62 protein-coding genes (2 of these 62 only partly in view) are annotated in these 56,449 nt (G+C 40.1%); 42 read left to right on the top strand and 20 right to left on the bottom strand.

All coding sequences use genetic code 11. The features are described 5' to 3' along the window. The 4 genes from hpaD to ACE1TH_RS18935 all read left to right on the top strand — a co-directional run. On the top strand, positions 1-541 hold the 3' portion of the coding sequence (hpaD, locus tag ACE1TH_RS18950; RefSeq protein WP_375079751.1) for a 3,4-dihydroxyphenylacetate 2,3-dioxygenase. The gene continues 416 nt to the left of window position 1, outside the view; the window shows 541 of its 957 coding nt (coding positions 417-957); its start codon lies beyond the left edge, outside the window; it ends in the stop codon at positions 539-541. Between the two features lie 19 nt (positions 542-560). After that, the gene (locus ACE1TH_RS18945) at positions 561-1,415 is read left to right on the top strand and encodes an alpha/beta fold hydrolase (protein ID WP_099305233.1); all 855 of its coding nucleotides are present in this window, start codon (positions 561-563) and stop codon (positions 1,413-1,415) included. After that, positions 1,408-2,217, top strand: coding sequence for a 2-keto-4-pentenoate hydratase (locus ACE1TH_RS18940; RefSeq protein ID WP_375079750.1), 810 nt, complete (start codon positions 1,408-1,410; stop codon positions 2,215-2,217). The genes ACE1TH_RS18945 and ACE1TH_RS18940 overlap by 8 nt, the downstream gene beginning before the upstream one ends. Before the next feature lie 78 nt (positions 2,218-2,295). Then, complete coding sequence (locus ACE1TH_RS18935) at positions 2,296-3,684, top strand: solute carrier family 23 protein (RefSeq protein ID WP_375079749.1); 1,389 nt, start codon at positions 2,296-2,298, stop codon at positions 3,682-3,684. Positions 3,685-3,777: 93 nt separating this feature from the next. On the opposite strand, the gene ACE1TH_RS18930 is transcribed toward ACE1TH_RS18935, so the two are convergent. Then, the gene (locus tag ACE1TH_RS18930; RefSeq protein WP_375079748.1) at positions 3,778-4,581 is read right to left on the bottom strand and encodes an IclR family transcriptional regulator; all 804 of its coding nucleotides are present in this window, start codon (positions 4,579-4,581) and stop codon (positions 3,778-3,780) included. A gap of 186 nt (positions 4,582-4,767) precedes the next feature. Here ACE1TH_RS18930 and ACE1TH_RS18925 point away from each other — a divergent pair, with 186 nt between their 5' ends. Genes ACE1TH_RS18925 through ACE1TH_RS18910 form a run of 4 tightly spaced genes read left to right on the top strand, consistent with a single transcriptional unit; the run spans position 4,768 to position 8,061 of the window. Continuing rightward, on the top strand, positions 4,768-6,228 hold the full coding sequence (locus ACE1TH_RS18925; RefSeq protein ID WP_375079747.1) for an aldehyde dehydrogenase: 1,461 nt from the start codon (positions 4,768-4,770) through the stop codon (positions 6,226-6,228). Between the two features lie 12 nt (positions 6,229-6,240). Further along, positions 6,241-7,041, top strand: coding sequence for a 2-keto-4-pentenoate hydratase (locus ACE1TH_RS18920; RefSeq protein WP_375079746.1), 801 nt, complete (start codon positions 6,241-6,243; stop codon positions 7,039-7,041). A gap of 11 nt (positions 7,042-7,052) precedes the next feature. Next, positions 7,053-7,841, top strand: a complete 789-nt coding sequence (locus ACE1TH_RS18915) for a 2-keto-4-pentenoate hydratase (protein ID WP_375079745.1) — start codon at positions 7,053-7,055, stop codon at positions 7,839-7,841. A gap of 13 nt (positions 7,842-7,854) precedes the next feature. Continuing rightward, positions 7,855-8,061 (top strand): 2-hydroxymuconate tautomerase, encoded by a 207-nt coding sequence (locus tag ACE1TH_RS18910; protein WP_375079744.1) that lies wholly within the window; start codon positions 7,855-7,857, stop codon positions 8,059-8,061. Between the two features lie 72 nt (positions 8,062-8,133). Here the strand turns inward: ACE1TH_RS18910 and ACE1TH_RS18905 are convergent, their stop codons facing one another. After that, complete coding sequence (locus ACE1TH_RS18905; RefSeq protein WP_375079743.1) at positions 8,134-9,015, bottom strand: LysR substrate-binding domain-containing protein; 882 nt, start codon at positions 9,013-9,015, stop codon at positions 8,134-8,136. 275 nt (positions 9,016-9,290) lie between these two features. On the opposite strand from ACE1TH_RS18905, the gene ACE1TH_RS18900 reads away from it, so the two are divergent. From ACE1TH_RS18900 to ACE1TH_RS18855, 10 genes are all read left to right on the top strand, one after another. Then, complete coding sequence (locus tag ACE1TH_RS18900; RefSeq protein ID WP_375079742.1) at positions 9,291-10,067, top strand: SDR family NAD(P)-dependent oxidoreductase; 777 nt, start codon at positions 9,291-9,293, stop codon at positions 10,065-10,067. 21 nt (positions 10,068-10,088) lie between these two features. Then, on the top strand, positions 10,089-11,369 hold the full coding sequence (locus ACE1TH_RS18895) for an aromatic ring-hydroxylating oxygenase subunit alpha (protein ID WP_375079741.1): 1,281 nt from the start codon (positions 10,089-10,091) through the stop codon (positions 11,367-11,369). Then, entirely contained in the window at positions 11,366-11,854 is a 489-nt protein-coding gene (locus tag ACE1TH_RS18890) for an aromatic-ring-hydroxylating dioxygenase subunit beta (protein WP_375079740.1), read from the top strand. The genes ACE1TH_RS18895 and ACE1TH_RS18890 overlap by 4 nt, the downstream gene beginning before the upstream one ends. A 31-nt stretch (positions 11,855-11,885) precedes the next feature. Continuing rightward, positions 11,886-12,893: an NAD(P)/FAD-dependent oxidoreductase gene (locus tag ACE1TH_RS18885; RefSeq protein WP_375079739.1), complete on the top strand. Its 1,008-nt coding sequence runs from the start codon at positions 11,886-11,888 to the stop codon at positions 12,891-12,893. 25 nt (positions 12,894-12,918) lie between these two features. Then, complete coding sequence (locus ACE1TH_RS18880) at positions 12,919-13,929, top strand: VOC family protein (RefSeq protein ID WP_375079738.1); 1,011 nt, start codon at positions 12,919-12,921, stop codon at positions 13,927-13,929. Positions 13,930-13,957: 28 nt separating this feature from the next. Continuing rightward, positions 13,958-14,974, top strand: a complete 1,017-nt coding sequence (locus tag ACE1TH_RS18875) for an amidohydrolase family protein (protein ID WP_375079737.1) — start codon at positions 13,958-13,960, stop codon at positions 14,972-14,974. A gap of 20 nt (positions 14,975-14,994) precedes the next feature. Further along, positions 14,995-15,228: a ferredoxin family protein gene (locus ACE1TH_RS18870; protein ID WP_375079736.1), complete on the top strand. Its 234-nt coding sequence runs from the start codon at positions 14,995-14,997 to the stop codon at positions 15,226-15,228. A 115-nt stretch (positions 15,229-15,343) separates the two neighbouring features. Further along, the gene (locus ACE1TH_RS18865; protein WP_375079735.1) at positions 15,344-15,907 is read left to right on the top strand and encodes a hypothetical protein; all 564 of its coding nucleotides are present in this window, start codon (positions 15,344-15,346) and stop codon (positions 15,905-15,907) included. Positions 15,908-15,943: 36 nt separating this feature from the next. Then, positions 15,944-16,507 carry a hypothetical protein gene (locus ACE1TH_RS18860; protein WP_255224893.1) on the top strand — a complete coding sequence of 188 codons (564 nt, stop codon included), beginning with the start codon at positions 15,944-15,946 and terminating at the stop codon, positions 16,505-16,507. A 15-nt stretch (positions 16,508-16,522) separates the two neighbouring features. Beyond that, positions 16,523-17,080: a hypothetical protein gene (locus ACE1TH_RS18855; protein ID WP_375079734.1), complete on the top strand. Its 558-nt coding sequence runs from the start codon at positions 16,523-16,525 to the stop codon at positions 17,078-17,080. Positions 17,081-17,101: 21 nt separating this feature from the next. Here the strand turns inward: ACE1TH_RS18855 and alr are convergent, their stop codons facing one another. The 3 genes from alr to ACE1TH_RS18840 form a co-directional block, all read right to left on the bottom strand. Further along, a complete protein-coding gene (gene alr, locus ACE1TH_RS18850) occupies positions 17,102-18,214 on the bottom strand; it encodes an alanine racemase (protein WP_375079733.1) in 1,113 nt (370 codons plus the stop codon). A gap of 73 nt (positions 18,215-18,287) precedes the next feature. Next, complete coding sequence (gene ald, locus ACE1TH_RS18845) at positions 18,288-19,421, bottom strand: alanine dehydrogenase (protein WP_099305219.1); 1,134 nt, start codon at positions 19,419-19,421, stop codon at positions 18,288-18,290. A 124-nt stretch (positions 19,422-19,545) separates the two neighbouring features. Then, positions 19,546-20,781: a PucR family transcriptional regulator gene (locus ACE1TH_RS18840; RefSeq protein WP_255224895.1), complete on the bottom strand. Its 1,236-nt coding sequence runs from the start codon at positions 20,779-20,781 to the stop codon at positions 19,546-19,548. A 162-nt stretch (positions 20,782-20,943) separates the two neighbouring features. Between ACE1TH_RS18840 and ACE1TH_RS18835 the strand changes: the two genes are divergently transcribed. Next, positions 20,944-22,341 (top strand): alanine/glycine:cation symporter family protein, encoded by a 1,398-nt coding sequence (locus ACE1TH_RS18835; protein WP_375079732.1) that lies wholly within the window; start codon positions 20,944-20,946, stop codon positions 22,339-22,341. A gap of 122 nt (positions 22,342-22,463) precedes the next feature. Further along, complete coding sequence (rlmD, locus tag ACE1TH_RS18830; RefSeq protein WP_375079731.1) at positions 22,464-23,837, top strand: 23S rRNA (uracil(1939)-C(5))-methyltransferase RlmD; 1,374 nt, start codon at positions 22,464-22,466, stop codon at positions 23,835-23,837. 670 nt (positions 23,838-24,507) lie between these two features. Here rlmD and ACE1TH_RS18825 read toward each other — a convergent pair. Further along, positions 24,508-25,008, bottom strand: coding sequence for a hypothetical protein (locus tag ACE1TH_RS18825; RefSeq protein WP_375079730.1), 501 nt, complete (start codon positions 25,006-25,008; stop codon positions 24,508-24,510). A gap of 226 nt (positions 25,009-25,234) precedes the next feature. Here ACE1TH_RS18825 and ACE1TH_RS18820 point away from each other — a divergent pair, with 226 nt between their 5' ends. The 4 genes from ACE1TH_RS18820 to ACE1TH_RS18805 are packed head-to-tail and all read left to right on the top strand — an operon-like array spanning position 25,235 to position 29,356. Beyond that, positions 25,235-26,029, top strand: coding sequence for a class I fructose-bisphosphate aldolase (locus ACE1TH_RS18820; protein WP_375079729.1), 795 nt, complete (start codon positions 25,235-25,237; stop codon positions 26,027-26,029). Positions 26,030-26,048: 19 nt separating this feature from the next. Next, positions 26,049-27,581, top strand: a complete 1,533-nt coding sequence (locus ACE1TH_RS18815) for an FGGY-family carbohydrate kinase (protein ID WP_255224899.1) — start codon at positions 26,049-26,051, stop codon at positions 27,579-27,581. Beyond that, the gene (locus ACE1TH_RS18810) at positions 27,572-28,330 is read left to right on the top strand and encodes an SDR family NAD(P)-dependent oxidoreductase (protein ID WP_099305205.1); all 759 of its coding nucleotides are present in this window, start codon (positions 27,572-27,574) and stop codon (positions 28,328-28,330) included. The genes ACE1TH_RS18815 and ACE1TH_RS18810 overlap by 10 nt, the downstream gene beginning before the upstream one ends. Positions 28,331-28,351: 21 nt before the next feature. Beyond that, positions 28,352-29,356 (top strand): 2-hydroxyacid dehydrogenase, encoded by a 1,005-nt coding sequence (locus tag ACE1TH_RS18805; RefSeq protein ID WP_375079728.1) that lies wholly within the window; start codon positions 28,352-28,354, stop codon positions 29,354-29,356. A 123-nt stretch (positions 29,357-29,479) separates the two neighbouring features. Here ACE1TH_RS18805 and ACE1TH_RS18800 read toward each other — a convergent pair whose 3' ends face one another. Both ACE1TH_RS18800 and ACE1TH_RS18795 read right to left on the bottom strand, forming a co-directional pair. Further along, positions 29,480-29,650 (bottom strand): hypothetical protein, encoded by a 171-nt coding sequence (locus ACE1TH_RS18800; protein ID WP_176554481.1) that lies wholly within the window; start codon positions 29,648-29,650, stop codon positions 29,480-29,482. 90 nt (positions 29,651-29,740) lie between these two features. Continuing rightward, positions 29,741-30,121 carry a hypothetical protein gene (locus ACE1TH_RS18795; RefSeq protein WP_375079727.1) on the bottom strand — a complete coding sequence of 127 codons (381 nt, stop codon included), beginning with the start codon at positions 30,119-30,121 and terminating at the stop codon, positions 29,741-29,743. Between the two features lie 156 nt (positions 30,122-30,277). On the opposite strand from ACE1TH_RS18795, the gene exaC reads away from it, so the two are divergent. Both exaC and ACE1TH_RS18785 read left to right on the top strand, forming a co-directional pair. After that, positions 30,278-31,795 carry an acetaldehyde dehydrogenase ExaC gene (exaC, locus tag ACE1TH_RS18790; protein WP_099305197.1) on the top strand — a complete coding sequence of 506 codons (1,518 nt, stop codon included), beginning with the start codon at positions 30,278-30,280 and terminating at the stop codon, positions 31,793-31,795. A gap of 27 nt (positions 31,796-31,822) precedes the next feature. After that, a complete protein-coding gene (locus ACE1TH_RS18785) occupies positions 31,823-32,173 on the top strand; it encodes a DUF779 domain-containing protein (protein WP_099305195.1) in 351 nt (116 codons plus the stop codon). A gap of 21 nt (positions 32,174-32,194) precedes the next feature. On the opposite strand, the gene ACE1TH_RS18780 is transcribed toward ACE1TH_RS18785, so the two are convergent. From ACE1TH_RS18780 to ACE1TH_RS18765, 4 genes are all read right to left on the bottom strand, one after another. After that, the gene (locus ACE1TH_RS18780) at positions 32,195-33,118 is read right to left on the bottom strand and encodes a class F sortase (RefSeq protein ID WP_375079726.1); all 924 of its coding nucleotides are present in this window, start codon (positions 33,116-33,118) and stop codon (positions 32,195-32,197) included. A 180-nt stretch (positions 33,119-33,298) separates the two neighbouring features. After that, a complete protein-coding gene (locus ACE1TH_RS18775; RefSeq protein ID WP_099305191.1) occupies positions 33,299-34,642 on the bottom strand; it encodes a copper amine oxidase in 1,344 nt (447 codons plus the stop codon). Positions 34,643-34,839: 197 nt separating this feature from the next. Then, complete coding sequence (locus tag ACE1TH_RS18770) at positions 34,840-35,604, bottom strand: anti-sigma factor (RefSeq protein ID WP_375079725.1); 765 nt, start codon at positions 35,602-35,604, stop codon at positions 34,840-34,842. Further along, entirely contained in the window at positions 35,597-36,202 is a 606-nt protein-coding gene (locus ACE1TH_RS18765; protein WP_375079724.1) for an RNA polymerase sigma factor, read from the bottom strand. Before ACE1TH_RS18765 ends, ACE1TH_RS18770 begins: the two co-directional genes overlap by 8 nt. A 223-nt stretch (positions 36,203-36,425) precedes the next feature. Between ACE1TH_RS18765 and ACE1TH_RS18760 the strand changes: the two genes are divergently transcribed. Next, positions 36,426-37,931, top strand: a complete 1,506-nt coding sequence (locus tag ACE1TH_RS18760) for a protein adenylyltransferase SelO (protein ID WP_375079723.1) — start codon at positions 36,426-36,428, stop codon at positions 37,929-37,931. A 66-nt stretch (positions 37,932-37,997) separates the two neighbouring features. On the opposite strand, the gene ACE1TH_RS18755 is transcribed toward ACE1TH_RS18760, so the two are convergent. Continuing rightward, entirely contained in the window at positions 37,998-38,282 is a 285-nt protein-coding gene (locus ACE1TH_RS18755) for a hypothetical protein (protein WP_375079722.1), read from the bottom strand. A 112-nt stretch (positions 38,283-38,394) separates the two neighbouring features. Here ACE1TH_RS18755 and ACE1TH_RS18750 point away from each other — a divergent pair, with 112 nt between their 5' ends. From ACE1TH_RS18750 to ACE1TH_RS18720, 7 genes are all read left to right on the top strand, one after another. Further along, on the top strand, positions 38,395-38,652 hold the full coding sequence (locus ACE1TH_RS18750) for a hypothetical protein (protein WP_099305181.1): 258 nt from the start codon (positions 38,395-38,397) through the stop codon (positions 38,650-38,652). A gap of 16 nt (positions 38,653-38,668) precedes the next feature. Beyond that, the gene (locus ACE1TH_RS18745; RefSeq protein WP_099305179.1) at positions 38,669-38,920 is read left to right on the top strand and encodes a hypothetical protein; all 252 of its coding nucleotides are present in this window, start codon (positions 38,669-38,671) and stop codon (positions 38,918-38,920) included. Between the two features lie 118 nt (positions 38,921-39,038). Then, on the top strand, positions 39,039-39,449 hold the full coding sequence (locus ACE1TH_RS18740) for a hypothetical protein (RefSeq protein WP_099305177.1): 411 nt from the start codon (positions 39,039-39,041) through the stop codon (positions 39,447-39,449). Between the two features lie 214 nt (positions 39,450-39,663). Further along, positions 39,664-40,995, top strand: coding sequence for a hypothetical protein (locus ACE1TH_RS18735; protein WP_375079721.1), 1,332 nt, complete (start codon positions 39,664-39,666; stop codon positions 40,993-40,995). Between the two features lie 75 nt (positions 40,996-41,070). After that, a complete protein-coding gene (locus ACE1TH_RS18730; RefSeq protein WP_099305173.1) occupies positions 41,071-41,709 on the top strand; it encodes a TVP38/TMEM64 family protein in 639 nt (212 codons plus the stop codon). A 104-nt stretch (positions 41,710-41,813) separates the two neighbouring features. Then, positions 41,814-42,269 (top strand): GNAT family N-acetyltransferase, encoded by a 456-nt coding sequence (locus ACE1TH_RS18725; RefSeq protein WP_375079720.1) that lies wholly within the window; start codon positions 41,814-41,816, stop codon positions 42,267-42,269. Positions 42,270-42,337: 68 nt separating this feature from the next. Next, positions 42,338-42,490, top strand: a complete 153-nt coding sequence (locus tag ACE1TH_RS18720) for a hypothetical protein (protein WP_176554479.1) — start codon at positions 42,338-42,340, stop codon at positions 42,488-42,490. A 44-nt stretch (positions 42,491-42,534) separates the two neighbouring features. Here the strand turns inward: ACE1TH_RS18720 and ACE1TH_RS18715 are convergent, their stop codons facing one another. From ACE1TH_RS18715 to ACE1TH_RS18705, 3 genes are read right to left on the bottom strand one after another with little or no spacing between them, the layout of a single operon-like run. After that, positions 42,535-44,007: a tripartite tricarboxylate transporter permease gene (locus tag ACE1TH_RS18715; RefSeq protein ID WP_099305169.1), complete on the bottom strand. Its 1,473-nt coding sequence runs from the start codon at positions 44,005-44,007 to the stop codon at positions 42,535-42,537. Positions 44,008-44,036: 29 nt separating this feature from the next. Then, positions 44,037-44,465, bottom strand: coding sequence for a tripartite tricarboxylate transporter TctB family protein (locus tag ACE1TH_RS18710; protein ID WP_176554478.1), 429 nt, complete (start codon positions 44,463-44,465; stop codon positions 44,037-44,039). A 25-nt stretch (positions 44,466-44,490) separates the two neighbouring features. Continuing rightward, positions 44,491-45,498 carry a Bug family tripartite tricarboxylate transporter substrate binding protein gene (locus ACE1TH_RS18705; protein WP_099305165.1) on the bottom strand — a complete coding sequence of 336 codons (1,008 nt, stop codon included), beginning with the start codon at positions 45,496-45,498 and terminating at the stop codon, positions 44,491-44,493. Between the two features lie 344 nt (positions 45,499-45,842). On the opposite strand from ACE1TH_RS18705, the gene ACE1TH_RS18700 reads away from it, so the two are divergent. The 3 genes from ACE1TH_RS18700 (at position 45,843) to aroD (ending at position 48,345) form a co-directional block, all read left to right on the top strand. Beyond that, positions 45,843-46,676, top strand: a complete 834-nt coding sequence (locus tag ACE1TH_RS18700) for a sugar phosphate isomerase/epimerase family protein (RefSeq protein ID WP_099305163.1) — start codon at positions 45,843-45,845, stop codon at positions 46,674-46,676. A gap of 123 nt (positions 46,677-46,799) precedes the next feature. Beyond that, the gene (locus ACE1TH_RS18695; RefSeq protein WP_099305161.1) at positions 46,800-47,537 is read left to right on the top strand and encodes an IclR family transcriptional regulator; all 738 of its coding nucleotides are present in this window, start codon (positions 46,800-46,802) and stop codon (positions 47,535-47,537) included. A gap of 43 nt (positions 47,538-47,580) precedes the next feature. Continuing rightward, the gene (aroD, locus tag ACE1TH_RS18690; RefSeq protein ID WP_099305159.1) at positions 47,581-48,345 is read left to right on the top strand and encodes a type I 3-dehydroquinate dehydratase; all 765 of its coding nucleotides are present in this window, start codon (positions 47,581-47,583) and stop codon (positions 48,343-48,345) included. A gap of 85 nt (positions 48,346-48,430) precedes the next feature. Here aroD and ACE1TH_RS18685 read toward each other — a convergent pair whose 3' ends face one another. Then, positions 48,431-48,781 carry a winged helix-turn-helix transcriptional regulator gene (locus ACE1TH_RS18685; RefSeq protein WP_375079719.1) on the bottom strand — a complete coding sequence of 117 codons (351 nt, stop codon included), beginning with the start codon at positions 48,779-48,781 and terminating at the stop codon, positions 48,431-48,433. A gap of 132 nt (positions 48,782-48,913) precedes the next feature. Between ACE1TH_RS18685 and ACE1TH_RS18680 the strand changes: the two genes are divergently transcribed. Together ACE1TH_RS18680 and ACE1TH_RS18675 are read left to right on the top strand one after the other, a co-directional pair. Continuing rightward, entirely contained in the window at positions 48,914-49,972 is a 1,059-nt protein-coding gene (locus tag ACE1TH_RS18680; protein ID WP_099305155.1) for an LLM class flavin-dependent oxidoreductase, read from the top strand. Continuing rightward, a complete protein-coding gene (locus ACE1TH_RS18675) occupies positions 49,969-50,535 on the top strand; it encodes an NADPH-dependent FMN reductase (protein ID WP_099305153.1) in 567 nt (188 codons plus the stop codon). Before ACE1TH_RS18680 ends, ACE1TH_RS18675 begins: the two co-directional genes overlap by 4 nt. 54 nt (positions 50,536-50,589) lie before the next feature. Here ACE1TH_RS18675 and pdxR read toward each other — a convergent pair whose 3' ends face one another. Beyond that, positions 50,590-51,996 carry a MocR-like pyridoxine biosynthesis transcription factor PdxR gene (pdxR, locus tag ACE1TH_RS18670; RefSeq protein WP_375079718.1) on the bottom strand — a complete coding sequence of 469 codons (1,407 nt, stop codon included), beginning with the start codon at positions 51,994-51,996 and terminating at the stop codon, positions 50,590-50,592. Positions 51,997-52,119: 123 nt separating this feature from the next. Between pdxR and pdxS the strand changes: the two genes are divergently transcribed. Next, positions 52,120-53,007, top strand: a complete 888-nt coding sequence (gene pdxS / locus ACE1TH_RS18665) for a pyridoxal 5'-phosphate synthase lyase subunit PdxS (RefSeq protein ID WP_099305149.1) — start codon at positions 52,120-52,122, stop codon at positions 53,005-53,007. A 1-nt stretch (position 53,008) separates the two neighbouring features. Next, complete coding sequence (gene pdxT, locus ACE1TH_RS18660; protein WP_375079797.1) at positions 53,009-53,596, top strand: pyridoxal 5'-phosphate synthase glutaminase subunit PdxT; 588 nt, start codon at positions 53,009-53,011, stop codon at positions 53,594-53,596. A 23-nt stretch (positions 53,597-53,619) separates the two neighbouring features. Here the strand turns inward: pdxT and ACE1TH_RS18655 are convergent, their stop codons facing one another. Both ACE1TH_RS18655 and ACE1TH_RS18650 read right to left on the bottom strand, forming a co-directional pair. Next, entirely contained in the window at positions 53,620-54,051 is a 432-nt protein-coding gene (locus ACE1TH_RS18655) for a helix-turn-helix domain-containing protein (RefSeq protein WP_375079717.1), read from the bottom strand. Between the two features lie 101 nt (positions 54,052-54,152). Beyond that, positions 54,153-55,448, bottom strand: a complete 1,296-nt coding sequence (locus ACE1TH_RS18650; RefSeq protein WP_375079716.1) for a helix-turn-helix domain-containing protein — start codon at positions 55,446-55,448, stop codon at positions 54,153-54,155. A gap of 154 nt (positions 55,449-55,602) precedes the next feature. On the opposite strand from ACE1TH_RS18650, the gene ACE1TH_RS18645 reads away from it, so the two are divergent. Then, positions 55,603-56,449, top strand: partial view of an MFS transporter gene (locus tag ACE1TH_RS18645; protein ID WP_375079715.1) — the 5' portion only. The gene runs 437 nt beyond the window's last position; the window shows 847 of its 1,284 coding nt (coding positions 1-847); the start codon lies at positions 55,603-55,605; the stop codon falls past the right edge of the window.

Below are 56,449 nucleotides of genomic sequence, written 5' to 3'. Positions count from 1 at the left end.
GCATTTACAAAACGGCATTCCACCAGTACGAATTGACCATATGAATATTCGTGTTCCCAGTGTAGATAATGCGCTGGACTATTGGCAGGAAATTGGCTTTAGTATTTCTGAATACGTGCAAGATGGCGATGAAAAATATGCAGCTTGGACAAGAGCGAAAACATCGACTCATGATGTCGCGCTTGTAAAGCATAAAGAAGCATCGTTGCATCACATCGCATATGTTGTCGATGGTGTGGCAGCCGTTGTTCGTACAGCAGATTTACTTGCCGATGCTGGCTACCGTGATGCAGTCGAGTATGGACCAGGAAGACACGGCGTAACAAATGCATTTTTCCTATATATTAAAGATCCCGATGGTCACCGGATTGAAATTTACTCTGGAGATTATAACCGCGATCAAGACTTACCACCTATTGGCTGGACAAAAGAGCAGTATATGGAAAAAGGTAGATTATGGTGGGGACCTTCTGTTCCAGAAAGCTTCGTAGAAACAACGCCAATCACAAAAGATTGGGTCAAGCCAAAAATAACAAACTAATTATTTTGGAGGAACAATTATGACACTTTGGACAGATATGCAAGACTTGCAATATAGCCTCTATTATCTTGATGCAGATGGCATTCGAACTCGCGTGCTTGAAGCAGGATCAGGGGAACCGCTAATCTTACTACATGGTACAGGCGGACATATCGAAGCGTACGGACGGAACATGAAAGGGTTGAGCGAGAAATTCCGCGTCATTTGTATTGATATGCTAGGCCATGGGTATACAGATAAGCCTGATAAGCCATATGGAATTGACTTATACAGCGATCATTTACTCGCGGTTATCAAAGCGCTTGATTTAAAAGAAGTGCTTTTATCAGGAGAATCACTTGGTGGCTGGGTAGCTGCTTGGTTTGCTGCACATCATCCGCAGTATGTAAAGAGAATGGTTTTGAACACACCTGGAAACGTGAACAGTGATCCAGAGATTATGGCAAAATTAAAAGCATCAACGATTAAAGCAGTTGTCGAAGCGAGCTATGAAAATGTAAAAACGCGATTAGAGTGGCTCATGTACGATAAAAGCCAAGTAACCGAAGAGCTTATTGAAGCAAGGTATAAAATTTACACGCAGCCCTCTTACCAACGTGCGGTGTACAATATTGTTCATTTACAAGAAGTAGAGCCGAGAAAGCAGTATATTTGGGATCCGTCATGGTGCAGCAAAATCAAAGCACCAACGTTACTTGCCTGGACCGATCATGATCCAACTTCAACGGTTGAACAAGCAAAACCGATTCAAGAGATGATTCCTGGAAGCGAGTTAACGGTTATTAAAGATGCAGGTCACTGGCCACAATGGGAGCAAGTAGAAGCCTTCAATCAAGTCACGATTGACTATTTAACTGAGAAAGCGCATGTCTAAAGTGGATGATGCCATGAATCAAACAACAATAGATGAAGCATACCGCCGTTTAGACTCTGCTTACACAAACAAGCAGTCGATCGCTCCTTTAACACGTACGTTTCCAAACCTTGATATTCACGAGGCGTATCAAGTCCAACTTAAAACGATTCAGAACTGGGAAAGTCATGGAGGAACGATTGTTGGGAAAAAAATCGGCCTAACATCATTAGCTATGCAACAACTTCTGGGAGTCGATCAGCCTGATTATGGTCATCTTCTCAAGTCGATGGAAGAAATAGAAGAGACACCGGTATCGTTGGATGCGTTATTCCAACCAAAGGCAGAAGGTGAAATTGCTTTTGTCTTAAAGAAAGATCTAAAAGGCCCAAATGTAACAACGGCTGATGTTATGGAAGCGACCGATTATATTGCACCAGCAATTGAGATTGTCGATAGTCGAATTAAAGATTGGGAAATCACATTGCCAGATACGATTGCCGATAATGCCTCTTGCGGACGGTACGTATTAGGGAAAAAGAAACTAGAACTGACGCAAGAAATCGATTTAGCAGAAATTGAGATGAACCTATATAAAAATGGAATGCTAATCAATGAAGGGTCTGGCAAAGATGTATTAGGAAATCCAGCAACATGTGTCGCCTGGCTCGCCAATGCACTTTCTGAACATGGCATAGGGCTACACGCTGGAGAAGTCATTCTTTCAGGAGCGCTTTCCGCTGCTGTTGAAGTAGGAAATGATGATACGATTCATTGTGCATTTTCGACATTAGGAACAGTCGAGGCCACTTTTAAAGCGTAATTCTTAGAATGGAAAGCGAGCAACACGCTTTTCATTCTCTTTTCGCATCTATTTGTAAGCGATTTCAGAAGAAAAGAGGTGAACAAGCCCGTGTCCATGTATAAACGAAAGCCTGGTCATGAACAACCTTACTGGGCTTTAGGTCAATATAAAATTCGTATCCCTTTTGTCCACTTTAAGCTTGAACTACCAGAAATCATTCAAGGGATTGTACTGTTTACAGTTGGGTTAAGTATGATTGAGATTATGACAAGTGTAATGGGGATTTCTTATGAAGCAGCCTTGACCATTACCATCTTAAATCAATTTTTAATGCTGCTCCCGTCTATAATGGGCGTCCCGTTTGTTGGTGGATTTATAACAGCTTTAATTCCCGTCCTAATTTTGTTTTTGGAAGGATATGAACCAGGAACAGAAGCGATCCAAGCTGTCATTGCGGTGCAAATCATGCTTGCCGTTATCTTTTTATTGTTTGGAAAAACAGGTCTTGGTGAAATCCTAGTCAAAACATTACCAGCCTCACTTAAAGCTGGAATTCTAATTGGAGCTGGAATTACGGCTATTATGGCAGAAATCCAGCCTGGGGGCAGATTAACAGAGACACCTGTCGCAATAACAATAGGAACCTTACTATGTTTTTATATGATGTTCTCGCTTTCTTTTAAAGCGTTGTCGAAACGGAAAAAGCTCGTTGGAAGGATCGCGAGTTTTGGGATTATACCGGCGATCTTTATTGCCATTTTTATCGGTTGGGCTGTTGGGGAATATCCCACACCAAACGTGGAATGGGGAATTACAACGCCATCTTTTGGGGCAGTGTGGGATATTACGCCATTCGTCATTGGCTTTCCAACAATTGAAATGTTTATCGGCGCGATTCCGATTGCCATTTTAGCGTACGTAATTGCATATGGCGATATTATCGTTGGAGACAAATTAATTGAGCGGGTGAAACAGTTCCGTCCAGATGAAAAAATTGAATACACTTTTAAACAAGTGCATATGGTGACATTTTTTCGAAGTGTTTTAAATGCATTGTTTGTTCCACATCCAGGTATGGCGGGTCCGATTTTCACGGCAGGAACAGCCACGGTTGCTGAACGATACACAAACGGACGAACGTCGATGGATTCGATTTTCTCAGGTATGAATTCGTTATCAATTGCTTTTTCAATAGGCATATTCTTATTACCAGTAGTCACATTTTTTCAACCGTTCTTACCAATTGCACTAGCGTTAACGCTCATCCTCACCGGCTACTTATGTATTACAGTAGGCATGCAACAAATAAAAACTGAAACCGAGATGGGTGTAGCAGGTGTTATGGCGATTGTTCTTGCGATTTATGGTGCTGCGCCAGGACTTGTCGTCGGGATTCTTTTATACTTTTTGATTCAGCGATCTAGACAGAAACAAGACGGACCTAAACAACAAGAGTCGGAAGACGAAAAGAAAAAAATATCGTAGGATTGAACAAACAACTCATCCTTATCTGTAGAAGCGAAAAGAATCTTTCTGAGCGAGAAAGATTCTTTTTTTGTTCGGGATATTTGAAAAAATTCAGCGTTTAGGGAAATGTCGGAAGTATCGTTCATCATAACCAAGACGTTGAGAAGCTTCTTTCCCAGCCTCGATTACACGCTTTGCCATTTCAGGTAGATTGTAATCGTTCATTCGCTGGATGGGACCAACTATAGTGATTGCGCAAACAACTTGACCAGTATGATCTCGAATTGGTGCGGCTAGTGACTTTGTTCCCACAGTTAATTCTTCTGTACTAACAGCATATTGTTGTCTTTTAACAAGTGCTAATTCAGCTTTTAATTGATCGGGGTCGGTAATACTATACTTCGTGTAGGGTTGCAACCCATTTTGAATTGTTTGTTCAATAAGGCTTTCATCATTATAAGCCAGAAGAATTTTGCCAGAACTTGTACAATAAGATGGGTTTTTGCGACCGATATGTGTAAGGATTCTTACAGGATGATGGCATTCTTCTTTATGAATATAGATAGTATTAATGCCATCTAATATGGCTAAATGAGCGGTTTCCCCAGTTTTATTTACTAGTTTACCAAGAACGGGTGCAGCTTCTTTATGAATTTCTAAATTATTAGTCACAATCCCGCCAAGAGTGAGCACAGATAAACCTAATCGATATCCTCGTGAATGTTCATCTTTCACCAAAAACCCCTCGCTCACTAAGGTTGCTACTAAGCGACTAATTGTACTTTTAGCTAGCTGAAGTTCATCTGCTAATTCAGTAATTTTTTTTACAGGTTCATAAGTTGAAAAGCTTTTTAAAATTCTCAAAGCACTCCCGACTGAAGATAACAGTTGTGGCAATTCAGACTTTTTTTTCATATTTACTTCCTTCCTTTTTCTTATAGAGGAACAAGAATATTGATAATTATCTCTTATTATAAAGGGTTTAGTGTAGATAATGAAATATTTATTTAATTTTGTTGCGTATAGAAGAATTTATTTGTTTTGCATGCTAGAGGTCTTTCCTATAATAAACACAATGTTTGAATAAGAGGAGGATCTATTATGACAACTATGAGTCATGTGAAGAAGACAATGAATTGTTCACACTTTATCAATGGAGCTTATGTGCAATCAGAGAAGAATCAAACTTTTGAGAACATGAATCCTGCTACAGAAGAAAAGCTAGGAGATGTTGCATTAGGTCAAAAAGAGGATGTAGACAGAGCAGTTCAATCGGCTAAAGCAGCTTCATCAGGAAAATGGAAAGTAATGACGTTAAAAGAGCGATCAAACACGATTCGAAAAATTGGCGATTTAATTTTAGAGCGTAAAGATGAGTTAGCCATGTTAGAAACGTTAGATACTGGAAAGCCTTTATGGCTATCAAAGAAAGTTGATATTGATCGAGCGGCCAATAATTTTTATTTCTTTGCAGATTATATGACATCTATGGGGACTGAGGCCTACCAACAAGATGATGTAGCGATTCATTATGCAATAAGGAAACCAGTAGGTGTAGTTGGTCTTATCAATCCGTGGAATTTGCCTCTATTTCTAATGACCTGGAAACTTGCTCCCGCATTAGCTGCCGGAAATACAGTAGTCATGAAGCCATCCGAAATTACTCCGATGACGGCAACGGTATTAGTTGATATTTGTCAACAAGCTGGTATTCCTGACGGTGTTGTTAACCTTGTACATGGTCTTGGCGAAACAGGAGCTGCTTTATCATCACACCCTGATGTAGACGCAATTGCTTTCACAGGAGAGACGGTGACAGGAACGGCAATCATGAAGGCAGCAGCCCCTACGCTAAAAAAGTTATCATTTGAATTAGGAGGCAAGAATCCGAATATCATTTTTGCAGATGCTGACTTGGATGATGTGATTGACACAACGATTCGTTCAAGTTTTATTAATCAAGGTGAGGTTTGTCTATGTGGGTCTCGAATCTATGTTGAAGAGGATCTTTACGAGCGATTTATTGAACGGTTTGTTGAACGTACAAAGACGTTAAAAGTTGGAGATCCATTTAATGAAGATACGTATGTTGGTGCGCTCGTAAGTAAAGAGCACTATGAGAAAGTATTGCGTTATTTAGATATCGCTAAAAAAGAAGGAGGGCAATTTGAAACGGGAGGAACAATCGCAAATGAACATAAAAAGGGATATTATGTAAATCCAACGATTATAACTGGATTGGATAAAGACGCTCGTTGTGTTAGAGAAGAGATCTTTGGACCAGTTGTAACCGTTATTCCTTTTAAAACAGAAGAAGAAGTATTGAAGCAAGTTAATGACTCCCATTATGGATTGAGTGCTAGTTTATGGACAACAAATATAAAGCGAGCAACACGAGTGAGTGCACAAATTGAAGCAGGCATTGTTTGGATAAACACGTGGTTTTTAAGAGATTTAAGGACACCTTTTGGCGGAATGAAGCACAGTGGAATTGGCAGAGAAGGTGGTGTTCATAGCTTTGATTTTTACACAGAGTTAACGAACGTCACATTGAAGCTGTAAAGGAGGTAAGTTATGAGATCTCAAACTCCAGTAGATTATAAAATGTTAAGCGAACATCTGCAAAGTGCGTGGAGGAAAAATACTGGTGTAAAACCAGTAACGGTTTTGGCACCTGAACTGACTGTTGAAGATGCCTATCAAATTCAATTAGCACAAGTGCAGCGTTTTCTAGATGAGGGTCAAGTCATTACAGGGAAAAAAATTGGCTTAACCTCCAAAGCGATGCAAGTGCAACTTGGAGTAAACGAACCAGACTATGGACATCTTTTTAATAATATGCTCGTCCGTCATCAAGGAAAAGTAAAACAATCGGAATTGTTACAGCCTAAGGTAGAGGCAGAGATTGCGTTCAAGTTAAAGAAAACATTAAAAGGACCAAATATAAGTGCATTTGATGTAATCCAAGCGACCGAATATATTGTTCCTGCTATCGAGATAATAGATAGTCGGATTGAAGATTGGAAGTTGACGTTAAGAGACACGATTGCGGATAATGCTTCATCCGGGCTATACGTATTAGGTGATCAGAAAATTTCCCTTACAGGCATAGATTTACGTCAAATAGGGGTTTCGCTGTACAAAAATGATCAAATTGAAAACACAGGTGTGGGAGTTGCTGTTTTAAATCATCCAGCAAAATGTGTTGCTTGGCTTGCAAATAAATTAGCAAACTATCACTTAACTCTTGAAGAAGGAGAAGTGATCCTATCCGGTGCACTCTCTGGAGCAATTGAAGTAAATCCCGGTGATAAGGTTACAGCGAAATTTTCTTCAATCGGTCATGTAAGTGTAGAGTTTATAAACGACATTTAAGGAGAGGGAAAATGGAAGCCACTCAATTGAAACAGTTAGTTGACTACGTTTATCAGGCTGAAAAAAACAAACAAGAAATAACAAAAATTACGTCTTCACTCTATCCAAATTTACAAATTGAACAGGCGTATCTCATTCAAGAACATCTAATAGAACAAAAGGTGGGAGAAGGGTTGTCTGTAATTGGTCCGAAGATGGGGCTAACAAGTAAAGCGAAAATGGAGCAAATGAATGTAGAAGATCCAATTTTTGGGTATGTTTTTGATAATATGCTTATTGATGAAGACGAGCCAGTGTCCATGTCGAATTTCATTCATCCAAAGATGGAGCCTGAAATTGGTTTTATCTTAGAAAAAGATTTGTATGGATCGGATGTAACAGCTGAGCAAGTCATTGAACACACTCGCTATATCTTTCCAGCGGTGGAGGTTATTGATAGTCGCTATGAGAATTTTAATTTCACATTACCAGACGTAATTGCTGATAACACTTCCGCAGCTGGAGTTATTTTCGGGTATAAAATGAGCCTACCTACAGCACTTGAGTTAGATGTTCTTGGGGTAACGGTAAAAATAAATGGACAGACACAAGCTTTTGGAACAGGAGCGGCTGTACTTGGTCATCCTGCTGAGTCTGTTGCTAGACTTGCAAGAATGTTAAGTAAAAGTGGCAAGGGCGTAAAGAAAGATCAACCGATCTTAACTGGTGGGATCACGGAAGCTCTTCACTTAAATAGTGGTGATATTGTGCATGTTGATTACGGTGAGTTAGGTCAGTTATCGTTTCGTGTTACTTCGTAAATGAAAGGAGAAAATGATGCCGCTTGTACGAGTTGAAATACTAGAAGGTAGAAATTCAGATGTGATTGAAATCATGATGGAGGAAGTAACGGCAACAATCCATCGCACACTTGATTCCCCTAAAGAAAATATTCGTGTCATTGTTCATGAAATTCCGCATACACATTGGTCAATCGGTGGTCATAGTGTACGAGAGTTAAGAGAGGATAAGTCCCGATAGGCCATGAGAAATAATTAAGATTTTTTGCAAAAAGAAGCAAGTCGTCAACTGACTTGCTTCTTTTTATTTAGCTTATATTTGTGAATATTTGTGGTTAATAATCGAATAAATAATTTTTTTTGCTAGGTGTTTAATTTGAGGGGTTTTGCGATATTGCACGTAAACGGAGTTCGGTATAGCCGTTAGTTCTGCGACTTTCCGTGTTGTAGTTTTTAGATGATAGTTTTCATCAATCCCCAATTTAGGAATGATACCTATTCCGATATTATGCGAAACAGCTTTTAACAGCATTTCGTTATTATCAACATCAATACGAGTGAGTTCATTTACAGATAATAGTTTTTGGTCAATTAATTGCCAAAGCGCAGTATTTCTTCTAAAACTAATAATCGTTTCTTTATGCAAATGGTGTAATGACAACTGGTCATAGCTTGTTAAAGGATGAGTAGTTGGAAGAACAAGGACCAGTTCATTGGAAAATAAAAATTCTGACTCTATATCCGAATTTTCCGATAAAACATTTCGAGCAAAAATTAAATCAATCTCCCCAGCAAGAACTCGTTCATTAAGGTTAACAGAATCATAGCCTTCAATCACTTGAATATCAATCTTTCCAATTGATTTAATCGTTTTTAGCAGTTCAACAATAAAAGAGTATGAATAACCGGGAGAGAATCCAACACGAATTACAGGATCTTTTGTCAAGTTTGTAATCTCTTTGGATTGTTTCATATAGATTAGTATATTTTTAGCATAGTCTTTAAACAAATCTCCTTGCCGAGTTAAGAAAACTTCGTGGCCATTTCTTTGAAAAAGCTCACAACATAAGATGTCTTCAAGTGCTTTTATACGTGATGTAACAGTTGGTTGTGTGACATTTAAATATTTGGCGGCTTTCGAGTAGCTTTTGTAATCAACGATGGCTAAAAACGTAATAAGTTGGTACTCATTCAATTCCATCTCCTCCTTATGTCATTCTTTCCTTCTATTATAATTCATCTTAATTGTAAGCGCATTCAATAACCGGAGGTTTTCTTCTTTTATTATAGTAGAACGATGCTCAGTGAATAGAACTGTGTTCTTTTATATGCAACAAAATATGGCATCGATGAAAATTTTTTTGGAAACGATAGAAATATAAAAAATGTTCAATTGGAATTTGAAACCTATAAAAAATATACTGAAAGGAGAGGTTAGGAAGGAAAAAACACAAAAGGGAGGCGGAAAAATTGAGTGATCAGCTTTTAAGCGAAACGCTATCGGATCAAGTTGCGATTGTCACAGGGTCTGCACGAGGTATAGGGAAAGAGATTGCGTTAAAATTGTTACGGTCTGGTGCAAAAGTTCTTGTATGTGGAACGGAAGAAGAACGAACGAAAAAAGCAGTTGATGAATTGAAAGCGTTGACAAATGGTGAAGTCCAAGATTTTATCGGTGACTTAAGCGATGAGAAGCAAGTTGATCAAATGGTCACTAAGACCATTCAAATTTGGGGGAAAATTGATGTTTTAGTTAATAATGCTGGTGGAGGGGTCATCTTACCGTTTTTAGAACAGACACCAGAAACATTAAAACAGACAATTGATCGCAATTTGTGGACAGCAGTTTGGTGCTGTTACAAAGTGTTACCTCACATGGTCGAAAGAAAATACGGGAGAATTGTGAATGTAGGAGCTGACTCTGTTCGCAATGGATTATGGGATCATGCAGCATATAACGCCGCAAAAGGCGGTATGCATGCGATGACTACTGGATTAGCTCGAGAGTTTGCTCGCTATGATATTACGGTAAATACGATTGCACCTCCTGCAGTTGATTGTGAGGCACTCGATCGTATCCGTGAACGAGATTCAGCTCTTGTAGATAAATATATTGAGATTATCCCTAAAGGGCGGGCAGCAAAAATGGAAGAGGTTGCGGATGCAGTGTGGTATGTTTCAACAAAGGGAGCATCTTTTATTACAGGACAAGTAATTAGTGTCAACGGTGGTAGTAACATGCTTTAAACGATAGAGGAGGGAATTAAAATGAAAGAGATTTTACGAGACAATATTGATAAGAATGAGTTCCTTGTTCATCGAAGTGTATTCACGGATAAAGAAATATTAGCTCACGAGCGCGCAGAGATTTTTAGTAAGTGCTGGCTGTTTATCGGGCACGAAACAGAAGTGCCGAATGCTGGTGATTATAAAAGAAAAAAAGTGGGTGGACGAAATCTCGTTCTTGTTCATAGTCATGATGGTGAAATTCGTGCACTTTATAATACTTGTCCACATCGAGGAGCACTTGTTTGTAGAGAAAATGAAGGGAATTCTCGTGTATTTCGCTGTTTCTATCATGCGTGGAGTTTTACGAATGATGGAAAATTACAAGGTATGCCGGGGAAAGATGGCTTTCCAGAAGACTTTAATGATTGTGGAACGAAAGATATGAAAGCGGTTAATAGAGTAGAGCAGTATCGTGGGTTTATCTTTGTCAACTTTGACGATGATGCAATGTCGTTAGATGAGTACCTAGCTGGAGCGAAAGAGTATATAGATTTAGCAGTAGATCAGTCCGAACATGGTTTAGAAGCTTTAGGTGGGGTCCAGCAATATAGTGTTCGAGCAAATTGGAAATTACTTGCTGAAAATAGTGTGGACCTTTATCACGGTATGCCAACACATAAAACGTATTTTGATATAAAGCTTGCCCAAGACCCTGAGATTAAAAAAGTGAAGTTAGAAGGGAGAGGGAAGGATTTAGGGAATGGTCATGCAGTGATGGAATACATGGCACCTTGGGGGAGACCGATTGCTCAGTGGACGGCAATATGGAGTGAAGCGTTAAAAGCCGATATGGAAAAAATGAAAGAGCGATTAGTAGAGCGCTTTGGCGAGGAACGAGCTGATCGAATTGCGAATTATAATCGAAACATTATTATATTTCCGAACCTAGTCATCAACGACATCATGGCAATCACTGCACGTACGTTCTATCCAACGTCACCAGACTATTTAGAGGTATCGGGCTATTCTCTCGCACCAGTTGGTGAACCAGCGGATCATCGACTCGCTCGTAATAATAACTTCTTAGAGTTCCTTGGTCCAGGTGGGTTTGCCACGCCGGATGACAATGAAGCATTAGAGCTCTGTCAAGAAGCGTATACCAATAATACAGAGGTGGAGTGGAACGATATCTCCAAAGGCATGGTTCGTGGTGAAGAAAATACGTTGGCTACAGATGAGTTACAAATGAGAAGTTTTTGGCGTCAGTATAATAAAGTAATTCAAGCTTCAATAATGAATCAGGAGGCGTCGTTAAAATGACAGTAACTACTGATGTAAGACAAGATGTAGTGGATTTCTTGTATGAAGAAGCACGACTTTTAGATCAGTGGAAACTACTGGAGTGGGCGAATCTATTTACAGAGGACGGAAGCTATTATGTTCCGCCAATTGGTGAACCGGATGCTGATCCGTATAAGTCATTGTATTACATTCATGATAGTCGTTCACGGTTACAAGAGCGGGCGGAAAGGTTGCTAAAAAAAGAAGCTCATGTGGAATATCCACATTCTACAACCGTGCGAAATTACCACAACATTCTTATCAAGGAAGGGAATCAGGAAACGATTCAAGTCGAATGTAACTTTACGACTTACCGAACAAAGCGAGAAGTAATGGACACATTTATTGGAACAGCGTCTTTTACGTTAGAACAAACAACAGGCGGGCTCGCAATTAATAGCAAAAAAGTGATCTTACAACTTGATAGCTTGCGCCCCCAAGGGAAAATTAGTCTAATTTTATAGACGGTTAGAGAGACTAAGGGAGTGTTTCTAAATGTTGGATAGGAAAGTATATGACATAACCATTGTTGGTGGCGGACCTGTAGGGATGTTTACAGCTTTTTATGCAGGGATGCGGCAAGCAAGCGTAAAATTAATTGAAAGCTTGCCAGAACTTGGAGGGCAACTACAAGCATTATATCCAGAAAAATTTGTTTATGATGTTGCTGGTTTTCCAAAAGTGCGAGCGCGCGATCTTGTTTCGGGTCTAAAAGCACAGATGGCTCAGTTTGATACCCAAGTCTGTTTAAACGAAGAAGTACTTGAGGTGACAAAAGAAGAACATTGTTTTGTAATCAGAACAAATCACGGAAACCATTATTCAAAGACCATCATTATTACTGCTGGGAACGGGGCATTTAAGCCAAGAACACTAAAACTTTCGAATGAAGATTTATTTAAAGGGAAAAATATCCATTATGAAATCACAAACCTTGAGCGTTTTAAAGGACGAGAGGTTGTCGTATTTGGCGGCGGGGATTCTGCTGTTGATTGGGCACTTATGCTTGAAGAGATCTGTTTAAAGGTGACAGTTGTGCATAGAAGAGACCGTTTTCGGGCCCATGATTATAGTGTTAAATGTTTAAAAGAATCAAGCGCATCCGTTTTAACACCCTATGTTCCAATAGAGATTCGAGGGGATGAGCAAATTGAGAGCGTCCTTGTTAAAGAAGTTAAGGGCGAGAAGCATGTATTAGTGGAAGCCGACGATTTTATCGTGAACTATGGATTTATTTCAAATCTCGGTCCAATTAATGATTGGGGACTCGATATTGAAAAAAATTCAATTCTTGTTAATGAAATTGGAGAAACGAACATCCCTGGTATTTACGCAGTTGGGGACGTCGCAACATATAGAGGGAAAGTGAAATTAATGGCAGCTGGATTTGGTGAAGCGCCGATTGCCGTCAGTCATGCAAAGGTATTTATTGATCCAAGCTCATCTTTGCATGGAGCTCATAGTACGAGCTTAATGGAAAAAGTAGTTGAAAAAACTAGTTGAAGAAAAGGAATAAGGAGGCTAACGAATGACAAATATCATGAACGATATCATTAATAAGGACGAAGCACAAGAAAGGCTCGAGGCTTATTTGCGAACAGTTGCACACCTTGGTCATGTTGACATTACTGTGAACAAGATGGAACAGTCACTTTGGTTTTTTACAGAGGTAATGGGCCTTGTTGTTACGGAACAAGAAGGAAATCGTGCTTTCTTACGAGCATGGCAAGATTATGATCACCACACGCTTGTGTTGGAAGAAGGACATGAATCAAAAGTAAATCGAATTGGTTGGCGTGTAAGTGCGAAAGAATCTCTTTATCTATTTGAACGAGTCCTGAAAGAAATGAATATGGAATTTCAATGGGTGGACAAGGGATCTAAAAAAGCAATTGGAGAAGCTGTTCATTTTCATTCTCCAGCAGGCGTACCTATTGAGCTTTATTGGGAAAAAGAATTGTTTGTGACAAATAATCCTGAATTGACTTCAAAGTTACCTAGTCATCCAAGTAAGTATCGATCATATGGTGTATCACCAAGGCGATTTGACCACGTAAATATTATGGTGAACGATGTGAAAAAAGAGCAGGAGTGGTGGACAAAATTTTTAGGAGTACATCATCGTTATTATATCGAAAATTCAGAACAAACTCGTTTAGGATCATGGTTGAGCCGAACGAATATCGCTCATGAAATTGCTTTTATGCGTAACGCAAATCAAGATGGAGGGAAATTCCATCATTTAGCCTATTACCTTGATTCTCCAGATGAATTAATTCGGGCAGCCAATTTAATGGCAGAGAATGGACTGAAAATTGAGTGGGGACCTGGAAAGCACGGAACGAGCGGAGCACAATTTATTTATGTGTTTGAACCATCCGGTCATCGAGTTGAGATCTGGACAGGTGGCATGCTAATTTTTTCGCCAGATTGGGAGCCGATCCAATGGACATCTGACGTCGGGGAATTAGGTCTAGAAATGTGGGGAAGTAAACCGCCTGAATCATATTTCACCTATGGCGTCCAATTAGGAAAATAATCGATAGAGTAGAAAGAGGCGTTCAATCATGGAACGAACACTACGAGTTGATTTCCATACTCATGTTATATCTGAAGATTTTATAAATTTAGCGAAAAAATATAGTGATGACCGCTGGCCAGTCTTGGAAAAAACGTGTCACTGTGGCGCCAAGATTATGATCAATGGAAAGAATTTTAGAGACGTTACGAATCAAGCTTGGGCGTTCGACAAACGAATAGAGGACATGGATAACGAAGGAATTGATGTGCAAGTTCTTTCACCTATCCCTGTTACCTTTAGTTATTGGGCAGATGCAGGAAAAGGACTTGAATTAGCACAATCACAAAATGATTTTATCGCATCAATCGTTTCACGTGAGCCAAAGCGTTTTGTAGGTCTTGGAACAGTGCCATTACAAAATCCTCAATTAGCGATTCGTGAGATGAAGCGTTTATATGAGACGTTAGGATTGGCTGGCATTGAAATAGGTACAAATGTAAACGGAATGAATCTAGATGATCCATTTCTAGACCCCTTTTTTGAAGCCGCCAATGATCTTGGTGTTCCATTGTTTGTTCATCCATGGGATACATTAGGAAAGGAGCGATTTCCTCGCCATAATTTCATGTATATGATCGGTATGCCTTCAGAAACAGCTCTCGCTGCAGGGAGTATAATTATGAGTGGCATGTTGGATCGGTATAAGAATTTAAAGATTTGTTTTGCACATGGTGGAGGAGCACTACCGTATCTTATACCTAGGATGGACCAAGGATATGAAGTCTGGCCACAAATAAGAAAAACAACTAAAAGACCGAGCGAATATATCAACAAGCTTTTTTACGATGCCCTCGTTTATGACCGTGATAACTTAAGGTTTATGATTAATCGATTAGGGGCAAATCGGATCATTGCGGGATCGGACTATCCGTTTTTATTAAGGGAAGTTCCCTCTGGAAAAGTAGTGGATGAGTTGGATGATCTAACTGAAAAAGAAAAAGAAGGAATACATGGTTTACATGCATTACAATTTCTGGGGCTCAATAAAGAGGATTTTCTATAGAAATTTAAGGAGGTTTATAAATGGCTTACGTCATCATGAGTGGTTGTCAACAGGAGAAAGCAGCGGAATGTGTTGATATTTGTCCAGTTGATTGCATAGAAGAAGGAGATGATCAATATTACATTGATCCGAATTTATGCATTGATTGTGGTGCATGTGTGGCTGCCTGTCCTGTACAAGCCATTGTAGCCGAAGACGATTTACCAAAAGAAGAGCTCCATCAAATGAAAAAGGCAGAGAAATTTTTTGATTAGTACATGAAGACTCTATTTCGATAGGAAATAGAGTCTTTTCTTTAGAAATCCATTTCATATGAACAGGTAAAATTTGTTATAGTTTAGTTATAAGTACTAAGGAGGAGGTGTCTGCTTGCTAGATATACGTAAGGAACGTAGAGCTGAATGGATCTTTAATAATGGACTTATTTTGGGCTTATTCCTTTTAATGTACGTGAGTTTCCATTTTGAATTTCTAGAAATCGTTTTTATGGTTTTGCTAACAAGTTTACTTATCGTTTCTATTATGAGTGTGGTTAAGCCTGGATTCCCTAAGCCTCTATTTAAATGGAAGAGAACGTTACGGGATCATGAGATTCATTTTTATGGCTATAAGGATTGGCGTAAGAGAAATCGTATAGCAAGTATTTTATTAATTATAGTCATTCTTGTGATAGGGAACTTTATCGTTTCTCACATTCTTACTCATTCGGACACCCCACTGTCACAAGCGGAAATAGAAACACCGTTTAATTTGCAATTTCTTCTGATTTCCATCGCAGCCAATACTGGCTATATCGTCCGATCGAAATGGATGGACTCCTTTTATGGAAAGAATGTAAAAGGGTTTGAATTAAAAGGAAGGACGCTTGTCGTTTTCTTTGGTATTATTCTGTTTTGGACACTGTTTTGGTTAGTGGTCTTTTATCTTTTTTAACGTTGTATATAAAGAATGTAAAGGAATGATTTGGATTTGACTGAAGAAATACGCAAAGCACGGCAACAAGAAGTGATTTGGAATAATGTGTATGTAGCAATCTTAGTTGTATTACTAATGTTAATGTCGCTAATAAACCTTCCATTGTCATGGCTATTATGGCTAGGGCTGGTAATGAATACCGTTACCGGGTTATGGAAGGTTTTCGCTGTTAAAAAACCTCTTTTGCCAGTGCAATGGCAGCAGACGTTAATGAATCACGAAAGAAAACAGTATGGAGATGCGGCGTGGGGCAGCAAGCAGAGAACCGACGGTGTTTTTCTCTTAATAGGCGCAGCTGCTTTACTTTTCTTAGTAACGACAACACCACTCGTTGCAAGTGAAACAATCATTTATGGTGCATTTATTCTTAGTATTGTCGTTCTCGTACCTCTTATAAATTTTAGCGTCATCTCAAAAGGAAGAACGATCGATACATGGAATTTTGAGACAGAGCGAGGGTTTGAATTTAAGGGTCATTCATTAAAAATTTTCATTGCCATCCTGTGTGCATGGATTGTGATTTTTGCAGTTGGTTATGCACTACTCGCGCTCTTATAACGGAAGGAGGGCAAGATGCTTTTTGAAAAGTTGGAACGATACCGAATTAGAGAACTTGTATTATTGAACGGCACTCTTTTTGGAATAATTTTTTCAGCCGGATGGCTCTTATCAACAAATCTTTTTGCCGATGCCATTAACTTTAGCTTAGGTTTTGTCCTTATTTTTCTAGCTATTTTAGGATTTTTTGTGCAAAAGAAGAAGTGGTCGTTTTGGAAGTGGCATAGGGAGTTAATGGCTTACAAAGCGGAGAAAGAAGAACATGAATGGCCTAGGGTTGTGCTGTTAATCGTATTTCTTTTTATCGGGCTGATACTCATCGTCAACCATACACCACCGTTTAATCAACCGCCAATGGATTTAATGAGAAATGAGCTTCGTATGTATCTACTTTTTTTCTTTGCTCTTATCGTGATTGGGAATATTGTGTACATCGTGACGGCTAGAAAAATGGATCGTGGTGATGAAGGGGAGCCTATTGGCTTTAAGTTGAAAGGGGGAAGTTTGAAAGCTTTCTTAGCAATTGCCTTGTTTTGGGTCATCTTGTTCGTCGGACTGTTTCTTTTCGTATAAAGTAGAAAAAACGCCCAACCATTACTGGGCGTTTTCTACATAATAACGAGGGACACGTTTTGTTAGAGCACAAACGATTTCATAATTGATGGTATTTGTGATATCTGCCATATGGTCGATTGGAAACTCTACAACATCGCCACGTTGAATCCCTTTAATGTCGGTGACGTCAATCATTGTTTGATCCATACAAACGCGGCCGAGAATAGGCGCTTGTTTATCGGCGTAAAACGTGTGTCCTTTATTGGAAAGGGCACGGGACAAGCCATCAGCATAGCCAATCGCGAGCGTCGCTACGTTTCGGTCTTCCTGAAGCATGTGCGTGCGACCGTAGCTAATGCTTTCGCCTTTTTTTACAGACCGAACAGATGCGACTGTAGCATATAAACGCATTGCTTGTTGAAGTGGGATGGGAAATTGGAGGGCAGTATCTGGTCTGAGACCATACAAACTAATCCCTACACGCACCATATCCAAATGTTTATCTGGATGATAGAGCGTACCCGCGCTATTGCAGCAATGGGTAATCGGAATGGTGATACCCGCTGATTGAAGCGAATCAATAAATGTGCAGAAACGTTGAAATTGCTCATCTGTGTACGTTGATTCTAAGTTATCTGCTTCTGCAAAATGAGTAAATAAACCTTCTAGTTCCACAAATGGTTTCGCCTGAATGGCTTGGATCGTATCAATCAGTTCGGCTGACGTTTGAATACCAATCCGCCCCATACCGGTGTCTACTTTGACATGAACCTTCACTTGTTTCTGCAAATCTGACGCAGTTTTTGCTAACGATTGAACGAGCTGATCGTCAAACAATGTAATTGTGATGTTTTCAAGAATTGCTTGCTGAAACGCTTGAGGGGGCGTGTAACCAAGCACGAGTATAGGTGCTTTAATTCCAGCTTCACGTAATTCAAATGCTTCATCAATGATAGCGACACCTAAATAAGTTGCACCGTTCTCAAGGGCTTTTTTTGCGACAGGAACAGCGCCGTGGCCGTAGCCATTTCCTTTAACAACAGCCATGAGTTGACAATCTTCAGAAAGCGATTGCTTAAATGTTCGTGTGTTGTGCGCAATGGCATCAAGATTGATTTCGGCATAGGTGTCACGGTAGCTTGATGTCTTCATTCTCGATCTTCCTTTCGTATACAAGAAAGCCCCTCATCATACGATGCAGGGGCTTTAGCGTGCTATAGAGGATTTATGCTTTTACCGGAGTTTTTGCTAATGCATCTGCTACGGAAACAAGCTCATATCCAAGGTCACGTGCAACAGCACTATACGTAACATCACCGTTTGCAACGTTTAGTCCAAGAGCAAGAGCTGGATTGTCTGCTAATGCTTGTTGAACTCCTTTGTTTGCGATTTGAAGCGCATAAGGAATCGTTACGTTGGTAAGTCCAAGTGTTGATGTACGAGGCACAGCACCAGGCATGTTCGCTACAGCGTAATGAACTACACCATGCTTCGTGTATGTTGGGTTATCATGAGTTGTAATTTTATCTACAGTTTCAATGATACCACCTTGGTCAATAGCAACGTCAACGACAACAGATCCTGGATTCATTGATTTAATCATTTCTTCTGTTACAAGTTTAGGGGCTTTTGCTCCTGGAATTAAAACAGCGCCAATCACAAGATCAGAATCTTTTACTGCTTCAGCGATATTTAAAGGATTGGACATTAATGTTTGGATGTCATTTCCGAACTGGTCATCGATTTGACGAAGACGATCCGCACTCAAGTCGATTAACGTTACGTCAGCACCTAGACCGACCGCAATTTTCGCTGCGTTCGTTCCAACAACTCCGCCACCGATAACCGTTACTTTTCCGCGTTTTACGCCTGGTACACCTGAAAGAAGAATTCCTTTTCCGCCTTTTAATTTCTCAAGAAATTGAGCACCAATTTGAGAAGCCATACGACCAGCAACTTCACTCATTGGTGTAAGAAGTGGAAGTGTGCGGTTTACTTCAACTGTTTCATAAGCAATGGCAATGACACCACTATCAACTAATGCTTGAGCAAGTTCTGCTTCAGCTGCAAGGTGAAGGTATGTGAAAAGGATTAATCCTTCACGGAAGTAGCCATACTCGCTTGAAAGCGGCTCTTTTACTTTCATAATCATATCTGACTGAGCCCATACGTCTTTTGCTTCTGGAATAATTGTCGCACCAGCTGCTGTGTAATCAACATCTTCAAAGCTAGAGCCAACACCTGCATTTTGTTCTACAAGAATTTGGTGACCAGCTTTTGTTAACGCAACAACACCAGCTGGCGTAATCGCTACACGGTTTTCGTTATTTTTAATTTCTCTAGGGATACCAATAATCATCTATAATTCCTCCAAACAGGGTAGTGTGAATGTGATACGTTTAGTATAAATCCACAAATGAAGGAACGCATTGTTACAAAAAAACAAAATGGAAGCGGTTATTTGTGAAAATCAACAAATGGTCTTATATCGACTGTCTAAAAAGTTTAATGTCGAAATAAAGGCCAATTTTTTGAACAGGATCTTTAATGTCAATCATTGTGATTTCCTTAATCCGTTTTAAACGGTAGTTCAATGTATTAATATGACAATGAAGCTTTTTAGCGGCTTCGGTTAGACGATCTTCATAATCAAGCACCGTTTCCAGTGTCTCCATTAAATTGGTTTGGTTTTCCTGATCATAAGCAGCCAGTTTTTCCAAGGCTGGGTTAGAAGTGAGCTTCTGTAGTTCAGGTGTGCGCTTTAATAAATCAATATAGCGAAAAGCTCCTAGTTCGTGATAGAAGTGAACTTTTTCCAATTCACGCGGAAATAATTTCTTCAGTCGAAGCACTGCATTCGCTTCATTATAGCTTTCATTTATAATAGGAAACGTTTCTTTTGGGTAGCCACAGCCAACCGCTTCAACCTTCGTTTCAAACCGCTCTTTAATCTGCTCACGAAAAGATTGAATAAATTGTTCAGTTTCCTCAATAAAAGTGGTACTATTTTTAGGTGCTACTAACGTAATCCAATGATTTTCATCCAGTGTGTGAATAAGGATTTTCATCTTTTGCGTTGTTTTTGAGATGTATGTGAGTTGATTATAAAGTTCTTTAGACATTTGTTTAAAAGAAAAGACAAGGATGGCAACAGGTTGGCCTTTTTTTAGCCCGATTCGAATTAGTTCTTTTTCAATAGAATCGTGATCAACGACATCGCCTGTAATCATTTGCCACAGAAATTCTTGTTCGTTGCGTTCTTTTTTCTTGTTTTGCAGATTGAGTTGCAAGAGCTGATTGCGCGCTTTTTGTGCTGCTAATTTCAAAAGATCTAAGTGTTCAGTGGTTAGCGTTCCGTTTACATCCACAACCCAAATGTAACCGAGCACTTCTTCATTTTTTCTTATTGAAATCGCAACTCGATTACGTAAGCCAATTTCATCAATCGTTGGAATGACTAGTGGCTCGTCGCTGTGATTTAATTTTGGAATAACCCCGTCTTTCCAAAATCGGTTAATCACACGCTCTGGTACACGACGCCCAATAATGGTCGAAACACGTGCTTGATCGGTTTCATCATCGTGAGAACTGTAGGCAAGAAGATGATGATTGGCGTCTTCAATCGTAACAGGGCATTTAAGATGTTCGCTAATCGTATCGGCAAAAGCTTCTAAAGAGTCGAATGACTGATTAAAAAGCTTGTATATTTCATTAGACATAGCTAGAGCTCCTTATTAGTTAAGAAAAGTAATTGTATGAAAACACAAAGGAAACGTTTTCAGATTGTATGGTTTCACAAATACAAGTATGAACGTGCATGATAGAATAACTATCGACTACTAATACTATCATACAATAGTGTGTCCTGAGGAGTGAACAACATGAGTATAAAAGATATACTCGAGAGTATCAGCGATATTTTATGGGGGCCACCCAGTCTAATATTATTATTTGGAACCGGTTTATTTTTAACGATAGCCTTAAAGGGGTTACAATTCCGTCGTCTCGGTCATGCCTTCAAATTAGGTTTCGGGAAGGAAGATAAGTCAGACTCCGCTGCTGAAGGCGATATTAGTCATTTTAAAACATTAATGACAACGTTATCAGCTACAATTGGAATCGGTAACATTGCCGGCGTCGCAACAGCGGTTACCCTCGGTGGACCTGGTGCGATCTTTTGGATGTGGATTGTTGGTTTATTAGGAATGGCAACAAAATATGCTGAGGCATTACTTGCAGTAAAATTCCGGGTCAAAAATGATCGCGGTGAATATTCAAGTGGACCAATGTATTATATTGAAAAAGGATTAGGAAAGAAATTTAAGTTCTTAGCGATTGGGTTTGCTTTATTTGGTGCGATCGCTGCGTTAGGAATTGGAAATAGTGTGCAATCAAACACCATTGCCGACGTTGCATCAACTAGTTTTGGTGTTCCAGGTTGGGTAACAGGTGTTATCTTAGTAATACTTGTAAGTTTTATTATCTTTGGAGGTATCCAACGCATTAGTACCGTTGCAAGTTTCTTTGTGCCAATTATGGCGATCTTGTATATGGGCGGCGCGATTTTAATTTTAATTTTAAACTACAACTTAATTATTCCTGCATTTGAAATGATTTTCTATTATGCGTTTAATCCAGTCGCTGCTGTCGGTGGCTTTGTCGGAATCGTTGTTGCTGAAGCGATCCGTAATGGAGTAGCACGCGGAATCTTCTCAAACGAAGCAGGTCTTGGTACGGCAGCACTGATTGCTGGAAGTGCACGTGCGGATCACCCCGTTAAACAAGCGCTCGTTGCCATGACTGGAACGTTCATTGTCACAATTATTGTGTGTACAATGACAGGGCTCGTCTTACTTATTACAGGCTTCTGGGATCAAACAGGTGGATTGATTTCTAATGTTGCGCATGATGCATCGTTAGAAGGGGGAGCTTTAACAACCGCAGCATTTGGTTCGGTTCTTGGTGTTGTTGGTGAATATATCGTTTCTTTATCTGTTGTATTTTTCGGTTTCTCGACTATTGTTGGTTGGTATGTATATGGGGAAAAATGTTTTGAGTACCTTGTCGGAACAAAAGGAATTACGGCGTATCGACTCACATATGTTGGTGCGTGTTTTATCGGTACAATTGCTAACCTTGCGACGGTATGGGCATTTGCGGACGTAGCCAATGCATTAATGATGATTCCAAACTTAATTGCATTGTTGCTACTTTGGAAAGTTGTTGTAGCAGAAACAAACGATTATTTCGAGAACTTCTATCAAAAAGGAAAATATTAATCCAACTAGAGGTGCTGTACACGTGTACAGGCCTCTTTTTTTGCGGAAGACGCGCTTTTTTATCGAACGTGCCCGTGATACAATGGATGGATGACATTTGTGAATAAAGGACGTATATAAAGATGAAACAACAAGCACCTGTGCAAAAAAATGAAACCCTTACTGTTACGATTGAAGATTTAACTCACGATGGTTCAGGCGTTGCCAAAGTGGATGGCTATGCCTTATTTATCCCTCAAGCCCTTCCAGGTGAAAAGGCAGAAATAAAAGTCGTAAAAACGAAAAAAGGTTACGGATTTGGACGTTTAATGAATCTTGTTAAAGAGAGCCCACATCGTGTGGAACCGCCATGCCCGATTTTTCACCAATGTGGAGGATGCCAAATTCAACATATGGATTATGACGCACAGCTTCATATGAAGCAAAAACAAGTGAAAGATGTGATGGAGCGAATCGGGAAGCTACCGGATGTCCCTGTTCATGCCGTTGTTGGGATGGACGAACCATGGCGCTACCGCAACAAGTCGCAAGTACCAGTCGCGTTTCAACGGGGTGAGCTCGTCGCAGGTTTTTATGCAAAACGAAGCCATCACATTGTCGATATGGATGAATGCATCATCCAGCACAAAGAGAATGACCATGTTGTGCAAACTGTTAAGCGATTAGCGAAAGAGCTACGAATCCCAGCGTATAATGAAGAAAAACATAACGGCGTTCTCCGACATATTGTTGCTCGTTACGGAAAAACCACAGGTCAAGTAATGGTTGTCCTCGTCACAAAAGGGAAAAAAATACCGGGGAAAGAAGCGCTCATTGCTAGTATTCAAGAAGCAATCCCTGGGGTTGTGTCGATTGTCCAAAACATTAATAATGAACGAACAAACGTGATTTTTGGGAAGCAAACAGATATCTTGTGGGGAGAAACGTACTTATACGATGAAATTAACGGCATTCGATTTGCCATTTCAGCGCGATCGTTTTATCAAGTGAACCCTGATCAAACCAATCGTCTTTATCAAAAAGCGCTAGATTATGCGGATCTAACAGGGGATGAGACTGTTATTGATGCATACTGTGGAATTGGGACTATTTCTCTTTTTCTTGCGCAAAAAGCGAAGCATGTATACGGTGTGGAAATTGTCCCAGAAGCGATTACGGACGCAAAACGAAATGCAAAACTGAATCACATCGACAACGCAACGTTTGCCGTTGGAGAAGCTGAAAAAGTCATTCCATGGTGGCACGCGCAGGGAATTTCGGCTGACGTCATTGTCGTTGATCCACCAAGAAAAGGGTGCGATGAAGCACTTCTGAAAACGATGCTGCAAATGAAGCCAAGCCGAATTGTGTACGTCTCTTGTAACCCGGCTACCCTTGCTCGAGACTTGCGTGTTTTAGAGGATGGCGATTACCGCACAAAAGAAGTAACGCCTGTAGATATGTTTCCACAAACAAATCATGTGGAATGTGTGGCGGTTTTAGAATTGAATGACTAAACGAATAAGTTGTTACACTGCTCAGATCTTTCGATAGGTTGAGCAGTGTTTTTTTGTTGTAAGACTGTATGAACTGTTTATAGACTAAATAGTGATTGTATCCAGTCAGTAAAAGGACCATCCATTAAAATTGGTCGATAAATGTGATTAAATATCGCTACGGCGAAAATTGCTAATAAACTCGTGGGTAAGATAATGTATTTTTCTGTATTGGTCATTTTGCGTTTCTTAGGACCAGTATTTTTAATTGAATCTTTATCTTTATTCACTAATCTTCTTGTATGTATAGATACTAATGTAATAAGTATAATAGCCACAATTACGGTGAGCAGTGGATAATCGAAAAGGTTTATGGGAAGCACATCCTTCTTACTTATTTCATTTCAGCATTCTTTATTTTTAAAGAAAGAATAAGTATAGTAAGAGTTAATAGCAATATTAGTGAATTATGAAATTTAGAGTTTTACATTAGTAAAGATGAGCTAACTATGAGGATATTAGAAAGAGAAAAGTTAGATAGAAAGGCTTTTGCTTAGGTGCACCCCGATGTGCTAGATTTTATTCTAATACTTTAAGTGGTGCACCAAACTAGCAGTCCCTTTTCTTTTCGTGCATATGAAGTAATGAGAGAGCATTCTTATCTCTTAAAAAGTCAAGACGATGAAAATGATTATGAAAGCAAGTTCCGAAATGAGATGACTCTGAAAAAAGAAGGTCTCCTTGCTGCAATAGTTAGAATAATAGCGGTTAACATCGTTATAATTGTAGCAATTAATAAGAAGAATGAAAAGTTCGTTCGCACGAGATAAAATGTAAGCACAGGAAGGAGTATAAGTAGGATCACTAAGGCTTTATGAACCTTATGATAAAGTGTCTCAGACCATTCTTTTGCTAAGCTCACTATGGTTTTTTCATTTATTTCAAGCCCCTCATACTGCAATGCGATCTGAGTTAGTTCACGCTGTTTATCGCTTTCGAGCTTGTAACCATCCTGTTGACGTTTAACGGTCATTGTTTTCAGGTCATACATGGTTTCATCAAGGCCTTGAAGGGCGCGTAATGCTTTGTCGTTTTGGCTTTTTTGCTTATAGTAGAGGTACCCGTTTAAGCCGAACATAATCGATAGCCGATACAATACTAAAATAATTGTTAGAGAGTATTTTTTAAACAAGGCGTAAATCCTTTCTCGCTATTAACATTGTGCATAGTTTAACATAATGGTAATAAACCTGCACAAGTAATCTCTTCATATGAAGAAGCTTTATAGAGCACGAAGATAGATGAAAAGTGAATGGACTGCTGGTCTTCTTAACGATCCTTGACACGGTCTTGTCCGTTTGATTATGATCGTCACAACATGCTTTGAATTCTTAGTATTTTGACAAAAGGAGGTTGCGATGACAAAAGCGCGTCGATTACATCAAATCTTTGCAAAAGATGGAAAGTCGTTAACGTTAGCGTTGGATGGCTATTATTTTTCAACGAATACAAACGGGATTGATACAGTTATCAAGCAAATGCCCCAACTTATTGAAAATGGATTGGATGCGGTTTTAGTCACGTACGGGCTGGCAAAACGTTATTCGGAGTGGTTTCATGACGTTGGATTGGTGGTTCGGGCAGACATATCAACAAGTGTTTATGATTCATCCGTTCCAAACACAGCCTCTCTATTAACGGTAGAAGATGCGTTGCGACTTGGAGCAGATGGCATCATAGCCATGACGTTTCCAGGTGCCCATAATGAAGCAGACACACATCAAGCAGCATGGGCATTAGCTAAGGATGCAGATCAGTGGAATCTTCCGTTTATTTGTGAATCTTTGCCGAATGGTTACGCCGTTACCGATAAAAATTCCAATGATCCCTATGTCATTGCATCAGCTGCACGAATTGCTGTTGAGTTAGGGGCTGATATTGTTAAGACCCGTTACTCTGGTGGGGTGGATGATGGGGTCATTGCCGAACAAGCGCAAGTCCCTGTTTTAGCATTAGGTGGACCAAAGACAAAAGATGTAAAGGCCTACTTATCGTTTGTGAAGCACTGTATGGATAATGGCGCAAAAGGGGTTGCTGTAGGTCGGAATATTATTCAAAGCGAAAATCCAGCAGGACTTGTTGCTGCATTGAATTGCTTAATTCATGAAGATGGAGAGATTGACTACGCGTACCAGTTGTATAGAAATCATTAAAGGCCAGTAATCAAGGAGGATGATGATGCGCTATGTGTTAGGGATTGATAATGGTGGAACGTTGACAAAAGCAGCTCTCTACGATTTATCAGGGAAAGAAATTCAAATCGCAATGAAAAAGACGCGAATGATCACCACACAGCCTTATCATACAGAACGAGATTGCGAAGAGCTATGGCAAGCAAACCTGATGGTTATTCGTGAAGTCCTAGCTTCAGCGAACATCAATACAGAGGACATTATTGGGATTTCCATTACAGGGCATGGAAACGGTTTGTATGTAGCAAATGAACGAGGAGAACCGACATACAACGGAATTATTTCTACTGATCAGAGAGCAATGACTTACGTGGAACAGTGGAAGCAAGATGGACGATTTGAACGAGAGGTTTTACCGAAAACGATGCAATCGGTTTGGGCAGGGCAACCTGTATCATTACTTGCTTGGTTAAAAGATCACCAACCGGATGTACTTAAGGAAACGGCGTATATTTTCATGGTGAAAGATTATATTCGATTTAAGTTAACAGGAGAAGCATATTTTGAAGAAACAGATGCATCCGGGACAAGTTTACTTAACGTACGAGATCGTTGTTATGATCGTGAATTGCTATCATTTTTTGAGATTGAGGAGGTATATGAAAAACTTCCCCCATTAAAAAGGTCAACCGAATGTTGTGGCCATATCACGGAAACCGTCGCACAATTAACTGGTTTAAAAGCAGGTACGCCGGTGGCAGGAGGGATTTTTGACATTTCCGCATCAGCGATTGCTTCAGGCTTAGTACGAGAAGATCAATTGTGCATCGTAGCCGGTACATGGAGTATTAATGAATACATCACAACAAAACCTGTTATTGATAAACATTTATTTATGACATCCATTTACTGTATGGAAGGATACTGGTTAACAACGGAAGCGAGCCCAACGTCAGCGAGTAATTTGGAGTGGTATATTGACGAATGGATGACGCAAGAAAAGGTTGAGACAGAGCGACAAGGGCGCTCTATTTATGACGAGTGTAACGAGCTTGTGGCGAAAACTAAGGCTGAAGATAGTCAGTTATTGTTTTTACCGTTCCTTTTCGGATCAAATACAGTGGCAAATGCGAGTTCGTGCTTTATTGGTCTTTCAAGCTGGCATACAAAAGCGTATATATTGCGCGCAATTTATGAAGGTGTTGTGTTTAGCCACTTAGCTCATGTCAAACAACTTTTGCAGTATCGAAAAGCGCCAACTTCCGTTCGTGTCGCAGGTGGTGTAACAAAGTCAGATGTTTGGGTGCAAATGTTTGCCGATGCGCTACAGCTTCCATTAGAAATTGTTGATGTACAGGAACATGGAACGTTAGGGACTGCGATGTGTGCAGCTGTAATGGTAGGGGCGTATGAATCAATAGAAGAGGCATCTACTTCAATGGTTAATGTGGCACGACGAATTGAACCAAATCTAGGAAAAGCGAATGTCTATCAGCAAAAATTCAAGCTTTATCAGCAGACTGTCGAGAAAATGGAACAAGTATGGGCGTTAGGAGCGAGGCAATGGACTTAGGATTAAGTGGAAAGCATGCAATTGTGACAGGGGGATCAAGGGGCGTCGGCAAAGAAATCGCTTTATCTTTAGCAGAAGAAGGCGCACAAGTTACGCTGACGTATCAAGGTCAGCGTGAAAAGGCAGATAAAGTTGTAGGGGAAATTCAAGCAAACGGTGGAAGTGCGTATGCTGTGAAGATGGATCTTGCTGATTCGACGAATATACAGGCATTATTCCAACAGGCAACTAGACATGTAGGCTCGGTTGACATTCTCATTAATAATGCGGGGGTATGGCCAAAAGGATATGTGAAAGATCTGACATTGTCAGACTGGACGGATACGATCAATAAGAATTTAACGAGTGTTTTCCTGTTAAGCCAGTTGTTTGTCCAGCATTGTCTTCAACATGAAAAAAGAGGGAAAGTTTTAAATATCACGTCGCAGGCAGCTTTTCATGGTGCCACGACTGGGCATGCTCATTATGCTGCAAGCAAATCAGGGATTCTAGGGTTTGCACGGTCACTCGCTCGAGAACATGCGTCAGACGGGATTACGATCAATAATCTTGCATTAGGCATTGTCGAAACGGATATGATTCGGTCATCGTTGCAGGAAAAAGAAGATTATTATTTAAGCCGGATTCCTCTTGGGCGAGTCGCGCAACCAAAAGAAATAGCAGACATCGCAACGTTTTTAGTATCAGAAAAAGCGAACTACTTAACTGGCTCCACCTTTGACGCAACAGGTGGAATGTTAATGCGTTAAAACGGTCTAAGGAGTGGGAATATGAAATGTTTGGCGATCGCTGACTTATTAATCTCTCAAGATATGTTGAAACAAGGACTTGCAACTCTTGAAGAAAAAGGGATTGAAGTAACGATTCGAGAATGGCACCATGAACAGGTGGAAGATTTACAAAAGGATAATTTACGCATTGAACAATATGGTGCAGATGCGGTAATGTTACCTGAAACCCTTACCCGTGACATCGATCAGTATGACCTTATTTTGACTCAATTTGCGCCTTTAAATCGTGCTGTTCTTGCGGCAGCCCGCAATGTATCCGTCATCGGTGTGCTTCGTGGAGGAGTAGAGAATATTGATGTGGAAGCAGCTGAAACAAGAGGAATTACAGTCATAAATACGCCAGGGCGAAATGCACGAAGCGTAGCTGAATACACAGTTGGAATGATGATTGCAGAGATGCGAAACATAGGGCGTTCTCATGCTTCCATCATGAAAGGAAGTTGGCAAAAAGACTTTACTAATCATGATTCTATCCCAGAATTAGGTCGGCGAACGGTTGGTTTAATTGGATTTGGTCATATTGGTCAACTTGTTGCAAAATGCTTAAGCGGATTTGGAACGAAGATTCTTTTTTATGATCCGTATTTTAAAGGGGAAACAGGATGTATTCAGGTTGAGTTAGATGAATTGTTAGAAGCGTCTGATGTCGTGAGTTTACATGGGCGGTTAACCGCTGAAACAAAAGGAATGATGGGCTATGAACAATTTCAAAGGATGAAACAAACGGCGATTCTGATTAATACCGCCCGGTCAGGTCTAGTAAAAGAAGAAGCGTTAGTCAGAGCTTTGCAAGAAAATATAATAGCTGGTGCAGCGCTAGATACGTTCGACTATGAACCTTTAAAGAAAGACAGTCGTTTTCTCTCACTAAATAATGTCACTTTAACGGCTCATTTAGCGGGTAGTACAGTCGATGCCTTTCGCTACACACCTACATTACTAGCTGAACGGGTTATGTCTTATCTAGATAGCGAACGTAAATAAGCTGGCTTTGTTCCTCAAAATCACTCAAATATTGGTAGGGCTGTTATTTTTAAAAGAAAGAAAAAACTAGAATGCACACCATTCTAGTTGAAAGTTAACGTATGTATGAAACATAGCGGTTTTTTATTGTTCGTTAATTTTTGCAACCGACCAAGGGTTTTTTGGATTGAGCGTGTTGAGCTTTTTCGCATACTCTAGTGCATTTTCAAATTCAATAAATACACGGTCTGTCACAGAATGGATATTTTTCAAAATGAAAGTCTGCCCATCTACGAGCCTTTTAAGATGATACATGAGCGTTCCTCCTCAAATGATTAGGATATATCTATTATACTGCTTTAGCGTAGTTACGTATATGAAAAAATCATGTAATCGATGCGAAATTTATGTGTTCGCCTCTTTTTTTATAGAATTAAGTATGGCTTTGGTTAGTAGTCTAGCCATTGATTGGCCAATCACAATAAGTAAGCCGGATAGTACGATGACAACATTCATGGTAAATGGGTTAAACCAGCTTTGGTTTGGAGGCGTAATAAACAGCTCTGCCAATAGCATCGATAAGAGAATCATAAACGCGTTCATCAAAAGAAATTGGTGAATGCGAACTTGAGTCGACAAAGCGCCAGCCACAATGGACCAAGTAATGAGAGCGCCGTAGATGAACGAATAATTAATATCAGCTTCTTGATTGCGCATGGTTGTTTCATAAAAGTGAAAGAAGAACGAACCTGGGAACATGGCAATAATCATCCACAGTATTTTCAAAGAACCCCTCCATTTATAGATATGCCCTTCGTAAGTGTATTCTGTCAATCTTGTTTTTTCCCTTTTAAATTCTTTGACTCCTTTCATTACAAGCGTTAGAATAAAGTCAACATATATTGTAAGCGCTTACTTTAACTTAACAAAGGAGGAATGAATATGATTTATGCAAATCCGAATCAAGAAGGATCACTCGTTTCATTTAAACAGAAATATGATAACTATATTAATGGTGAATGGACGGCGCCTGTTAGAGGTCAATACTTTGAAAACATCTCGCCCGTTACAGGGGAAGTGTTTTGTGAATTAGCCCGCTCAACGTCAGAAGACATTGAATTAGCGCTAGATGCAGCGCATGAGGCAAAGGTGAGTTGGGGGAAAACCTCGCCAGCGGAGCGCGCCAACGTGTTAAACAGGATAGCGGATCGAATTGAAGACAATAGTGAAATGCTTGCTGTAGCAGAGACTTGGGACAATGGAAAAGCGGTTCGAGAAACGTTAGCGGCAGATGTACCGTTAATGGTCGATCACTTCCGCTATTTTGCTGCGACGATTCGTGCACAAGAAGGGAGTTTAAGTCAGCTAGATGAGGATACGGTAGCTTACCATTTTCATGAGCCATTAGGCGTTGTTGGACAAATTATTCCGTGGAATTTTCCATTGCTAATGGCGACGTGGAAACTTGCTCCAGCTCTGGCTGCCGGTAATTGTGTCGTTTTAAAACCAGCAGAACAAACGCCAGCATCAATTATGGTGTTGCTTGAGTTAATTGGAGACCTTTTACCTAAAGGTGTAGTTAACGTTGTGAATGGTTTTGGTGTAGAAGCTGGAAAGCCACTTGCGTCAAATCCAAGAATCGCAAAAATTGCATTTACTGGAGAAACGACAACAGGTCGATTAATTATGCAATATGCGTCACAAAATATTATCCCGGTTACGCTCGAATTAGGTGGGAAGTCACCAAATATCTTTTTTAAAGATATTATGGATGAAGACGATGATTTCTTAGATAAAGCAGTAGAAGGGTTTGTGATGTTTGCGCTTAATCAAGGTGAAGTTTGTACATGTCCATCTCGAGCCTTAATTGATGAATCTATTTATGATGCGTTTATGGAACGGGCCCTTAAACGAGTGAAGGAAATTAAGATTGGGAATCCACTTGATACAGAAACCATGATGGGGGCACAGGCATCTTCTGAACAAATGGAGAAGATTCTTTCTTATATAGACATCGGGAAACAAGAAGGTGCTGAAATTCTAACTGGAGGAGCGCAAAATAAGCTTGAAGGAAATGAAAATGGCTATTATATTCAGCCAACCGTTTTTAAAGGAACAAATCAAATGCGTATTTTCCAAGAAGAAATTTTTGGTCCTGTTGTCTCCGTTACGACATTTAAAACGGCAGACGAAGCGCTAGAAATTGCTAATGATACATTATATGGCTTAGGTGCTGGCGTTTGGACGCGTAATATGAACCAAGCTTATCGCTTTGGACGCAGTATTGAAGCTGGTCGAGTTTGGACGAATTGCTACCATGCGTATCCCGCCCATGCTGCATTTGGCGGCTATAAAAACTCAGGTATTGGTCGGGAAAATCATAAGATGATGTTGGATCATTATCAGCAAACGAAGAACTTATTAGTCAGTTATGGTACTAGTCCGATGGGGCTTTTCTAATTAGCTAGATAAAGAGGAGATGAGCGTGTGGTTGACAAAGTAACAGCAACAGAAACAGCGATCGCCTTCTTGGAAGTATTAAAAGATAAACATGGTCCGCTTATGTTCCATCAATCAGGTGGATGTTGTGATGGGAGCTCTCCCATGTGTTATCAAGCAGGTGAATTTCTTGTCGGAGACAGTGATATTCTACTTGGAAAGATTGCAGACACTCCTTTTTACATGAGTAAAGTTCAATATGAATATTGGAAGCATACACAAATTATTGTTGATGTCGTCGATGGACGTGGAGGGATGTTTTCAATAGAAGGACCAGAGGGGAAACGTTTTTTAACTCGGTCAAGAGTATTTACAGAGGAAGAACGAGCTGCATTATAAATGTTAAAAAAGGAGATGGTCTTAAGCCTCTCCTTTTTCTTGTGCTTGTTTGGATTCATTTCCAAAATAATCAACGGTTTTTACTGTATAGTCAACATCGTCGTTATCGATGAGAAAAGATTTTCTTTCTTGCTGAGATACACTAGCAACATAGGTTTCTTTCCCATTTTCGCTGACTTCATAAATCCGATAGCCTGCGATGTAGTCATCACGAACGGCATACCATGATAATAGATTTCCTTGAATAGCTAGTTCCGTAGGCTCGGTAGGGACTTCTTCACTATTTGTATCTTCCACTAATGAAGTATAAACAACAAGGCGTTCATCGTGATTGCCTGTTTGCCGATCAAATGTACCTGTACACGTAATTAAATTGAGTTGTTTGTTATCTGTTGATCCGAATATCTCTGTTAGTGGTGCGTCATCATACGGATAGCTTTCAATTTTATCAACCGTAAATTCTAATTCTTCCCCATCTCCATCGGTTACGAACACGGATTGATCTTCTTCTAAATCACCTAAATAAAAAAATACTGCTGGACCATTATTATCATCAACATGTCCTGCCAAAACAGCATTTCCATGGCCACCAGGTTTTGTTCCTGGTTCATACCAACCAACATCGGTTCCGTTATCAGGAACACCCATTTGTCCATTTTCTAAGAGTCCCACTTCTGTAATTGGCGCTGCAACATCGAGTGCGGGAATTCTTAATTCAGAAGGGAACAGTTCGCTTTGTTTGTTTAGTTCAGCATGAGCGGCATCCAATGTCTCTTGATCAATCGTAAATTCCTCCGCAATGGTTTGTTCCGCTTCAATTTCAACGGGTGGTTCAATTTCATTTTGTGCTGAAGATTGGGAGGTGGGTGGTTCTTCTGCAGATGTACTACATCCTATGAGCGTCAAAAAAGATAAGATGACTACAACGAGTGGTCTTATTTGCACAACAGATCAACCTCCTTTTGAATGATAAAAAAGTGCGATCGACGGACACTTTCCGCGAGTAATGTCTCAGCTAACGTAAGCTTTTGCAAGACCCCGCAGGAGTGACCGCCTGATGCACTTCAATTCACATATACATTGAGAATGTTAGTCTTGATAGTCGAATCAATGCTATGCTTATTTTTACGCGTTTGTGCGTAATTTACGTACGCCGAAATAGCCAGCGAAAGTAACTGTAGCACCTGCTAGAATCCATGCCATCCATTGAAGAGAGATTCCTTGCTGACTTCCACCCATACCTGTTTGTGGCATATCAGGCATTGCAGCTTCTTCTTCAAACATGTCTGGATTTTGTTCAACAATGGCACCAGCTAAACCTGAACCAATGTCGAATGTGAAGGCATATCCTTCTCTAAACGTTTCGAATGAACCGGCATAATCGCCTTCCATGTAACGATCAAATGTTGTAAATACTTGGTCTTCATGTACATTTACAAGTTCAGTAGCGTCAGCAGCTGGCAAAATACCCTCAGTTGCTGTGTCTAAAAACATTCCAAACTCATCAGCAAATGTACTTAATTTACTTTTTGCAGCGTCTTTCGCTTCATCATCTTCATTTTTAACAGCATTGACATATTCACTTTGTGCTAAAATGTGATTGCCCTGCCAAATCTGCTCAAATTGTTCTCCGCCTTCTTCACCGTAAACAGAAGCAATGGTAGCTTTTAAGTCAGCTGTGTTTTCATCTTCTGCCCAGCTAACAAAATCAAAGTCTTCGCTATCTTTGAATTCTTTTGACATAGATAGTGTTGCTAAAGCAAAGTGTTCGGCAACAAGATTGCTTAGGTCTGATCTTAAGTTCCCAGCGTCTGTTAGAGGTGCTGTTCCTTCAAACATATCTGGATTTTGCTCAACGATGGCATTTGATAGAGCGGCACTAATATCAAACATATGTGAAAGACCTTCACGATACGTCATGTAAGCTGCCTCGTAGTCACCATCTACATAAGCATTAAAGGCATCTTCTACTTGTTGTTCATGAATATCTAGTACTTCAATGGCAGCGTCGCTTGGAAGAGCTCCCTCTGTCGCACCTGCAAGAAATTCACCAAATTCTACGTAGAAGGCATCAAGCATATCAGATGCTTCTTCTTGTGCTTCCATGTCCTCATCTTTTACAGCTTGAACGTATTCAGCCGTTAGTTCGTTATGTCCAGAGAAGATACGGTCAAATTCTTCTGCGCCTTCATCTCCATAAAGTGATGCAATGGCCGGTTTCATATCTGCAGCATTTTGCATTAGTGCTTCTTGTGCAGCTTCTGCGCCTTCATCGCCATCATATTGTTTTTGCATAGATAGAACAGCTAACGCAAAGTGTTCTGATAAAAGGTGGTCGAGTGTTCCTCTAAGTTCAACTGCTGGTGTTGTTACTTGCGACATCCCTTCTTGTGCTTGAGCGCCTTGAATAAATGATGGTGCAATTAGTGAAGCACCTAATACTGGGATTAAAGCTTTTCTCATTTTCATTTTGAAACACTCCTTTGTGTTTTGATTTCACTAAGCTAACGCAAAGGATGTCAGAATGGATCACTTTTTATAAAAAGTTTTTTAAAAAAATTAAAGTGAATTAAAAGAATCGATAGAGAGAAGGGGGGAAGAACGTCTTTTATAAAAAAAGAACTGCACTCAATAAGCGCAGTTCTTTATGTCGTGACAAGATGTGTTTAAAGTTCTTCTAATAACACAATCTCGCCTTCTGGGGTTTCACTTGTTTCGTCAGGTTCAATCGTAATCGCTATCGTATCAAAGCCCATTGATGGGTCGATGTCGAATGTAGACATGCCACTTCCATCTTCAGCAGGTGTGAATGTACCCGCCCGGTATGGGTCGCCATCTTTTAACAACCATACTTGATACACTTGCGTATCTTCTGTTTGCGATAGTTGGTCTGCCTCAACAATTAACTGTTGGTATTGATCTTTATTAACAAAAGAGGCAGTCGCTTCAAATGGAATCGTCTCTTCAGCCGGCTGGAGACTCAAACGCTGTACAAGTGAATCTACGGTGACGCTTGGTTCCACAACCGTATCTCCTGGACCGCTTAATTGGTTGACGGTATAGACATTTCCAATTAGCGACAGTAATAAGGCGGCAGCCATTGTCGGAATGAGCCAATTTCTTTTCTTTTTACGTTTTGGTAACTCTTGTTTTTCTTTTATAGGAGTAACAGTTTTATCTTGATCATCAGTAGACTGAGAATCTACCGGTGCTTTTTCAGCAAACGCAGCTGCAAGAACTCGGTCTTTCATTGCTGATGGAGGTTCAACTGGATCAACATCAAACCCTAAGTCATCCGTAAGCTCTTTGATTTCATTTAATTCTTCTTGGCATGTCGAACATGTTTCTAGATGCGCTTCAAATTCTTTTCGTTCTGTGTTGGTTAATTGTCCGTTAATGTAGTCAATTAAATGGTTACAACGTTCACTCATGAATGATCCCTCCATTCTGTTCAATGTCTTGGATAGTTTCTTTCAGATGTTTTAATGCAAGTCGAATCCTTCCTTTAACCGTACCTAAGGGGAGGTCGCACGAATCAGCAATCTTTTGCTGGGACAAGCCTTGATAATAAAATAAGGTAATGACCTTTTGTTGTTCTGGTTTTAACTGGCTAATCGCTCTTCTGACGACAGCCCGTTTTTCTTTCCATTCCACCTGATCTTCCACGCTCGGATCAGGATCTTCTGTCATTTCTTTTGTCGCGATTTCAGAAGCGGTTTCCCGTTTCTTACGAATATGGTCAATGACAGTATTTCGTGTCATCGTCAATAACCAGCTAGAAAATTTTCCTTTTGTTTCATCGTATGAACTTTTTTGTGTCCACACTTTTATAAAAACTTCCTGAACAATTTCTTCGGCCAATTGTTTTTCTTCCGTCATCTTAAAGGTGAAAGAAAAGAGAAGCTTACTGTATTTATCATACATTTGTTCGAGCGCCTCTTTTTCTCCACGCCTGAGCTTCTTATAGAGCTCTACATCATGTTCGGGCATCATAATCTCCTTTTTAATCTGATCTCGATTTACGGACATAAAAAATCGGAATAATAGCTCTTTGCTGATTTTACATGTATTTGTCGAGAAAAGCCAAATAAAAAGGTAAGTGGTTCGCTCTCTTATTAAACGTATCAAACGTTCGTTTGGATCACTTTTTTTTAAAAGATGTTTGAGCGTAGTAATAAGTGGGAAAAGGAATAAATTATCCTAACAAGGATTGTACCATGATTCCTTGCGTTGCTTCTCACGATATGATTAGATGGCAACTAAGGACTTTTCGATTGAGGTGAGCAAAGAAATGGACAGTTCGAATAACGAAACAAATTGGCGTTTAGATACTAGTTATAAACAACTACCTGAAGCCTTTTATAGTAAGCAATCGTTTAATAAAGTGCCAAACCCAGAAGTTGTTATTTTTAATGATCCATTAGCAGAGCACTTATCAATGCCTCTAGATTTTCTGAAAACAAACGAAGGTCAAGAACTGCTAGCAGGAAATCAGTTGCCGGCTGGACGAGAAGGACTGGCGCAAGCTTATGCAGGACATCAATTCGGACATTTTACGATGCTTGGCGATGGGAGAGCGCTTCTTTTAGGTGAACACATAACGCCTGAGGGAGAGCGTGTGGACGTTCAATTAAAAGGGTCAGGACGAACGGTGTTTTCACGTGGTGGCGATGGAAGGGCCGCACTCGGTCCAATGCTTAGAGAATATATTATGAGTGAAGGCATGCATGGGTTAGGCATTCCTACTACAAGAAGCCTAGCTGTTATGAAAACAGGCCAATACGTGAGGCGAGAGGAACGGTTGCCTGGTGCCGTTCTCACGCGTATCGCAAAGAGCCACATTCGCGTTGGGACGTTTCAATTCGCAGCTGCACGAGGAGAAGTAGATGATCTTAAAGCATTAGCAGATTATGCAATTGAGCGCCATGAACCAGATTTGCAGGGGGAGCAACAACCATATCTGTCGTTCCTTTATCGAGTGATAGAAAAACAAGCGCACTTAATCGCGCAATGGCAGCTTGTCGGTTTTGTTCATGGTGTCATGAATACAGATAATATGGCAATCAGTGGTGAAACCATTGACTATGGCCCGTGTGCATTTCTAGATGCGTATGATCCATCAGCAGTATTTAGTTCAATTGACACGCAAGGACGCTATGCATATGGCAATCAACCTTATAGCGCGAACTGGAATGTAGCCCGATTTGCTGAAGCGCTCTTACCTTTGCTGTCAGAAAATCAAGAGCAAGCTGTAGCAATAGCGCAACAAGCCATTGAAGCATTTACGCCTCTTTATAAACAGTACTGGCTAGAAGGAATGCGGACAAAATTAGGATTGTTACAAGAGGGAGAGGAAGACGGAGCATTTGTTAACCAACTCCTCGCTATTATGAGCGAGTATAAACTTGACTACACGAATACGTTTCGACAGTTAAGTACTGGAGAGAAGCTAGCTTCAACTGTAGAAGACGATGGTCATTATCAAGAGTGGAAGAAAGAGTGGCAACGTCGTTTGGACGAGCAACCCTTTAAGCGAGAAGAAGCGGTACAAACCATGTTAGCAACGAATCCTTATGTTATTCCAAGAAATGAACATATGGAGCGCGTGCTTAATGATGCCGTAGAAAAAAATGATGCCACCTTGCTGAAGAAATTTTTGTCTGCGCTAAGCAATCCGTTTACAGAAACAGATGAAGGGAAAGAGTTTACAGCAGTTTCAACAAACGTCAAACCTTACATCACGTATTGCGGCACATAACGTATTGTTGTGTGTCGCTTTTTTATAAAATGTCAATCGTCCCATCCTAGTCCAGTGTGTAGGCGTTCATGCGATAGCAATCACGATCAAATTAATGATAAGAAGCAAACAGAGTCCACCATAAAAAAAAGAACGTTTTAAACCGAGATAATGGCATTTAATGGCTTTAGGAATGAGTGCAAGTACGAGTGTTCCGTTTAAAACTAGGCTTATTACTCTGGCATAGGAATAGGGTTCACTTATATTTTGGGTAATGAGAAATAAGAGGATGACCATCATCATGAAAGGAATCCAGGCTAAAACCTCTATACGCCACCATTGCTCGCTTTTTGATTCTGTTTTGACATCCATAACAAACCCCCTCTTAGAAAACCGTATAGTTTCTACATACACAGAATAGACGTATGTAAAACATGGTTTACAAAAAAAGTAGTCATTTCATAAATGGAAAGGGTGTATGCGAATGCACATTGCACTACATATCGGTTATTTTATCGTACTAGTCTTGTCGTGTTTTTTGTCTTTTTTCGTCTTATTTGGTGCAGGTTTTGCAGGAGAGTTTGGTATTACGCTATCGACCGTTTTTAACGTTTTCGGGTTTAGTGTAATATGGGTCGCTGGTTATATGACGTTTTTGTTTACAAAAGACCGCTCCATTCAATATGTTAGTTTATTGTGTGTGATCGTGGGACTTCCAACGTGGTTCATATTAGCGCCTTAATAAAGGAGGATAAAAAATGGATGTGATCAACTATAGTATATTGAGTGTAACAGGTGTTGGGGTTGTATTTGCTATGTTCATGTCAACGCTTTTTTTTACGCCTTTACTCATCACCGTGCCTCTTTTTGCAGGGTGGCTAGGACTTGTCTATACGTATAAAAAAGGAACGCACCGAAATTTCTACGTGATCTGGGGTCTGTCGGCATGTATTTTAGTAGTGACAGTTTTTTTAGCGGTTACGTTTAGCCTAATATTGATGAATGGATGAGCGTAAAAAATAGAGAATGGTGACTGGTTATTAGAGGTTTCGTCGACCGAGAAGGAGATTCCCGTTTGAAATGGAATATGCCTGTATAGAAGCATATTTTGAAGGGGTGATGTGAGTCGTGAACGTTCAGTTAACCTATGAAGCACAGCAAAGTTTGGAAGGGTATTTACAAGCGAAAACAACGCTAGCGGAGGAGACTGAAGCTGATTGGGTGTTTCAGACGAATTGTTTTAAACAATATCGTATTCGTAAATTAGATGGAGCCACTTACTGCCAAGGTCGTCTAGTTGTGTTATTGTCGCTACATGTTGATGAAACGAAATGGTCTCAGCTGATTTTATCCCTATTAAAACGCTATCCACATGGTGTGGAATATTTGAAAGATGATACCCACGCGATTTATTTTTCGATTTATCAAAAAATAAAAAAGAAGCGACTTCAAAAAACGATCCAGTATAGTAAAGCAACTGGTGCCATTCGTGTTCTACAAGGGGATCACTTGAAGCTCTCAAACGTTCATGTAGGCTGAATGATAAACAAAAAAGGATTTTGATCATCCATGTAGAAACCCTATGTAAGAGAGGAGGATGACTGCACCCATTCTCTTCTTTTTTTATTTCTAGCCATTCAACCTTCTGTATAAATAAGCAAATGTTCCGTATATATGCTTGAAAAATGGTATACTTTTACGTAAATTCATCTAGCGAAAGTAGGAGAGTGCCATTTTTTATTTATATTTAAGTTTGATCTTACTGTATATCGCAAGTGAATTTGTTGACCATACAAGTATTCAAAGCGCAATGGGCGTACTTGCTCTTATCATTATTAGCATTAATTTCTTTAAAGTGAAACGACTGTATTTTTGGGCGGGTACAGCTTTTTTTAGTGTAGGGCTTGTTTGCGCGTTTCTTTACGTGCCTGCAGAAAGACCGTTCTTATCATTATTTGGTTCAATGACAAGTTTATTAGCATTGCTGTTTGTTTTGCCATACATGAGCACGATTATTGCAGTTGGTAAATATGATCGAGCCCTTGGTCAAATGATTCGCAAACCACCACAGTTAACAATGGTTCGGCTTTACCGACGTACCTCGATGATGACGTACATGTTGACATTATTTTTAAATGTGGCAACGGTTCCAGTCGTAGTGTCCACTGTAAAAGCGCAAGTTTCGCAGTTAAAAAATGCTTTCATTCAGCGGTTTTTTGCACATAGTATATTGAGAGCATATGGACTTGTCTTACTCTGGAGTCCTACTGAAGTGCTTGTCGCTTCAACGATTGATATGACAGGCACAAATTATTTGCTTTTATTTCCAACATTATTTACGATTAGTGTTTTATTTATATCACTAGATTGGTTTATACATAATCGACAATTAAAGCACGTTGATTTGAAGGCAGCTGTTGAAGTCGCCCATAACCCGGTTCAACTAAGAAAGAAACTGTTGGAGCTAGGCTTTGCGATAACCTGTTTTATCGTGTTGCTGTTAAGTCTAAATGCCTTCATACCACAGTCGTTCTTGTTTTCAGTCACTGTGCTCATTATTCCTTTTACGTTTATGTGGGCTTTCTTTATTAAAAAAGGAAAACGTTTCTCAATTTTAAGTACAGCTTATGTGAAAGGAAATACAACGCAGCTACATGGCTTATTCTTTTTATTTTTAGCAGCTGGCTTTTTTGTGGAAGTGTTTCCATATACGACATTATTTGGCCATATGGACACGTTTTTCTCCTATGTCTATGAGAGTGGACCGATTCTTTTATTCTATTTATTAATTGCTGTATGTATTTTTAGCTTTGCTTTAATTGGTTTCCATCCGTTAATCTCAATTGCGATCTTCTCGCCTTTTTTAGCCGATGCGATGATTGCTCATCCTTATGGGGTCAGTGTGTTATTAATCGGTGTAGGATTAAGTACGGTTATGATTGGTCCGTTTAACATTACACCGACGATTTTAGCGATGCAGCTTCAAGCGAACCCTTACGCGATTATTCAAAAGAATTTAGTGTTTGCCTTTAGTTATTTGCTGTTTATTGTAGGTGTCGCAACGGTGTTTAGTTTAATCTTATAAACCATAATGGTCAGATCGTTTGAGCTATGGAGTTAAGAAAAGAATTGAAATTTTTGATAGAGAGTAGAGAAAGCGATGATTGTAAAAGTTGTCAGCGCCGTCCTTGTAATTGTTGCGATCTTACTTGTAGCCCAGTCTGACTGGGTGACTGAATTAAGAACTGGTGAGGCGGGAGAAGCAAGTGAGTTGTTTCAACAATCTCTTCCCTTTTTACTGGTGTTGTCGCTAGTCTTATTAATTGTACAAAGCATTTTAACCGTTGTTCCTTTGGCTCTAATCTTAATCTTTAATTACATGTTACTAGATTTTTGGTCGGGTTATGCCTGGAGCCTTGGAACAAGTTTGTTTGCGAGTGTGCTTGCATTTTATTTATATCGCTATTGGTTGCAACAGTTGTTTCAACAGAAGGTCAGAAAAGATTGGGTACAAGCAATTGAACGAAATGGGTTTTGGGTGGTACTAACAAGTCGGCTTATCCCTGTCATGCCGTCTAGTTTAATCAATTTAGCAGCAGGGAGTAGTCAAATCACACTGCCAACGTTCTTTCTGTCAACGTTGATTGGAAATAGTCTTTATTTACTTGCACTATTCTTGTTAATGGAAGGGTTTATTGCTGGTGGGATGGAATGGCTCTTGTTACCTGGCGTTGGAATTTTGTTTTTAGCGATTTTTCTAAAGAAAAAAGTGGCGAAACCAGCGAGTGAGTATGAATAATTGAGGAGATGAAGACCATCCGCTTCATCCTTCTTTTTTTGCAAATATGTGAGAGCGTTTACAAAGCATCGTCTAAATTAAAGAAAACAGGAGAAATGTATACGATGGAAATTCGACAGCTACAAAAAAATGAAGATGTGCCTTATGATCTTTTACTACTAGCAGACCCTAATCAAGCGCTCGTTGATGCATACTTGAAACAAGGTGATTGCTATGTGCTTGAAACAAACAAGCAAATTGTAGGGTGTTATGTGCTGCTAAAGACGCGTCCACAGACGATTGAAATTATTAATATTGCTGTTACGGAACAGATGCATGGACGAGGTTATGGAAAGGCGCTGCTTACGCATGCAGTTGAAACGAGCAAAGAAGCTGGTTATCAAACGATTGAAATTGGTACATCAAATTCAAGCATTAATCAACTAGCGTTTTATCAAAAATACGGGTTTCGCATGGATTACATTGACCGTGATTTCTTTTTACGACATTATGATGAAGAGATCTGGGAAAATGGTATACAAGCTGTTGATATGGTGCGACTGTCGATACATTTCTCGTAATTAATGGTTTAAAGAGAATCGAAGGCAGGTATTAAAGAGTAGTAGAGAGTGAGAAAGAAGGTTTTACAATGAAAGTAAGGGAGATCGATCTATTCGAACGAGAGCTGACGACATTAAAGAACCAAAGACAAAACCCTCAACTCTATGCTTGTTTTCAAACTGAAATTGATAGTCAAATTGAACTAATCAAGGAAGCAATTCGTTCCTATAAAAAATTATAAAAAAATAAGCCGGCATTAAAGCGGCTTATTTTCTATGTGCATAATTATGTTTGTTTACGGAATCCTTTGATGGTGGAAATGAGCATAACAACAAATAATAAACTTAAAACTAGGCTTATCGGTGAGGTGACATATCCTAAAAAGAAGTCACCAATGTCATGATGAGCCGTAATCATAGCAGCTCGAAAAGACTGATCAATTAATGGTCCTAGAACAATACCTAAAACGAGGGGAGCCAGTGGAAAACCAAATAAGCGCAAAATGAACCCTAATACACCGAAACCGATCATCCAATATACATCAATCATTGTATTGTTAATGGAGTAGGCTCCGACAACAATTAATACGAGGATGATGGGCATTAAAACCCCTTTTGGGATAGAAATAACTTTTTTGAACAGGTGAATGCCGCTCATCCCAAAAAGTAATAAAAAAAGGTTGGCTAAAAATAATGAACCACAAATGACCCAAAAAAGATCAGGGGAATTGACAATGAGTAATGGACCAGGGTCTAGCCCGTGAACAATAAGTGCGCCGATTATGACGGCCGTAACAGCGTCTCCTGGTATTCCTAGAGTTAACATCGGAACAAAAGCACCACCAATTGCAGCGTTGTTCGCTGTTTCGGGAGCAATAACCCCTTCATAAGCCCCTTCACCAAACGGGCGACTTGGCTTTTTCGTGCTTCGCTTTGCATGATCGTACCCAAGTAAGGCTGCAATCTCTCCACCCACACCTGGTAAGACACCGGCTAATGCACCAATGACAGATGTACGAAGCGTTAATGGCAAAAATTTGATTAACATGGCAAGCGGTGGGATGATTTTTCCTACAACACTGTCTTTTTGACTTTGCGCTTTTTGTGAGAGCTGAAAGAGCACTTCTGCAAAACCGAACAACCCTAAAATCGCAATGATAACGTTAATGCCACTTTGCAATTCGAGCACACCAAAGGTTAATCGCGGTGCCGCTGAAATCATATCAAGTCCAATTAAACCAATGACAACCCCGAAACACGCAAGAAACATCGATTTTATAAAAGCGCCACTGCTCATCGTACCGACTAATAGTAAGCCAAGTAATGCTAGGAGTAAGTAATCGCGATGAGCAAAAAATAAAGCGATGTCGGATAAAACAGGTGTGGCAAAAACAAGGAGAAGAAGGCCCACCATTCCCCCAACAATCGATAAAATAGTAGAAAGTCCAATTGCTAAGCCTGCTTCCCCTCTTTGAGCGAGAGGGTACCCATCAAAAGATGTAGCAATCTGAGCAGGGCCACCAGGCATGTTTAATAAAATTGCAGGTCTAGCGCCACCATAGACACCACCTACATAGACACCTACGATCAGTGCAAGAGCCGAAAGCGTGTCCCACGAGTAGGTTAACGATAGCAATAATACGGTCGCCATTGTTACTGAAAGACCGGGAATGGCACCGACATAAATGCCTGCGAACGTCCCTAACGCAACGAGAAGAAGCAATTGGTAGTCTAATAATGGCATAAGAAATTGTTCCATAACGCTCCTCATTTCTAAACGAATTCATGTTAAGGGAATACAATTTGAAAAACAGTTTGAAAAATAAATACGATCACAACAACGAGAATGACGGCTAATAAAATACTTTTCCAAAAGGAGAGCGTCCGAAAAAATAGAAAACTAGCGAGTAAAAAAAAGAACGTTACAAGACTAAATGGAAAGACAGGAATAAGAATGACGTAAGCAACAACGAGAGAGAGAAAGCCAAAAAAATGAAATCGATGTTCAATTTTATGGGTCGTTCCTTCAGAAGATTGAAACTGCTGATACGCTAGTATACAAGAGAATAAAACCATGAAAAAAGACAGGACGAGAGGGAGAAAACGTCCTGAAGATAAAAATTCATCATAAACAGGAATCCTTAACGCTTGGGTAACAAAGATCACACTAATTGTAATCAAGCCAATATAAAAATAAAAAGCAGGGGACTTAATCAATGGGTTTCTTCCTTTCTCGTGCAAGTTAAAAGTTAGGGATGGGAATATCATAGTTTTCTGGATGTTCAGCAAAACCAGATTGATAGAGAAACCAGTTAGTGCGTGATTCCCATTCAGTTTGATAATCAAGCGCCTCTGATCCTGTTAATCCTAGTGGAATCATACGATTGTTCTCTAAAAATTGTTGAAAATCAGCGTCTTCGAAAGCGTACTCAAAGCTTTCAACCAATGTATCAATAACAGGCTCAGGTGTCCCTTTTGTCACATAAGCTCCGTAATAAGCTCCCCATGGAAGATAATCTAAGTATTCTGGAGCCACTTCACCAAGCGCCGGCCATTCACCAAATTCTTCAAGACGCGTATCGTTTACAATTCCTAGAACACGAACTTCTTCTGCAACAATGTAGTTGTAAGCAGATGGAAGGGAGACAATGGATGCATCAATTTGTTTCCCCATTAATCCAGTAATAGAGGCGCCCTCTCCTTTATAGGGAACCATGGCAAAATCAAGGCCGAGCATGCTCGATACAACACCAGATGTGCCCACTGGCCCAGTCGTTGCCATCAAAGTATCGCCAGGGTGATCTTCCGCATGGGTGAGTAACTGATCCAGCGTTTCAAATTGAGAGTCAGGGTGAACAATAATCACAGGAACGGTTCTTGCAAAAAGCATCAACGGTTCAAAATCATGGTAACTTAAATCGGAAATGCCTGTTGTTCGATATAAGTTTGGATTCTCAGCACCAAATAAAATTTTGTACCCATTAGCTGGGTCGGTATAAACGTCGTGAGTGGCAATTGATCCAGCACCACCTTCAACGTTTTGCAAAATAATTGTCTCATCAAGAACTGGTTCAGTATATTGACTGACTACCCGAGCAATTGAGTCGGCCCCGCCACCAGGTCCAAAAGGAATAACACCTGTTATGGAACGGTTTGGATAATCATGACCAAGTTCGCCCGATGTTGCAGAAGAAGTACATGACGAAAGAAAAAGGGTACAGGAAACAAATAAGAGGAAGCGTTTCTTCATTGGTTAATCAACTCCAAATCATTTAGAAAGCGGTTTCAAAAAGTTCCGTTTAGTGGAACTTGGATCTTGTTTAATGGAAATATAACTGAATTGTAGCAAACCTCAATTCCGTTGTCATTCTTTTTTTAAAATTATGCGAAAATTATTTATGTGAATCAATTTATAAGAGTTAGTTTTTACGAGACGTTGTAAGGAGGATGAAATAGATGTATAGAAGTGGACTTGTTATTTAAGAAAGTAGAAAGTGGTTGACAAACCTTTAGCGGTATCGATACTATTTGAAGTGAATATCTTGTATACTAGTATAAAATAAATATAAAGCGTATACAAAAGGAGGAGAAACAATGAAACATCAATTTTCATTAGCTCATTTGACAGCATTAGAGTGTGCGCCACCAGAACTGACTTATTTAGCAGCACAAGCTGGTTATGATTTTGTAAGCATACGCCCTATTTATATGGGGCTTCCCAACGAACCGAATTATGATTTAGCAAACAACAAGGCCATGTTTAAAGAAACAAAGCAGGCTTTAGAAACAACTGGTTTAAAGGTGTTTGACATTGAATTAGCACGGGTTAATGATGAGATAGATCCAACAACGTATGAGCCAGCTTTTGAAGTTGCAGCAGAATTGGGAGCAAAGCACGTGCTTAGCAGTATCTGGACCGATCACACAGAACGTGGTCGTGAAAAATTCGCTAAACTATGCGACGTCGCAAAACCGTACGGCCTAACAATTAATTTAGAGTCTGTTCCAATTGCATCAGTGAAAACACTAAAAGGTGCGGTACACGTATTGGAAGACGTTAATAAACCAAATGCAGGTTTAATGATTGACGCGCACCATTTTCATCGTGCACACGATCGACCAGAGGAAATTCAATCAATTCCAAAAGAATGGTTAAATTATTTTCATTTATGTGATGCCCAAGGACATATTCCTCAAGAGCAAGCAGAAATGACAAGGATTTTACGGGAGGAAAGGCTTTATATTGGTGAAGGAGGATTGCCATTAAAAGAAATGATCAGTCATCTACCGGATGATATCGTATTCTCGTTAGAGATGCCTCATTTACAGCGAACAAAAGAGCTAGGAACTTATGGCTATATAAAGCAATGTCTAGAATCAGCGCGAGCATTTGTTGAACAGTGTAATAAGAATCCTTTAACGACTTAACTTGTATACTAGTGTTTTAACAAACTATTGTGAAAGAACGTTCGTATGGCGAACAGGGTATGGTACACTCTTTTTAGCGACATGGTTTCATTAGCTGAAGTTAAAAAGGTGGTACGATTAGTAATGGAAAAACGTGATTCATTGCGAACCGTTCGACGAGCATTATCCATACTTGATTGTTTTTCAATTCAGCAACAAGAGCTTTCGTTAACTCAAATTGCCAATCAAATTGATTTGGCAAAATCAACGACAACACGGTTGTTGTCGAGTTTAGAAACGGAACATCTAATCCATCGAGATGAACAAACGGGAAAATATAAGCTTGGTATCAAACTCATCTCTTTAGGTCAGATTGCAAAAGATTCGTATCCCCTTAAAGGTAGGGTGTCGAAGTTAATGGAAAAACTTCGTGATGAGACACTCGAAACGGTGAACTTGTATACTCTTGATCAAGGGAAGCGAATATGTATTCATCAATTTGAAGGATACCAGCCGCTTCGTCATGCGGTTCGAATTGGTGAGATGTTGCCCCTGTCCAGTGGAGCAGGTGGAAAGCTATTACTTGCTTATCAGCCGAAGCATATACAAGATAAAGTCCTAGCCGATCTTGACCCTACGACTCTAGAAGAGCGGATTTTAGAATTGGGGCAAATTAGAGAGACAGGAATAGCCGTAAGTAGAGAAGAACGAGAACTTGGATTAGCCGCAATAGCTGCTGCTGTGTTTAATGAAGACGGTAGTGTGACCCACTGTATTTCACTATCCGGTCTCATGCAAAGATTTTCTGAAGAAAAACTTTCTGACTATCAACAAATACTAACGAAGGCACTTAGACAAGTGAACGGTGAAAAAAGGCTTTAGTAACGTAAGCGGTTTCAATAATTGTGGGAAGCAGGTGACGTGTATGGGAACAGTGATTAAGAAAATGAAAGCGAATGAAATTCAGCGTCCAATGATTTGTACACCTCTTGTAGGACGAACAAGTCAAGCTCTTAAAGAGGAACTTTCAGCCATTGTTCAAAAAAAACCGGGATTAATTGAATGGCGGGTAGACTTTTTTGAGCAATTGGATCAGACAGATGAAGTAATTAAAATCGGAAAATGGATAAAAGAACAGGCTGATGGTATACCAATTTTGTTCACAAGACGCTCTATTCGAGAAGGTGGAGAGACCATCTCTTTAACAGAAGCTCAAGTGACAGACTTGTATACCGAAGTATTAAAAGCAGATGTCGTTGATGCAGTTGATGTTGAATTAAGTTGTCCAGCTGAAGCAAAGCAGAGCATCTTAGCGCTAGCAAAAGAAAAACAAATCCAAACTGTGATGTCTTTTCATAATTTTAAAGAAACACCAACGAAAGATGCGCTTTTGTCTATTTTGGAACAAGCGCAAAAAGAAGGCGCTGATGTAGGCAAAATTGCATTAATGCCGCAATCTCTCGAAGATGTTTTAACAGTTGCACAGGTGACCGAAGAAGCAAATCGTACATTAACGATTCCTATTATTACGATGTCCATGGGGCCAAAAGGAGCACTTTCACGATTAATGGGTGGTGCCTTCGGATCAGCTGTAAGTTTTGCGGTTGGTCAATCTGCATCTGCACCAGGTCAAATTGAAATTGCTGAGGTAGAAAAAGTACTGAATGTTATTGAAGCAAGTCAACAATAAATCAAGTTTAAAACAGGAAAAAAAGAATCTTTATGACGAATGAAAGAGCGGTCATAAAGATTCTTTTATTATGTCCAGAGCTCGTTTATCTACCCGCTAAACCTTCATGTTTTGATTGTTTATGATTTAAGTGATTTAGACCCCACGTATGCATCGCATTTAGAATAGGCTCTAACGTTGTGCCATAAGCGCTGATTGTATATTCGACTTTTGGTGGAATTTGCGGATATATGTGCCGTTCAATAATTTCTTCTTCTTCTAACTCCCTTAATTGTTGCGTCAAGACTTTAGGGGTAATACTAGGGATGGCGCGTTGGAATTCACCAAAACGAGTCGTACCATTCGCTAACAAATGCAGTAAAATAAGTAGCTTCCACTTGCCGACGATAATATCCAACGCCTGACTTACTTGGCATTGATCGGGTACGATCTTCATAATCTTCACTCCTTTAGTATACTTTTGTATACCATCTATCTTTAAGGTACGTACTTTTAAATGTGTTCATCATAAGGCAAAATATAAGAAGATACAATGATTGTGACTTAAAGGTTTTTAGGAGGGGTTCGAATGAATCGAATGAAGAAGGAAAATGGGTTAGAATTTGGAATTTATACATTAGGAGACCACCTTCCTAATCCACATACAGGAAAACGAATTTCGGCGCAGGAACGTGTCCACGAAATTATCGAATTTGCAAAGCTGGCAGATGAAGCAGGTTTAGATTTTTTTAGTGTTGGGGAAAGCCACCAACCATTCTTTGCCACTCAAGCACATGCGGTTGTCTTATCTGCGATTGCACAAGCAACTAAGAATATTAAGATTGGGAGTTCCTCTACCATTATTAGTACGTCAGACCCTGTTCGCGTTTATGAAGATTTTTCAACGATAGACTTAATTTCTAATGGGCGTGCAGAAATCATTGCCGGACGTGCCTCTCGTGTTGGCTTGTATGAATTGCTTGGATATGATTTACGAAATTATGAGGAATTATTTGAAGAAAAGTTTGATTTGCTAAGAAAAATAAATGAAGAAGAGCGTGTAAACTGGACAGGTGAGTTTCGTGCACCTTTAAGAGATGCAGAGGTAATCCCTCGACCAGTGGAAGGGCATATGCCGATTTGGCGCGCGGTAGGAGGAACACCAGCAAGTGCAATAAAAGCTGGAATCGCGGGTGTGCCAATGTTCTTAGCTCATTTGGCAGGGCCGACGGAAGCGTTTAAACGTTCCATCGATGCCTATCGAGGAGCGCTAACCGAAAGTGGATATGACCCAGCTGATTTTCCAATTGCAACGGCAGGGCTCTTCTATGCGGCTGACACAACGCAAGCGGCTCAACAAGCCTATTACCCATGTGTAAACGAAGGAATTAAATTAACAAATGGATCTGGATTCTCAAAACGAGCATTTGCGCAAGGGGAAGACGTACGAGATGTGTTAAATGTAGGGAGCCCACAGCAAATCATTGAGAAAATTCTCTATCAATACGAGCTATTTGGGCATCAGCGTTACATTGCGCAATTAGATTTTGGCGGTGTGCCGTTTGATGAATTAAAGAAAAATATAGAGTTAATCGCTACAGAAATTCTTCCAGCGATCCGAAAATATACGAAGGAGGATGTAAAGTGAACGTAGTCGTCTTATCTGGCTCCATTGTTGGTTCAAAAACAAAAACGATGATGAATGAAGTTGTGAAGCAAATCAATGATTATGATGAACAGACGAACGTAACCGTGATCGATCTTGCGGAACATGAGGTACAATTTAGCGATGGCCGACAGTTTTTTGAGTACACGGGCGACACTGGTTATGTCGCACAAACAATCATGGATGCAGATGCGCTTATAATTGGTACACCTGTTTTTCAAGCATCGATTCCGGGGACATTAAAGAATGTATTTGATCTTCTACCAGTGAACGCGTTTGAAAATAAGGTAGTAAGTATTGTCGTGACAGCAGGAAGTCCGAAGCATTATCTTGTTGCTGAACAGCAGCTGAAGCCTATATTAAACTATATGAAAGCTCAGCTTGTGCAGACGTTTGTTTTTGCGGAAGAAAAAGACTTTCACCAGAAAAAACTTGTTAATGACGATGTGCTCTTTCGCGTTGGGCGATTAGTAGAAGATACCCATCTTCTAACAAAGACGTTTAAAGCGATACGAGAAGAAGCTGAGGATGCATATGGCTTTTAGCGAGGAGATATAGTAAAAACCCAACGGCAACTGCTTAGCGGTTGCCGATTTTGCTTATTCTTCCTCATATCCCCAAGCTTGGAGAACCGTACGAACAGCCTGTTCTAATTGTTCTTCAGGGATGCTTGCAAATCCTAGAACGATACGGGGGTAGTCCTGAGGATTGTTTTCAATAGCATATTGCGATAGAGGGTATACTTTTGTTTGAGCTTTTGCAGCAGCTTGCACAAGCTCTTCCTCACTCATCCCATTTTTAACAACTACAACGATGTGTAAGCCAGAACGTTCCCCAATAATTCGCAATTGATGTTCATAGGGTCTCATTAACGGTAAGACGATGTCGCGTTTTCGGCGATAAATTTTCCGCATTCGATTGACATGTTTTTCAAAATCACCAGAGCGCATAAAGGACGTAAGCACGTGCTGGTCAATTCGCGACACCGTGGAGTGGTAAAACGAAAACATGTCGTTAAAACGAGGGACAAGTGTTTTCGGCAATACCATAAAGCTTAGTCGTGCAGACGGAATCAATGATTTTGAAAAACTGCCTACATAAATAACTTTGTGGTGCTGGTCCATACTTTGTAAGGACGGAATCGTTTTTCCAGTATAGCGAAATTCACTATCGTAATCATCTTCAATGATAAATCGCTCTGGTTGAGCCTCAGCCCATTTTAATAATTGCTGACGACGGTTAATCGATAAAACCGCCCCGTACGGAAAATGATGAGAGGGCGTTGTATACATCACATTTACAGGTGATTGGGTAATGGCGTGAACGTCAACCCCTTCGTCATCAACTTGAAACGGGTAATAATCGTGGGGATGATGATGCAGCAACTTTCGCATGAGCTGATAGCCTGGATCTTCAATCCCATAAATGCTGTCTTTTCCTAAAAGAAGAAACAGCTGCTGTAGCAACGTTTCCATCCCTGCTCCAACTACAATTTGTTCCCACGAGCATTGAACCCCACGAGAGTGGTACAAATAATGGGCAATTTCTTTACGGAAAACGTCATCCCCCATGGAATGACCTAAAAGCAACAACTCCTTATTGCTTTCATCCACCACTTGTCTAACATATTTGCGCCATTTATCAAACGGAAAATGGCTTGTATCAATGTGTGTAGGATGAAAATTAAAACGAATATCCGGTTTGTTTTCTTGATTTTCAGTCGATAGCTGAGATGTGGTGGGCACATAATCAAGCTGTTCATAGGCTTGAACAAAGAACCCTTTTCGCGGTAACACTTCCACATAACCTTCTGCTACGAGCTGGTTGTACGTGGCTTCGACTGTGTTTTGACTGACTTTCAAAAACTCCGCTAGCTTCCGCTTCGAAGGCAATTTCGTGCCGAATGCGATACGTCCAGCGATAATGTCATTTTTTAAATGTGTGTAAAGTTGTTCGTAGAGAGGGGACTGTGCCTCTCGATCTAAGTGAACCCATAATAAATCCATAACACCAATCCTTTTTTGATCTGAACCCATTATTTTTATGAAAACTGACACTTACAATACAGTCAGTTTCTTTTTATACTATGAAATAAATCTGAAAAATGCAATCAAAAAGGAGTGGCGAAGATGGAACGTATGTTAGGAACGGACCGAGTGAAGCAAGGAATGGCGCAAATGCAAAAAGGTGGCGTCATTATGGACGTTGTGAATGCGGAGCAAGCTAAAATTGCAGAAGAAGCAGGAGCAGTAGCTGTTATGGCGCTTGAGCGTGTGCCTTCAGATATTCGTGCGGCCGGTGGCGTAGCACGTATGGCAGACCCAACGATTACAGAGGATGTTTTGAAAGCTGTCTCCATTCCTGTTATGGCAAAAGCAAGAATTGGCCATATTGTGGAAGCTCGTGTTCTTGAAGCAATGGGTGTGGATTATATTGATGAGAGTGAAGTTTTAACACCCGCAGATGAAGTGTATCACTTAAACAAGCGCGATTTTACGGTTCCGTTTGTATGTGGAGCTCGTGACTTAGGCGAAGCGGCGCGCCGAATTGGTGAAGGAGCATCCATGATTCGTACAAAAGGTGAGCCAGGTACAGGGAACATTGTTGAAGCCGTTCGCCATATGCGAAAAATGCAGGCACAAGTAAAACAAGTGATGCATATGTCAACGGACGAGCTCATGACAGAAGCGAAAAACATTGGTGCTCCTTACGAAATCTTATTGCAAATTAAAGAAGCAGGGAAGTTTCCGGTCGTTAACTTTGCCGCTGGTGGCGTAGCAACACCTGCTGATGCAGCATTAATGATGGAGCTTGGTGCAGATGGTGTGTTTGTTGGATCAGGCATTTTTAAATCCGAGTCACCAGAAAAATTTGCCCGGGCAATCGTGGAAGCAACCACGCATTACAAAGACTATGAGCTAATCGCCAAGCTTTCGAAGAACTTAGGTACAGCAATGAAAGGACTAGACATTTCAACGATCGCGCCTGGAGAGCGTATGCAGGACCGTGGCTGGTAACATGGTAACCATCGGTGTACTCGCTCTTCAAGGAGCAGTGAGTGAGCATATTAAGATGATTCAAGACAATGGCGCAAAAGGGGTTACGGTGAAGAAAATTAATCAGTTAGACGCCATTGATGGCCTGATTATCCCAGGTGGTGAGTCAACGACGATGCGCCGCCTCATTGATAAATACCATTTTTTTGAACCGTTAAAAGCATTTGGTCAAGCAGGAAAACCTGTTTTTGGAACGTGTGCAGGGATGATTCTTATGGCAGGCGCTTTGACGGACAAACGAGAAGGAAACCTTGGGTTTATGAATGTGGTCGTGGAACGAAATGCATTCGGCAGACAAAGAGAAAGTTTTGAAGCGCATTTGTCTGTGATGGGTATTCCAGAATATGTGGAAGCCGTGTTTATTCGAGCACCACTTGTGCAGGAAGTGGGAGAAGAGGTTGACGTTGTTAGTGTGTACGATGATGAAATCGTGGCAGTACGGCAAGGACCGTTCCTTGCTTGCTCGTTTCACCCTGAACTGACAGACGACCCAAGCATGCATCAGTTGTTTATCCAAATGGTAGAAGAATATGCCGAGTTGGAAGCCTAGTTGTATCAAGCTAGGCTTCTTTTTTATTGCTTACTTTTGGAAGAGACGGTGGAGCGAACGAATTGCAGCCCTTCATCAATAAAGAACATAAGAACGAGCCCAATCATAATGAAACCAGCGGAGGCACTGCCATCAAAAAAGAAGATGCCAATGAGGATGAACAATAATCCAATATAGAAACCAGGATCAAACAATTTGCTTCTTTCATTGTTTGTTTGACTCACGTAATCAATTGGTTCTACGACAGCATGTATCGGCTTATCTTTTAACAAATAATCTGTTGTCACATCAAAAAGTTCGCTCAGCCGGACAAGATTATCAAGGTCTGGCATTGATTGATTGTGTTCCCATTTCCAAACAGCCTGTCTTGTGACATGTAGCTGTTGCGCTAATTCCTCTTGCGACAGTTGCTGCTGTTGCCGCAGTTGTTTCATTTTTTCACCAAGTGTTGTCATATCGGTCACCTCTCTCTAAGGATAATCTTGTTGAATCTAAGAAGAAAGAAACGACTGGTTACAAAAAGCAACTAGTCGTTCACAAGTTAGATGTTCTCAGTTTACGTTTCCTCGAAAATGTCTGCATAAGCCTGCAAAATAAAGGTTTTGTGGTAGTCAATCGCATAAGGTTGTGACAAAATGCTTTCCTTCGCTGTTTGCACGTACAATTTCGCTTTCTTCTCATCACCTAAGTGTTTATAGCATAGAGCTTTATACGCGTTTGTTGTTGTGATCATTGACAAATCTGGTGCATGAACGCGAAAAGAGATATCTTCCATAGAGGGCAAATATGTAAGTGCTTCTTTAAAACGATTTAACTCATATAAAGCTTGTCCTCGAATATAGTGAAATAAAATCTTTAAAGGACTATCTTTCGACACATACGTTTCGCTTTCATTAATGACGTCAATTGCTTTAGCAGGGTCATGTTCAAACCAAATGGCTACTTCTGCTTTATTAATAGCATGAACACTTTTTAAGTAATCATCTTCTAGCAACTCGCTTAGAAGCTGATGTTTGTGTAAATAGTGCGCCACGTCTTGTTCATTCTTATCGATCATCGCAAAATGTATGGCAAAGCGGTAATATTCATCCACTTTGTAAAATTGTCGTTTTTCAATAGCAAAGGAAAGTGCTTCTTTTAAACGAGCGGACCCGATTTGTTTTTGGCCCGTTATCATAAGCAATGCCACTTCTTGAAAATTCCATTTTGCTAAGGTAAAGGGATCAAGGTCTTTTAGTTGTTCTGAGTAAGTCGCTTGTTTTTCATTAAATAAAGCGAGTGCCTCTTCGTACTCTAGCTCATACGTCAGATATTGGATATATTCAAGGGCTGTATTGGCAGCTTCGTCAAAAAAGGATAGTTGCGTAAATCTCTCTTCAGCATTTTCAAAATAACTGCGCCAGTTTTCATGATCTACATCCGTATTAATCTCTTTTTTACTTAGTAATATGGATGTTTCCGTACGTTGCAATGATTGACTATGAAAATAATACGCTTCTGCTAAATCCCGCACGAAGCGGGCTGCCTCATAAGTTTTCGGTAAGGTCATACCCGCAAACGGCGTAAGTAAAGGTGAAAGATCTTCATATCGATATTCTTTTAATAATGCTTTTAATTGGTCGGCTAATTGTCTAAGCTCCTCTTGCGTAATCATGTTCACATCCGCTAATAGGGAGTGCATGTCTGTACCGAGTGATTCGGCAATATGGGTGAGGCTCTCCACAGAAGGTTGAGCCTTATTATTTTCAATTAAACTTAACATGCCTTTTGTTAAACGGCCTTCAGCTACTTCAGCGAGGGTTTTTCCGCGTTGTTTGCGCAATTGACGAATTCGTTCTCCTAGTGTGCTCATACCGTCTCGCCTTTCTGTTTACGTCTTATGTTTATTATAAGAGAATGTACGAAAAAATAAAAGTTTAATAAAATTAAACTTTAGGGTTGCCATTGTCCGATAACTCTGTCTATAATAAGTTTAATTAAATTAAACAAATGTTGAGGTGTTTGAAATGGATGGAAGAGTAAAGCGAGCAACGTATCATTTATGGACTTTTGCTGTAAGTAAATTTATTTCATCTTTTGGTAATAGTATTTATGCGTTTGCTATGAGTTTGTTTATCTTAACGGTGACCGGGTCTGCGATGAATTTTGCAATTAATATGATCTGCAACATTTTACCGAGAACGCTTCTAGCTCCTCTTGCTGGCTATGTAGCCGATCGATTTCCAAAAAAAGTGGTCGTGCTGTCGTCGCAGATTATTTCTCTTTTCATTGTTTCTGGTTTACTAGTCTATACTGCAAATAACGGCTTATCGGTTCTCGCTATTTATGTGACAACAACATTGCTGACGATCTCACAAATGGTTACAGGCGTCGCGTTTACTTCTTCTATTACACGCCTAGTTGACGCAACGCGCATCCAAAAGGCAACAGCGATCAACCAAATGGTTGTATCGTTTTCAACAATTGGTGGCCCAATCATTGGCGGGATGTTATTCGCATTTGCGCCAATCGAAACGTTTTTAATCATTTTCATCACTGCGTTTAGTATTGCGGTTTGTGTGGAAGCAACAATGAATTTTAAATTGTATGGGGTTGAACGAACAGAAGAAGAGAAAGAAGAAACAATGTGGCAAGGGATGAAGGCGGGTTTTTCATTTATCCAGCAGCAGCCTGTGATCCGTACCATTATAGGAATGGCTTTAGTTGTGAATGTGTTTATGGGAGCGCTTATCGTGGGCATGCCATTTATCATTGTTGAAATTTTGCAAGTAGAGGCGCAGCATTTTGGTATAATCGAGGGCATCTTTGCTGGAGGAGCACTGCTTGGCGGTTTGTATTTTTCACTTAAAAAAG

Origin of the sequence: Shouchella sp. JSM 1781072, from assembly GCF_041949915.1 — a bacterium.
Lineage (GTDB): Bacteria > Bacillota > Bacilli > Bacillales > Bacillaceae_D > Shouchella.
Note: the sequence above shows the minus strand (reverse complement) of the source record. Positions and strands in the feature narration are given on the sequence as shown.

What these genes read in the sequence shown, in the direction of transcription:
- ACE1TH_RS18725 (WP_375079720.1), top strand. Translation starts at nt 41,814, where the DNA reads ATGGAAATTCGACAGCTACAAAAAAATGAAGATGTGCCTTATGATCTT.
- rlmD (WP_375079731.1), top strand. Translation starts at nt 22,464, where the DNA reads ATGAAACAACAAGCACCTGTGCAAAAAAATGAAACCCTTACTGTTACG.
- pdxR (WP_375079718.1), bottom strand. Translation starts at nt 51,996, where the DNA reads ATGGATTTATTATGGGTTCACTTAGATCGAGAGGCACAGTCCCCTCTC.
- ACE1TH_RS18855 (WP_375079734.1), top strand. Translation starts at nt 16,523, where the DNA reads ATGCTTTTTGAAAAGTTGGAACGATACCGAATTAGAGAACTTGTATTA.
- ACE1TH_RS18715 (WP_099305169.1), bottom strand. Translation starts at nt 44,007, where the DNA reads ATGGAACAATTTCTTATGCCATTATTAGACTACCAATTGCTTCTTCTC.
- exaC (WP_099305197.1), top strand. Translation starts at nt 30,278, where the DNA reads ATGATTTATGCAAATCCGAATCAAGAAGGATCACTCGTTTCATTTAAA.
- ACE1TH_RS18945 (WP_099305233.1), top strand. Translation starts at nt 561, where the DNA reads ATGACACTTTGGACAGATATGCAAGACTTGCAATATAGCCTCTATTAT.
- ACE1TH_RS18915 (WP_375079745.1), top strand. Translation starts at nt 7,053, where the DNA reads ATGGAAGCCACTCAATTGAAACAGTTAGTTGACTACGTTTATCAGGCT.
- ACE1TH_RS18815 (WP_255224899.1), top strand. Translation starts at nt 26,049, where the DNA reads ATGATGATGCGCTATGTGTTAGGGATTGATAATGGTGGAACGTTGACA.
- ACE1TH_RS18870 (WP_375079736.1), top strand. Translation starts at nt 14,995, where the DNA reads ATGGCTTACGTCATCATGAGTGGTTGTCAACAGGAGAAAGCAGCGGAA.
- ACE1TH_RS18910 (WP_375079744.1), top strand. Translation starts at nt 7,855, where the DNA reads ATGATGCCGCTTGTACGAGTTGAAATACTAGAAGGTAGAAATTCAGAT.
- ACE1TH_RS18940 (WP_375079750.1), top strand. Translation starts at nt 1,408, where the DNA reads ATGTCTAAAGTGGATGATGCCATGAATCAAACAACAATAGATGAAGCA.
- ACE1TH_RS18770 (WP_375079725.1), bottom strand. Translation starts at nt 35,604, where the DNA reads ATGAGTGAACGTTGTAACCATTTAATTGACTACATTAACGGACAATTA.
- ACE1TH_RS18700 (WP_099305163.1), top strand. Translation starts at nt 45,843, where the DNA reads ATGAAACATCAATTTTCATTAGCTCATTTGACAGCATTAGAGTGTGCG.
- ACE1TH_RS18695 (WP_099305161.1), top strand. Translation starts at nt 46,800, where the DNA reads ATGGAAAAACGTGATTCATTGCGAACCGTTCGACGAGCATTATCCATA.
- ACE1TH_RS18820 (WP_375079729.1), top strand. Translation starts at nt 25,235, where the DNA reads ATGACAAAAGCGCGTCGATTACATCAAATCTTTGCAAAAGATGGAAAG.
- ACE1TH_RS18775 (WP_099305191.1), bottom strand. Translation starts at nt 34,642, where the DNA reads ATGAAAATGAGAAAAGCTTTAATCCCAGTATTAGGTGCTTCACTAATT.
- ACE1TH_RS18650 (WP_375079716.1), bottom strand. Translation starts at nt 55,448, where the DNA reads ATGAGCACACTAGGAGAACGAATTCGTCAATTGCGCAAACAACGCGGA.
- ACE1TH_RS18835 (WP_375079732.1), top strand. Translation starts at nt 20,944, where the DNA reads ATGAGTATAAAAGATATACTCGAGAGTATCAGCGATATTTTATGGGGG.
- ACE1TH_RS18805 (WP_375079728.1), top strand. Translation starts at nt 28,352, where the DNA reads ATGAAATGTTTGGCGATCGCTGACTTATTAATCTCTCAAGATATGTTG.
- ACE1TH_RS18800 (WP_176554481.1), bottom strand. Translation starts at nt 29,650, where the DNA reads ATGTATCATCTTAAAAGGCTCGTAGATGGGCAGACTTTCATTTTGAAA.
- ACE1TH_RS18745 (WP_099305179.1), top strand. Translation starts at nt 38,669, where the DNA reads ATGGATGTGATCAACTATAGTATATTGAGTGTAACAGGTGTTGGGGTT.
- alr (WP_375079733.1), bottom strand. Translation starts at nt 18,214, where the DNA reads ATGAAGACATCAAGCTACCGTGACACCTATGCCGAAATCAATCTTGAT.
- ACE1TH_RS18755 (WP_375079722.1), bottom strand. Translation starts at nt 38,282, where the DNA reads ATGGATGTCAAAACAGAATCAAAAAGCGAGCAATGGTGGCGTATAGAG.
- ACE1TH_RS18890 (WP_375079740.1), top strand. Translation starts at nt 11,366, where the DNA reads ATGACAGTAACTACTGATGTAAGACAAGATGTAGTGGATTTCTTGTAT.
- ACE1TH_RS18730 (WP_099305173.1), top strand. Translation starts at nt 41,071, where the DNA reads ATGATTGTAAAAGTTGTCAGCGCCGTCCTTGTAATTGTTGCGATCTTA.
- ACE1TH_RS18705 (WP_099305165.1), bottom strand. Translation starts at nt 45,498, where the DNA reads ATGAAGAAACGCTTCCTCTTATTTGTTTCCTGTACCCTTTTTCTTTCG.
- aroD (WP_099305159.1), top strand. Translation starts at nt 47,581, where the DNA reads ATGGGAACAGTGATTAAGAAAATGAAAGCGAATGAAATTCAGCGTCCA.
- pdxT (WP_375079797.1), top strand. Translation starts at nt 53,009, where the DNA reads ATGGTAACCATCGGTGTACTCGCTCTTCAAGGAGCAGTGAGTGAGCAT.
- ACE1TH_RS18685 (WP_375079719.1), bottom strand. Translation starts at nt 48,781, where the DNA reads ATGAAGATCGTACCCGATCAATGCCAAGTAAGTCAGGCGTTGGATATT.
- ACE1TH_RS18760 (WP_375079723.1), top strand. Translation starts at nt 36,426, where the DNA reads ATGGCAACTAAGGACTTTTCGATTGAGGTGAGCAAAGAAATGGACAGT.
- ACE1TH_RS18840 (WP_255224895.1), bottom strand. Translation starts at nt 20,781, where the DNA reads ATGTCTAATGAAATATACAAGCTTTTTAATCAGTCATTCGACTCTTTA.
- ald (WP_099305219.1), bottom strand. Translation starts at nt 19,421, where the DNA reads ATGATTATTGGTATCCCTAGAGAAATTAAAAATAACGAAAACCGTGTA.
- ACE1TH_RS18880 (WP_375079738.1), top strand. Translation starts at nt 12,919, where the DNA reads ATGACAAATATCATGAACGATATCATTAATAAGGACGAAGCACAAGAA.
- ACE1TH_RS18720 (WP_176554479.1), top strand. Translation starts at nt 42,338, where the DNA reads ATGAAAGTAAGGGAGATCGATCTATTCGAACGAGAGCTGACGACATTA.
- ACE1TH_RS18875 (WP_375079737.1), top strand. Translation starts at nt 13,958, where the DNA reads ATGGAACGAACACTACGAGTTGATTTCCATACTCATGTTATATCTGAA.
- ACE1TH_RS18920 (WP_375079746.1), top strand. Translation starts at nt 6,241, where the DNA reads ATGAGATCTCAAACTCCAGTAGATTATAAAATGTTAAGCGAACATCTG.
- ACE1TH_RS18895 (WP_375079741.1), top strand. Translation starts at nt 10,089, where the DNA reads ATGAAAGAGATTTTACGAGACAATATTGATAAGAATGAGTTCCTTGTT.
- ACE1TH_RS18885 (WP_375079739.1), top strand. Translation starts at nt 11,886, where the DNA reads ATGTTGGATAGGAAAGTATATGACATAACCATTGTTGGTGGCGGACCT.
- ACE1TH_RS18930 (WP_375079748.1), bottom strand. Translation starts at nt 4,581, where the DNA reads ATGAAAAAAAAGTCTGAATTGCCACAACTGTTATCTTCAGTCGGGAGT.
- pdxS (WP_099305149.1), top strand. Translation starts at nt 52,120, where the DNA reads ATGGAACGTATGTTAGGAACGGACCGAGTGAAGCAAGGAATGGCGCAA.
- ACE1TH_RS18750 (WP_099305181.1), top strand. Translation starts at nt 38,395, where the DNA reads ATGCACATTGCACTACATATCGGTTATTTTATCGTACTAGTCTTGTCG.
- ACE1TH_RS18765 (WP_375079724.1), bottom strand. Translation starts at nt 36,202, where the DNA reads ATGTCCGTAAATCGAGATCAGATTAAAAAGGAGATTATGATGCCCGAA.
- ACE1TH_RS18925 (WP_375079747.1), top strand. Translation starts at nt 4,768, where the DNA reads ATGACAACTATGAGTCATGTGAAGAAGACAATGAATTGTTCACACTTT.
- ACE1TH_RS18680 (WP_099305155.1), top strand. Translation starts at nt 48,914, where the DNA reads ATGAATCGAATGAAGAAGGAAAATGGGTTAGAATTTGGAATTTATACA.
- ACE1TH_RS18655 (WP_375079717.1), bottom strand. Translation starts at nt 54,051, where the DNA reads ATGACAACACTTGGTGAAAAAATGAAACAACTGCGGCAACAGCAGCAA.
- ACE1TH_RS18810 (WP_099305205.1), top strand. Translation starts at nt 27,572, where the DNA reads ATGGACTTAGGATTAAGTGGAAAGCATGCAATTGTGACAGGGGGATCA.